Below are 53,929 nucleotides of genomic sequence, written 5' to 3'. Positions count from 1 at the left end.
CCGCAGCAGATGGACAGGATGTCGCGGGTGTCTGCGGCGGCGCCTACAGAGATCGCATTCGATCTTTCTCGGATGATTTTTTCCGACTCATGAACAGGCTCAGTAGCACCGAAGTCAGAATGATCCCGCCGACAATGGCCAGCGACCATTCAACCGGCATGTGCAGCCACGGCACCAGCGTCATCTTGGCGCCGATGAACACCAGCACGATCGCCACACCGTACTTGAGCAGGTGGAAGCGGTCAGCCATGTCGGCCAGCAGGAAGTACAGCGCCCGCAGGCCCATGATCGCGAAGATGTTCGATGTGAACACAATGAACGGGTCGGTGGTGACGGCGAAGATCGCCGGGATGCTGTCGACCGCAAACATCAGGTCGCTGGCCTCGATCAGTACCAGCACCAGAAACATCGGCGTCGCCCAGTGCCGACCGTTTTGCACCACAAAAAAACGCTCGCCATGGAACCCGTCGGTGACGCGCAGATGGCCGTGTATCCAACGCAATAAGAAGTTGTTATGGAGGTCCTGCCGCTGATGGGCGAATACCAGCATTTTGAACCCGGTGATGATCAGGAACACACCGAATACATACAGTACCCACCCGAACTGCGACACCAGCCACACGCCGGCGAAAATCATCGCCCCGCGCATCACGATGGCCCCGAGCACACCGTACAGCAGCATCCGGCGCTGCAACTCCGGCGGCACGGCGAAGTAGGCGAAAATCATCACGAAGACGAACATGTTGTCGATCGACAGCGACTGCTCGATCAAATAGCCCGTGAGGAATTCGAGGGTTTTGCGATGGGCGATCTCGGGCCCGAACTCGGCATTCAAGTACCACCAGAGCAATCCCGCAAAGGTCAGCGCCAGCGCGCACCAGGCAATCACCCAGCACGACGCCTCGCGCACCGATACCCGATGAGCCTTGCGCCCACCGAAGACAAACAGATCCATCGCCAGCATGGCGATGACAAAGACGATGAAGGCGACCCACATCCAGAGTTCGCCGATGTTAATGGGCTGCATGTCGCTCTCCCTGCGTAGTCTTGTTCTGGAGCCGACGGGATCATGCTAGCGGGGAGATTGCGCTGAAGAAAAGCCGATTATTCTTCACCGACAATTCGTTATTCACGAAGTGTTGCCGACAAATCCTCAGCAAAGCGCTCAATGCATCTTGCTGTGATCCTGCATGCCGAGCGCCCGCGCCTCGGCGTCAACCTTGATCGTTTCTTTCTCGCCCTTGGCGTTTTCCACCGTCAGGGTCAGGGGCACTTTATCGCCTTCCTTAACCTGGGCCGTCAGGTCCATCAGCATGATGTGATAGCCATGGGGGTCAAAGCTCACCGGTTTGCCGGCCGGCAGCGCGACGAATTCGACCTGGCTCATGCTCATTACATCGTCTTTCATGCTGGATTGATGAACCTGCACGGTGTTCGCTACCGGCGACTGCACGCTGAGCAGTTTGCTGTCGCTGTCGGCCTGCAGGGTCATGAAGGCACCGGTCGAATGCTGGCCGGCCACTGTCGCGCGAACCCAGGCGTCATTCACCTGCGTTTGGGCGGACACCTGCCAGGCCATGCCGATCAGGGAAAGGCCCAGCATCAGTTGTTTAATGCCTGGCTGTTTAATACGTGGTGCGCAGAACGAAGTCATCAGCAGACCTCCATGACGGTGAGCAGGTCTTCTGCACACTCTTGAGCGGTAAGGGAAGCGGACAGCCCCAGGCGCAAATTGCCTCGGGAGTCGAAAACGAAGCTGGTCGCGGTGTGGGAGAGCGTGTAGGTCGAACCGCTCGGGACCTTTTCATAAAACACGCCGAACTCCTTGGCGGTGGCGGCGGTTTCTTCCAGCGTGCCGTACAGCGCCTCGAAACTCGGATCGAACGTCTTGACGTAGGCATCGAGCATTTGCGGTGTATCGCGCTCGGGGTCCAGGGTGATGAAGATCACTTGCAGGCGCTCGCCATCGCGGCCCATCAGTTTTTTCGCCTGTGCCGCACGGGCCAGCGTCGTCGGGCAGACCGCCGGGCACTGGGTAAAGCCGAAGAAAATCATCGGCATCAAGCCACGGTAGCTGCCCAGCATCCGGTACTCGCCCTGGGCGTCCTTGAGCTTGAAGGTACGCCCCATGATCTTGTCGCTCAGATCCTTGCCGTACTTGAACGACAGCCTGCTGCTGTCATCGCAGCCGGCGAGCAGGCCGAGGCTCAACAGGCTCATGCCTTGCAGGACCGTGCGACGGGTATACAACGTACTCATGAAAAAAAGCATCCTGTGTAGCGACGGGAATCTACAGTGGCTGATCAATCAGACGAAAAAGAGCGCAGGGATGTTAACAAACTGTTGCGCTGTGGCGCTCAATCGATGGCTAGCCGGCATGCGCCAAAAGGTCGCGGTCTCGGGATACATGAAAATACAAATGACCCATGCACGGACACATTGCAGATACATCAGTGCGGTTCCATGGGAGTGTCCAATCCCCCATAGAGAGCATTGCCATGTTCCGTAAACTGCAGCATGTCGCCAGCTTTTTCCGCCAGAGCGCACGGTTAATGGTGGGCGTTCCCGACTACGACAACTACGTCGCGCAAAGGGCGCTCAATCATCCGGGCGAGCCGGTCATGAGTTATGAAGCGTTTTTTCGTGAGCGTCAGGAAGCCCGTTTCGGCCGTGGCAAATGCAATACGCGGTGCTGCTGAAGGCGACGCTTGCCCGGATGCCGGTAAGTTAAGGTGCGCAAACTTGTGGGAGCGAGCCTGCTCGCGATGACGGCGGAACATTCAGCATCAAGATTGGCTGATCCACCGCTATCGCGAGCAGGCTCGCTCCCACAAGGGCCGCAACCGGCATTGACGCTTGCCCGAATGGTGCCGAGAAACCTGTGGCGAGGGGGCTTGCCCCCGGACCTGTAGGAGCCAGGCTTGCCGGCGAAGGCGTCCTTAAGTGCGCCTTCGCCGGCAAGCCTGGCTCCTACGAAAAGCGGTTCATTCGCTTAACCGACTGGCATTGTCGTGAGCGGTATTGACCGCTGCATGCACTTTTATAAAGCGCGATGCCATAAAAATGTGCACTTGCACCGAGTGTTCGCCATGTGTGAAGCGCCCGCATCTGATCCGCGCACCGGTTTCTAAAGCACCGTCTAACCCCTGCAAAACTCGCCTATTGCGCAGTCTCCAAGCCTATTCCCCGATTGCTCAGCATCAGTTTCGCAACGCGGATGAAAGATAGCCCCAGCGACTGGCACAAAGACTGCATTCATCCCTTCAGCCATCCTGAAAAAGATGGGCAGCCCACTCGATCAACGACGATCGACCGGCCGAGCAGGTCGTGGGCAACATCGGTGGATCCGGCGAAGGCGCCAGGTCGAACACCGCGAAGAACAGGCAAAGACGCCTGAAACCGAGAGGTTTCAGGCGTTTTTTTTTGCTTTTTTTAACCGTGATTGGCTTTGGCTGGGTGCTTACTATGAATTCCAACGTCGCCGCATTGAACAAACTGCAAACGCTGATCGTGATCGGCAATGGCATGGTCGGACATCATTGTGTGGAGCAGCTCATCGAGCGTGGCGCCCTCGACCACTACCGCCTGCATGTCTTCAGCGAAGAGCCGATGCGTGCCTACGACCGTGTGCATCTGTCCGAGTATTTCAGCGGTCGCGATGCCGAGTCGCTGGCCTTGGGCGAAGCCTCTCTTTACCAGACGCCGGGCATCACTTTGCATCTGGGTGTGCCGGTGCTGGAAATCGACCGCGACCGCCGTCAAGTGATCACCGCACAAGGTTGCGTCTCGTACGACAAACTGGTTCTGGCCACCGGTTCTTATCCGTTTGTGCCACCTATCGAAGGTGCAGAAGGCGACTCGCGCCTGGTCTATCGCACTCTGGAAGACCTCGACGCCATTCGTGCCGCGGCGGCCAATGCCCGGCGTGGCGTGGTGGTTGGCGGTGGCCTGCTCGGTCTGGAAGCGGCCAACGCCCTGAAAAGCCTGGGCCTGGAAGCGCATGTGGTGGAATTCGCCCCGCGTCTGATGCCGGTGCAGCTGGATGAGCAGGGTGGCTTGGCGCTGAAGGCGCAAATCGAGCGGCTCGGCGTCGGTGTGCACTTGTCCCGTGGCACGCAGTCGATCAGTGCCGGCGAGCAGTACCGCTACCGGATGAATTTTTCCAATGACGAATTCCTCGAAGCCGACCTGATCGTGTTCTCCGCCGGCATCCGCGCGCAAGACGCGCTGGCCCGCCAATGTGCGCTGGACATCGGTCCGCGTGGCGGCGTGGTGATTGACAATCAGTGCCTGACCAGCGATCCGAACATCTATGCCGTCGGTGAGTGTGCCGCCTGGAATGGCAGCCTCTTCGGTCTGGTCGCCCCTGGTTATCAAATGGCCCGTGGCGTCGCGTCTCTGCTGTGCAACCAAGTGGCGGAGCCGTTCCAGGGCGCCGACATGTCGACCAAGCTCAAACTGCTCGGCGTCGATGTCGGCTCCATCGGCGATGCTCACGCCCAGACGCCGGGTGCGCGCAGTTATCAGTTCATCGATGAAGCAACAGCCAGCTACCGCCGGTTGGTGGTGGATGCCGACAGCAAACGCGTGCTCGGCGCGGTGTTGGTCGGCGACAACAGCTATTACGACACCCTGCTGCAATACATGCAGAACGGCATTGCCTTGCCGTCGGAACCGGCCAGCCTGATTCTGCCTTCGTCCACCGGCGCGCCAACCCTGGGCCCGGGCGCGTTGCCTGAATCGGCTACCGTATGCTCGTGCCATAACGTCACCAAGGGCTCGATCTGCTCAGCCATCGACGGCGGCTGCACCGACCTCGGCCTGCTCAAATCGCAGACCAAGGCTTGCACCGGTTGCGGCGGTTGCGCCGGATTACTCAAGCAAGTGTTCGAGCATGAACTGATTGCCCGTGGCGTCAGTGTCGACAAGAGCCTGTGTGAACACTTCGCCTACACCCGTCAGGAACTCTATGCGCTGGTGCGGGTGGAAGGGGTGATCACCTTCGAAGAACTGCTGGCCAAGCGCGGTCGCGGCCACACCGGTTGCGACGTGTGCAAACCGGCGGTGGGCTCGATCCTCGCCTCGTGCTGGAACCAGCCGATCATGGACGCCTCGCTGGTGCCGTTGCAGGACACCAACGACACCTTCATGGCCAACATGCAGAAAAACGGCACCTATTCGGTGGTGCCGCGCATCGCCGGGGGCGAGATCACGGCTGACAAGCTGATCGCGATTGGCGTGGTGGCGAAGAAATACGACCTCTACACCAAGATCACCGGCGGCCAGCGGATCGACCTGTTCGGCGCGCAGTTGCATCAGTTGCCGGACATCTGGTCCGAGCTGATTGAGGCCGGTTTTGAAACCGGGCATGCCTACGGCAAATCGACCCGCACCGTGAAGTCTTGCGTCGGCAGCACCTGGTGCCGTTACGGCGTGCAGGACAGCGTGAAAATGGCCCTGACCCTCGAGGATCGCTACAAAGGCCTGCGCTCGCCGCACAAGCTCAAATTCGCGGTCTCCGGCTGCACCCGTGAATGTGCCGAGGCGCAAAGCAAGGACGTGGGCGTGATCGCCACCGAGAACGGCTGGAACCTCTACGTGGCGGGTAACGGCGGCATGCGCCCACGTCACGCCGAGCTGTTCGCCACCGACCTGGACGATGAAACCCTGATCCGTTACATCGACCGGTTCCTGATGTTCTACATCCGCACCGCCGACAAATTGCAGCGCACCTCGGTCTGGCGCGAAAGCCTGGAGGGCGGCCTGGATTACCTCAAGGACGTGGTCATCAACGACAGTCTTGGCCTCGGCGCGGAACTCGAATCGCAGATGCAGCTGGTGGTCAACCGCTACGAATGCGAATGGGCCAACGCCCTCAAAGACCCGGAAAAACTCAAGCGCTTCCGCACCTTCGTCAACGATCAACGCCCAGACCCGGACATCCATTTTGTTCAGGAACGTGGTCAGCGCCGGCCGATCATGGCCACCGAACTCAACCTTATCCCTGTCACCGAGGAGAATGCCTGATGAGCCAGCCCACTACCCAGCGTGTCGAAGCCCCTGCAACCGCGGCCAATGCTCAGGCTTGGCAAGCGGTGTGCAGCGAGCAGGATCTGGTCAGCAACTCCGGCGTCGTCGTCTGGCTCGACGGCGCGCAGGTGGCGCTGTTCTACCTGCCGCAGGCCGAAGGTCGCACCCTCTACGCCATCGACAATCATGATCCGCAATCCGGCGCGAACGTCATCGGCCGCGGATTGATCGGCAGCCTCAAGGGCGATCTGGTGGTGGCGTCGCCGATCTACAAGCAGCATTTCCGTCTCGAAGACGGCAGTTGCCTGGAGTACCCGGAGCAGCGCCTGCGCGTATGGCCGGTGCGCCTGAACGCCGGCGTCGTGGAAGTCGCGGCGGCTTGATTGCCGCCCTGAACCGTATCGGAGATCGTTGATGAAGACAGCCGCACAGTTGCTCAAACTGAAAGTCGTGCAGAACCAGCAGGTGCACAGTATTGCGCCGGATCAGATGGTCCTCGACGCCCTGAAAATGATGGCCGAGAAGAATGTAGGCGCGTTGCCGGTCATCGAAGACGGGCAGGTAGTAGGCGTCATCAGCGAGCGCGACTATGCGCGCAAAGTTGTTCTGCAGGGCCGTTCTTCGGTCGGCACGCCAGTGCGCGAGATCATGAGCGCACCGGTGGTGACCGCCGACAGTCAGCAGAGCATCGAGCGTTGCATGGCGGTCATGACCGACAGTCATTTGCGCCATCTGCCCGTGCTGGAGAGTGGCGAACTGATCGGGCTGCTGTCGATCGGCGATCTGGTCAAGGAAGCCATCGTCGAGCAGGCCGATTTGATTCGACAACTGGAGCATTACATTCGCGGGCACTGAGGACGTCGGGCCGACGTCACTCCTCCGCACTTATTGCTTATGAAACGTACGCCCCAACGCCTCCAGGCGGATGGCTATCGGCGGCAGGCGCTGGCTGCTCAGCGCCAGGGTGGCGACGTCGTCTGCGGTATTTTGCGCGATGGCTTGCACTGACTGTAAGTGAACGACGATATCCAGGCTTGCGGTGGATTGTTCGCGGGTGGTGATGACGATGCGCCCGTTGAGCTCATCGATGTGCACGATATCGGCACCCACCGCCTGGAACATCGCCGATGCTTGCCGACTGTCCTCGACGCAACGTTCCACGCCTTCGCGACTGTCATGCATGGCTTGCGCCGCTTTCCGGCTGCCTTGCTGCAAGGCCTCGATGATGCTTTTGATTTCTTTGGTGGAGAGGGCGGTGCGCTGGGCCAGGTTGCGCACTTCATCGGCGACCACGGCAAAGCCTCGACCCTGCTCACCGGCGCGTGCGGCCTCGATGGCAGCGTTGAGGGCCAGCAAGTTGGTCTGGTCAGCAATACTGCCAATCACTTCCAGCACATTGCCGATCTGTTCCGCCTGGCCCGCCAGAATCTCCACGGTGTCGCTGGTGCCTTTTATGCGCGAAGCCAACTGCGTGACTTCTTGCTGGGCGCGGTTGACGCTTTCCTGACCACGGCTGATTTGCGCGCTGGCCTGGCTGGCACGTTGAACCGCCTGTTCGACGTGAACGGCAATGTCTTCCATGGCATGCCCCATGCGCTGCATCGAACCGGTCATCTCGGTAATTTCCGTCAACTGATGCTGGGCGCCTTTCTCCAGCGTATGACTGGCCCTGGAGAGCTCCTGGCCGAGTTCGCCGAGCCCGTTGGTGTCGCGCACAACCCCGTCGATCAGAGAAGTGATTTGCAGCTGGAACTGATCGAAGCGATCCGACAACGAAACATGCACGTCGGCGGTATCGCTGTTGCCGGCGTCGGTGAGCCGGGACGTGGCCGCGAGCATCTTGTCGAGCATGTCCTGGCTTTCCACGGCTTCGGCCTGACTGTGCACGGCAAGGTAGAGCAGGATTACCGTCTCCACCACGACATAGAAAGCATGGACAAAGATCATCGTCCAGCCACCGTGATGCTCCATGACAAACACCGGGAAACCTGCATGTTGCAAGGCATGGAAAATCACGTGATGCGCAGCGATCGCCACCGCTGCGACCAGAATCGGCAACCAGTCACGATAAAAAGTCAGGACCGCCAAAAACACGAAAATACCGAAATGGACTTCGATAACGCCCCAGGATTGATTGATGTGCAGGGCGGCGATGACCATCAGGCCGATGGCGATGCAGCAACGCATCAACCGCGTGCCGCCGATGGCGTGATAAAGCAACGTCAGCAGTAGCGCCGTGCCGCCACCCACCAACACGGCCTGGGTGAACGTGTCGTGCCAGAACGCCAGACCTAATGCGTAGAGAAACATCAGCCAGACCAAACCAATCATGATGCGGTCAGCTTTGCGATAGTGCTCAAGAAAACGAGGGGGGAAGGCCATTCACTCTTACTCCATGTAATTGAGTCAGAACAAACCAGACAACGGGCGCAGCGAGAAAGGGTTGTTACTATGGAGCGAATCGGCTGTGCAGGCGTGTCAGCGAGCGAAGGCCTGAACCTGACTATCGGCAGGCCTGAAGTTTTCTTGAATACAGGCAAGGAAGGGGCCGGCAACTCCTGCGGATGTACGCGATCCATGTAGAGCTGCCGAAGGCTGCGATTTTTATAAGGCTCTGGCCTGTTCTCGGAACATATACCGGTGGCACGACCTGTAATTATTTTCCTCCAGTTCTTGACATGCCTTTCGAACCAGTCCAGAATTGCGTCCATTCCTGCTTAGGGAAGACGAAAACCCCTTAGATTTCAAAGGGTTGGAAGCTAGATTAGAATCTTGTTTCCAGATACGAGTTTACACGTTTGATGTCGTGCTACTGACATCAGATGTTTGAGGCCGAATAGCAAAATGGTTATGCAGTGGATTGCAAATCCACCTACGCCGGTTCGATTCCGACTTCGGCCTCCACTTTAAACGAGCTCCGTAGATCCATGATCTACGGAGCTTTTTTATTTTCGCAGCCCTGCAAGATTTAGTCTTGAAAAGGATCTTTGCGAACTTGCTTCACCGGGGCGGGATGTATATATTTCCCCCTCTGTTGCACAAGCGTCAGAACTGCCAAGATCGTTATTGGTCAGCCGTCAGACTGCTTTATCGCGCTACCGCCCGAATGGCGAAACTGGTAGACGCATGGGACTTAAAATCCCCCGCTCGTAAGGGCGTGCCGGTTCGATTCCGGCTTCGGGCACCAATAGTATGATTTCAGATGTTCCCGTAAACACCTGAAACCTAGAGAAACCGGCCTTATAGCCGGTTTTTTTGTGTCTGAATATCCCCGTATGTACCTGTACAGCCCCAAGATTTAGGTATACGTTTAGGTATATATCGGTTCGATATCGAGGCGTATACCTATGGCGCGCACCGTAACCCCCCTTACCGACCCCAAATGCGAGGCCGCCAAGCCCCGCGCAAAGGACTACACCCTGTTCGACGGGCAAGGGCTTTTTTTGCTTGTAAAGGCTACCGGCACCAAGGTCTGGCGCTTCAAGTATAAAAAGCCAAGCGGTAAGCCTGGTCTGGCAACGTTCGGCAACTACCCGGCTCTCGGTCTGAAAGCCGCCCGCGCGCGTCGAGCCGATGCACTCGAGTTGCTGGCGCATGGCCAAGACCCCATCGAGAGCGCTAAGCAAGCAAAGATCGAGGCGGCCAATGAGGCGGGGAACACCTTTGAGGCGCTGGCCCTGGAATGGCACGCCAGCATGGCCGGCAAATGGTCGAAGGATCACGCGGTCAGGGTGCTGAAAGAGATTGAGGTCGATCTTTTCCCCATGCTGGGCAAACGCCCCGTATCCGACCTGAAAACCCGCGACCTGCTGGCCTGTCTGAAGACGGTAGAGAAGCGCGGCGCGCTTGATGTGGTTGGGCGACTGCGTCAGCGCATCGCCGGAATCATGCGAATCGCCGTTCAGCGCAATTTCATCGAATACAACCCGGCGCTTGATCTGGTGGGGGGGACTGCCACCCGCAAGACCAAACACCGCCCGGCCTTGCCCCTTGAGCGGTTGCCGGAGTTGTTGCAACGCTGCGAGGCTGACACCGGACGACCGCTTACCTGTCTTGCTGTAAGCCTCGCTTTACTGGTGTTCATTCGTTCTAGTGAGCTGCGCTTTGCTCGCTGGTCGGAGTTCGACTTTACCCGGAGCATGTGGACGATTCCCGGCGAACGGGCACCAATCGAGGGCGTCAAGAGGTCGCACCGAGGAGCCAAGATGGGGACTCCGCACCTTGTCCCGTTATCACGCCAGACGCTTGAAGTGCTAGAGCAGATACGCCGGCTTAGCGGGCGTTTTGATCTGGTGTTGCCGGGCGATCACTACCACTGGCGGCCAATGTCGGAGAACACCGTAAACAAGTCACTGCGCCGCATGGGGTACGACACCAAGATAGAGGTTTGCGGGCACGGTTTCCGCACTATGGCCTGTTCCGCGTTGGTCGAGTCCGGCCTGTGGTCGCGTGACGCGGTTGAACGGCAAATGAGCCACCAAGAGCGCAACGGCGTGCGCGCGGCCTACATCCACAAGGCTGAGCACTTGGAAGAGCGCCGACGGATGATGACGTGGTGGGCTGACTACTTGGACGCCAACCGGGAAAAGCACATTACGCCCTACGAGTTTGCGCAGCATAAGGTCAGTGTTGGTGAGCCCAGAGCTCTAGGGGCGGTGGGAGCATGATAAAACCTGACATGCTGCCGATCATTGAAGCGCACCTTACGCAATGGGATTGCGGGGAAAGTGAGTACACGCGGGACTTTCTGGCCGGGGTCATCCTTCGTGCTGAGATTGAACGAGCGCCAATTGATATTGACCTCGCATTTGAGATGCCTTGTCAGGAGCTGGCCGGGCGAGCCCTTGACTGCTTGGTAAAGACCACCGGGTACAGTCCTGACTGGTTCGAATCATTGAGCGATTGCCAACACATGAAGTTTTCCAGCTTCGGCTTTCATTTGCCCAAATATGTCTGCTCGCTGCTGGATGTCCGATCATCTTGTTTATTGGTGCTAGGCCATATCGAAGAAGCGCGGCAGTTTGATCCAGACAGCCATGCCGAGTGCGCTGTTGAGGAGGTTCGAGAGCTGATCAAACGGTTGGAGTCACTTGAAATGGCAGTAGCGGAGCGCCATTTTTTGCAAAAGGACCTGCACTCCACCGTTGAAGCTGAGCAGGCAGTCAGGTCTGAGATTGCCCAAAAGTACAGGCAGAAGATGGAGACGGCCCGCGCCGGACGAACCGCCCTTCACGATTGGGCGGCAGTCGCCAAGCTGGAAGCGGAGTTGTTGGCTACCGGCAAGTCGCGGCGCGAGTTCGCAAATATCATCGAGCGGCGTTTAAAAATCCCGAAATCAACCTATCGAGAGTGGCGGCGTAAACAAACGACGGGGTAATTATTTGGCCGTTGTTTCGATAACTATCTTGTGAGCGTCACCCATACGGAGGCGCTCAAATGCACCCTGCAACGACTCCCGCAAAAGCTCTAATCCGCCAGCCAGCGCTGTGTCGCTGGTTGGACCTATCCCGCTCGGGCTTGGACAAGCTCCGCAAGAAAGACCCGACCTTCCCGAAGCCGATCAAAGACGGCGACACCCGCCAGGCTGCTGCGTATTACGTCGTGGCTGAGGTGGAGGCATGGCTGCGCGCCAAGATCGAAGCGAGGGACGCAGCATGAAAATGGCCGCCTTTGCGAAGAAAAATGGCCTCGAACTGATGCAGGCTCAGTCAAACCGAAATGCGCGCTCGAGTGCCCGGTTGGTAAACCGTCGCGCAGATGTCTTCAAATCTCCATTCAGAGCACCGCCCTTGAAGCGCGATGCTACGTGCAGCTCGTCCGCACTCCACAATCGCGCCACTGACTTGCACCGCAACGAGTATGCCGTCGACCTGCAGCCCCACTTGGTCCTGATCTCTCTGTGCTGGTTTTGCGAGGTACAACTATGATGCCCGCCGACAAGCTGTTGCCGCGTCTAAATAAGGTGCGCCCCCTCAAACCAAGCCAATGGGTCGCCTGCTGCCCAGCTCATGATGACCGCAATCCAAGCCTGAAGATCACGGAAGCAGGGGACGGCACGCTACTGCTGAAATGCTGGGCTGGCTGCTCGGCGGCGCAAATCGTCGCGGCTATCGGCCTGGATATGCGCGACCTGTTTCCTGATGGCGGCCAGCGCTCCTCCCCAAGAGGGCCCAGTCGTGCGGCAGTTGAGCACGAGCGTCACATCGTCGCGATTGGCCTGTCCCTGCAAGCTCGAGGCGAGAAGCTGCCGAAGTCAGATTTAGACCGCTTGGTGTTGGCACGTCGCCGTCTGGCTCAATGGGAGGAGCGTGTATGAATGCAAAGGCACAAGACCGTTATGGCGACCAGTGGGCCGAGGTTGACCAGCGTCTGTCCAGCTCAAGGCCCTTCCGGTTCATCGCCGCCTGCGACATGCCGGTGAAGCCAGTCGCGTGGCTAGTTCGCGAATACATCGAGGAAGATGCGCTTGCTGTAGTGTATGGCCCACCCGGCAAGGGCAAATCCTTCCTGGCCCTGGATGTGTCGTGCTGCATCGCTATGGGTATCCCGTTCCACGGGCATGATGTGAAGCAGGGAACAGTGTTCTACATTGCGGGCGAAGGCCACAATGGGCTGGCGCGACGCCTGCGAGCATGGGCACAGCACAATGGCACCGACATGCCGGCACTGTTATTCGTGTCCGACGCCCCTACCGATCTATCCAGCGCCACCAACGTGGCGAAGGTAGCCGAGTCGGTTCAACAACTCGCAGACGCAACCGGCGAAGCCCCGGCTCTGATCGTTATCGACACGATGGCCCGCAACTTCGGCGGTGACGAAAACAGCGCAACGGAAGTTGGGCAGTTTGTGCGCAATGCCGACGTGCTACGCCGACACTGGAAGGCTACTGTGCTGATCGTCCACCACAGCGGTAAGGATGGGGAAAAGGGCGCGCGTGGGTCGTCCGCCCTGAAGGGGGCTGCTGATGCCGAGTACGAAGTCAGTCGGAGCGACGTAGACAAACTGATCCGACTGACCCCGCGCAAGATGAAGGACGCAGAGGAGCCGCCGCCGCTCGCCTTCGAGCTAGTGGGGGTGTCGGTGCGCGACGATAGCGGAAGTTTGGTTGGCGGCGCGGCGTTGAAGTTGACTGAGTACACCGCACCTGTTCCTGCGGCGAAGCCGCAGGGGAAGAACCAGCAGAAGGCCTTGGACGTCCTGAACCAGATGTGGGGGGAGGTCGCTACGCGGCTTGCCAAGCAGGGCCGAGAAGATCATCCGATCAACATCCTGTTCGATGACTGGAAGGCGCGCTGCGAGGTTGTCGGGCTGGATCGCAACCGCGCCAAAGAGGCGTGTGAAGGCTTGCAGAAGCGTGGAGTAGTTGAACGGGACGGACCGCATGTCCTGGTAACTGAGTCTGTCCGAAGAAAACGAAACCCTTAGGGACTTCGGACTATTCGGACGCCTACAAGCCTGTACCTTTCGGGCATATCAGACAGGAGTCGGACGTGTATCTAACGGGAGTCGGACAGGCCTATGAATTACCCGATCTCGAGGAATTTTAACTATGGCCGCCTTGGACTGTTTGCGTTGGGCCCGCCTGTCGGTCGAAGCCAACGGCGAAAACGTGTGTTGGCGCCCCGTCGAGCACATCTGCCCGGCCAGAAGCGGCCAATGGAAAGCTGTCTGGCATGTCGCCAGCATTGTTTGATTTGCCGTCTACACTGATCTAGCAGTTTGGCCTTGCCATCCGCGTCGTGTTTCTCCTCGGATAGTGTCGCGCTCACCGTGATCACCTCAGGAAAACAAGGGCTTACAGGACGAAAAACAACGTTTTACGACATAACGGTCGACTAATAATAGTTAGAGAACAAAGGAGAGTTTCATGATGACCGAATTTGAAGACATCAAGATCGTGTCGTTGGACGATAAAACATCCTACAAGAGCGACCCAAGTTCGGCGCTGATGCACGTTGTCCTTAGTCTTTCTGCCTCGGCTCCATATGAATGGTCAAATTACTTCAATCAACGTTGGCTGCAACAGTTCTACATGATGAAGCGCAACGCTTCTGTGTCAGGCAAGCGCCTTGAAATTTATTGTGTGCCTGATGATCTGAAAAATGATCACATTCCTGAGTTAAATAAGGTAATTGCCGAGACAAACCAGGTCTATCGGCAACATCTAGCGCATACGCAACAAAAAGTGGCCACACAGGCGGCAGCGGAAGCTGCGGAACGAGAAAAACTCGCGTTAATCAAGGCCGGCCTGAAGTTCGATTAGTCTGCTCTCTAACAAGCGGCTCAAGGCCGTTCGCTTCGATCACTCGGGACGGGCTAAAGCCCGCCCTGAACATTAGGTGCCTCAGGCATGAACAGTGACCACACGCCACAAGGTGAACACGTCGAAGCACTGTTACAGGCGCTCGAGCGAGACAGCGACGCATTGCTGAAATTTGGTATGCAGGTTGTCGGCCCCTCTGGCAGCCCGATGTTCCCACTTGACTGGATGGTGTTTGCTGCCATCAAGAGGGGTTTAAGCACTGCGAGTGCCGTTACTGCAATGGTCCGGGCATGGAACATGGTCTGTGCACGCTCATTACTTCGAATGCACATCGATACGGCGCTACGATTCTCGGCCGCGTGGTTAGTCTCGGAACCGCACGCCTTTGCCACAAGGGTATTCGAGGGCGCACGCATCGACAAGTTGACAGACAGAAATGGCAAGAGACTCACGGATGCATATCTTGTTGAAATGCACAAAAACGAGCATCCATGGCTGCCTGATGTCTATGCAAACCTCTCGGGATACGTTCACTTCTCGGGCTCACATATCAACGATGCGATCTCTCACTTCGTGGAAGAAGACCGAACCATTGAGTTCCTGATCTCTGATTCTGATTTGAAATTCCCTGAGTTCAGTTGGGTAGAAATCCTGGAGTGTTTCAGAGAAGCGACGTCAATTCTAGCTAGGCATATTCAGGGATACGCTCATACGAAGAAATTCGCGCCAGATGCGTTGGAGGCGTTGCGTGGCAGAACCTAACAACTGGTAAAAGTCCCTCGCGTCGCTCATCAATTAGGGGGCAGACTATGTTTTCTCTGCTTCACAAGGCATAGCAATCGTGGCCTACCCCATATTGCCTATTAACCGAAGATAAAATGAAATATATTATACTCCTAAGTTTGTTGTTATCGTTCTATGCGATGGTAAATGAGTCTTCATGTGATGATGCGGTAATTGAATAATTTCATAAGGCTCGAGAATTGTATTTTTTCCATACAAAGCATCCATGACCGATCATGGTAGAGGGGGGCTATGCACATTTTTATAGATGAATCAGGGAGTTTTACCTTTACACCAAAGCCTCATGCTTGGAGCACAATTTGCGCCGTTGTCATTTTGGACGAGGCGATGGAGGCCGCCGAAAACGCGCTTAAGGATTTTAAAGCAGAGAATGGGGTCGCTCCAACTGATGAATTGAAGCTAGGAAAGGGAGTAGATGAAATGAGTTATTTTCGTCTACTTGTACGCTTCGAAAGACTGAATTGTACGCTGTATGGTTTAGCAACAAACGCTCATCTCAACACCCCTGAGGCTGTAAGTGATCATAAGAGTTCAAGCGCTGATGCATTGGTGAAATATATAGATAAAATGGTTCATCAATGCGCGCGTGAAGGAATTAAGAGTGTTTCTGATCAAGTTAGAAGGCTTTCTAATCAGCTCTATATTCAGTTTACCTGCCAGATAATGTTGATGCACTCGGTGGTTTCGCAAGCCGTCAATTACTACGCACAGTACAGCCCAGAGTCTTTAGCCGCGTTTGTATGGCGCGTGGATCAAAAGGAGCCAAGTAGAAAGACCAAATACGAAGAAGTCTTCGAAAATCTCAGTCCAGGTTACTTGCAAACAATGTCTCTGGACGACCCTATGCCAAGGGTCCAAGGCTTCGATTACAGCCATATGGTGCGGTATGATGTTCCGGAAGGAGAGCAGCCAACCTATCTCAAAGATGACTATAATATTGAAGTTAACCTGGATGATGTATTGGATATCCAGAAGCTAATAAGGGAGGATATTCAGTTTGTGAATTCGAAGGACGACTTCGGGGTTCAGTTGGCTGACTTGCTGGCTGGAGGGCTAAAGCGTTGCCTAAGACGGGAATTCAAAGATAATCTTAGAGCAGCAGCATTTCTTGGGCGATTAATGATTAATCGCGGTCGTGGCAAGCATCCAGTACTATTGTTAACGCTCGGTCAAGAAGATGTGCTTGATCAGTCAACAGTAAAATTAATAAATATGATGAAGCGTCAGCAGCGACGGATGATAAAAAAATAAGGAAATAGTTATGCCTATTGAGCACCGGCGGCCTTCTCAAACGACAGTTAAAGAACTATATGCCAACGCATTCCGATGCGCATACCCATCTTGTCGGCGACCTCTATATAAGGTTGACTCAGAAACAGGTGAGCGCTCTTTGAACTCTAATGTTGCCCATATATGTGCTCGTAGTGAAGGCGGCGAGCGTTGGGATGCGGAAATGACGGAAAAAGAAAATCGCTCAATAAGCAATCTCTTAATACTATGTCTTGAGCATGCGTGGGAAATTGATCGACCTAATAGAGCTGATGCCTTTCCTCCTCAACTGCTTAAGGCTTGGAAGCAGGAGCAACTTAAGGAGTTTGACGCTATTGGAGGTCAAGGTTGGATGCTTACTTCCGATATGGCAGATGAGGCTTTGCGCGCCTCTGACGAGGGCACCACGATAATTAACTCTGTATTGAACCTTGGTGGTTTAGGCGGCAATGCACCGGGTGCTGGAGGGGGAGGTGGTGGAGCTGTAGGAAAGAATGCGGTAGCAGGTCCGGGAGGTCCTGGTGGGGACATTCGTTATGAAAGCATCTGGCATCACGAAGAAGCTTTCGAATACAAATTGCCCTCTGGTGAATACCCTGGAGCGGGTGGCGGTGGAGCAGGCGCGGAAGGTGAAAATGCTACAGGTGGCAGTGGGGGCGGTGGAGGAGAGATAGTTATCACGACGCTCTCCGTAGACGAGCTCGATTCTCCGGAAGGATTGTTGGCCATGGAAGTGCACGTTGGCGAGGGTGGACGTCCTGGACAACATCCCGGAGAGCATTCTAGTAACGGGGGGAACTCAGAGCTGCGATTTGTCACATCTGACGGAAAGATAGTTAGATCTATCGTAGCTAAAGGAGGGGTGAGAGGTGATTCAGGTTTTTCAATTCCTCCTGGAGCTCGGGAGGTGACGTCAGCAGAAATCGACTCAGGGCTTAATGTATCAATGCTCATGGTTGCAGATGCATTCCATACAAAAAACGGTCTGCTTTATGTCTTGGGAGGTGCCGCAGAGTGCTGGGTTTGTCCGCAGTTGCCAGCAGATATTTTTTGGCCAACGGCCGTGGTTGGCTCTATGGGGCAGGTTCCAGATTCTCTTTTACTCACCTTTTACATGGTTGTTGATGATCCGGACGGGCAGGAGGTTTTTAGACTTCCCTTTACGGTGGTCCGAGGAGCGGACCGGCCGGTTGCTAATTTCTCTCAATGCTTAGGCGTGCAGTTCAGAGCGAACGTCGCGGGCGTTTGGAGTTTGCGGATTGTATCGGGTGATTTCGAATTTGCCCGGTTACCCCTCGAAATACGAAACCAAGGGGCCTGAGGGGCTAAGTTTTTTTGTTTACATGAGAGACAGTTGATACTGCTCCATAAAGCCATTAGGGAGGGGGAGGTCAAAAGTCTGGAGCCATCGCCTCAAGGACCGGTCCCTGTCCGTTTCAACCATTAATTCGTAGTTTTTTAGGAAAATGGCCGTCTTGGGCAAGTATAAGGGAATGTCGGGAGGCGCTGCGTCAAAAGTCTAAGTGTTCGCAGTATCAGCCTCCGCACCCAAACTATTTTTCCATCTCTTCAAAATTCGCATTCCTAACCGCCATCCCGAAATGGCGAGGGCGCTGATGGATCACTAGTGCCGCCCGGCGACGGTGAAACGGGGGAGGACGCCGGCACGATAGGTGCGAAATTACACTCCACTTGACCACCCGTTTGCATTCGTTCTGACCAGTCACTTGCATCGGACTTGACCAGCACGCTTCGTGGCCATGATCGGCAGGGAAGGGGTGCCTACAGAATTCGGAAAAAATCGTACGCTAAGAAAAAATCGTACGCCTTGAGGCTGCTCCAGCAGCCCCTATACTGGTTTTGTCTAGGGGGAGGGAGTGGAATGGGAAGCCCGGTACGCATTCTAGTGATCATGTCCATTGCGATATCGCTTTCGGCGTGCTTTGACCGCTCAATTTCAGGTAGTTACGTGGCCAAAGACTCATCAAGCGCTGAGTTCTTGCAACTTACTCAGGCCCAGGACGGAAAGATCATCGGAACATGGCAGCAACTAGCTGTCAAAAGCGGTGGAGGGATAGAAACGTCGATAGCAAACGTAAGTGGAGTCGTTGATGGTGAGAGTCTGACCCTCACTGTGTCCCTGGCCGGTCTCCCAATCAGTCGGAACCTCAGTGGAACGGTCACCGCATCAACGTTGGAGCTAAATCTAGTCGGCAGCGCCGGCGCTGTAGCCAGCGCTCATTTCGCGCGCGGCAGTGTCGCAGACTTCAATACTGAAGCAGAAAGGTTGGCACAGGCCGGCCAGTCGATTAGAACTGAGAAGTTACGGGCTGATCAGGTCGAAACCTTGGACCGGTCCGCGCTGGCTCTCGAAGAGGCGCTGAATGCGTATGTGAAGAGGGCCAGAAAGCAAATCGACGATACGCCCCGCTTCATTTCTTACTTCACTCGCGCAAGCAACGATATCAGTGACAAGCTGCGTTTTGCGCAGCGTCTTAATAGTGTGCAGAGCGCTCAGGCCGAGGCTGCATTGGCGCAAGTTTTCGCCTCCGAGCCCGCGATCCGGAATACCGGAGACTCGATCGATACGACAATTGAGAATATGACCCGGGAAGAGGCATCTCTCAACATCCGAATGATGGTCTTCAATGGTAACTGCCTTGGCATGTCCACCGTCAAACTTGGAGATGTCATACCCAACATGGGCCCCTGCAAAGCACTTACGTCGGCTGCTGCACGGTTTGGGGAGGTGAGAGTGCTTGTCCACACAGCGCATGAGCGCCTCCAACTCCAAAAGAACAAAGCGATGAAAGAGATGGAGGCCACTTGGCAGTTGGCTACTCGTCTTCCTTAACCTGCGAGATGACCGACTCTCATCAGTTCAGATCAGTGCCTCAACGGTATGGGGCTGGATTGCCTCAACTCCGAACTTCTTCAATACCGCATCAGGGAAGTCCGATATGACGCTTGAGGAAATGCTCACCCGCTCGGCTGATCTACAGGCCGAGATCCTGCGACTGCTCGAAGGCGTCCCCACACATCCCGGCGAGCGGTTTGAGGCTTCGATGATTGCCTGTGGAGTCGCCCTAGAACACGCTCAGGCACTACGCATTCTGTTCGAGCATGGCAGTCCAACCACCGCGATGTCGGCGCTACGCCTCCAGTTTGAAGCTCTCACCAGGGCGATGTGGATGTTGTACGCTGCGAGTGACCTGGCCATCCAAAAGCTCATGGCACCGCTGACAGAGGAAAGCGCGCGGGTAGCCAATAAACTCCCCCAAGTTGGGGAGATGACAGAGGCTATCGTGAAGAAGGCTCCGGTTGGGGCCTCATCCATGCTGATCCAGTTCAAAGACATTTCCTGGTCGGCGATGAATTCCTATGTGCACAGCGGCATTCACCCGCTGCGTCGGCACCTGGAGGGCTATCCTACCCAACTCGTACTGCAAGTCCTGCGGAACTCCAACGGCTTGATGACCATGACGGGCATGCTCGCGGCGATCCTCACTGGCAATGATTGCTGCATCAACCCGATGCGAGTCATCCAGACAAAGTTTAAGGACTGCCTGCCGCCGCTTAACCCCTTGGCCCCACAGGTGTAGTGGCCCCTCACACTGCGGAGTGGTTCAGCCGAGCCTCTTGGCGTATGTAAGTAGCTGCTTGTTGAGTTCATCCGCATATGGCGCATAGTGCGCTTCGCGGTGACAGCACGGGCACAGGGCCACACAGTTGTAAACACGATCTGACTTCTCGGCCCCTAAGATGTGATGAACATCCAGGAAGCCAGGGAAGTCCCGGCGCTTGCCACAATTCTCACGCTCGCACGCAAACCCGGCCCTTTCGAGTACAGCTCGACGTACATGCGGATCGCGACGGACCTCCGAGCGAAGCACGGGCATACGCTCGCCTTCATCCCGGCCCAGAGTCGAGTAGTCCGGCGTCGGGCAGTCGTCATAGGTATCATCGACCAGTAGCGACTTCACTGCATGGGGAGTGAGCTTGGCTAAATCGATCACACCCGGCCACTGCCATAGTGCATCGGCCACCTCGTGTCCGTCAGGTGTCCGGTCATCCTGCAACCACAGAGTCGGGCTGGTGCCGTTCTGAGCGTGATTCTTCTGTGCTCGTCCCTTCAATCCACGGCGTTGCAGGTCATCGCTAACCTCTCGCTGGCGGTTCCAGATATTGTGCAGACTTTCGATAGGAATGAGCGCGGCGAAGATAATGGCGCCTCCGTCACGCTGTAAAAGCAGATTGTGAGTGAGCCCGCGCTTCGTGTCTCGGGTGGTGATGTGCTCCAGTGTCGCATCCCATCCGCCCGACCGCAGATGCGCCGCCAGTTGAGCCGCGGAGTACTTCTTCTCGTTGGGGTTTCGTCCATCGCGCCTCCAGCACAGTCGGACGCGCATTCTCAGTACCTGGCCATCAGGAGTGCGGGTGACGATGAACTGTTGAGTGGCCACGCCCGTTTGAATTCGCTTGTCGTCAATGACAGCGTAGCCTCGATCTTTCAGGAATGGCGCCAGTGCATCCCTGGATAGTTTTTCCGCAGCATGACTTTCAGGCCCCCGGAAAAGGCGATCTCCTTTCGACATTTTGACACCCTCGCTGTTGATCTATGACGAAGCCGCTCAGCCATATCCAGCACGCGCATCGGCGATGTATTGCAGTGCATCGGCTTTGCGCTCAGCCGAGCAGTCGGCGTGCTTCACCAGCGCCTCACAGAGGCCATAGTCTGCATTGGCCAGGGCGTGCAGCAGGCCCGTGCACAAAAGAACTTCATCGTCATAATCGTCCTGCAACCGCTGATACTGCGCTTTCAACTCGGTAATATGCGCTTCAAGCTGTTCAGAGGGGTTTTCGATATCGGCCATATCGCGGGGATTCCTTTCAGTGCTACATGCTGGTTGCGGACACATTGACCGATTCAGTATAGGCCACAGCCCGTGGGCCTTCGAGAGCCAGGCGGATAGAGGTGGGTGAACTCTGAATCTAGCCCGCCACTAGAGTCCTACACCTTAGCGTACGATTTTTTCCGAATTCTGTAGGCTCCCCGAGAACGGCCCAGAGCCGCCGGTGGGTGGAGCGATGGCGATTGAATAGCTACGCTGAGTCTGTTGCCGGAACTGATTGAGCAGATTGGGCTATCCGTCCGAGGCGTCGTTGACCAAACCATGGCCGACTTTTTCAACAGAATCGGTCGTTCTCTGCCGGTCATGGCCACGAAGCGTGCTGGTCAAATCCGATACAAGTGACTGGTCAGGTCGAATGCAAATGGGTGGGCAAGTCTGTGCAATTACCCAATAGGCAACTGGCTGGAGGCGCGGAGGTGGGTACTTCCCGTTTTAGGTATACGTTTAGGTATATGTGCCTAGCCTAAGAGTAGAGAAAACCAGCAATTAGGCGGTCTTTAGACTCTATGTTCGACCCCGGCTTCGGCACCATCTAAAATCAAGGGTTTGCGGGCGAAAGCTAATGCAAACCCTTGTTTGTTTCTGGTCGGCTTCGACACACCAGCGGCCTCCCTGGCCAATCAAACCTCCTGCGCAACATCGTCACTGTCATTGGCGTGACATCCTCAGACACGATCAGCTACGTCGAGCGGACCTCGTCCTGACTGGCGGGACATGATTCGATCAATCAAAACCTTTAGCTCCCCTGTCACCTCAATTCGCCGTTTGGACCATTGGGCTGATTTGTCCGTCGTATACATTTTCTTTGGTCATGGGGATTCCTCGCCCGCCGACCGGCAGGCTTTATGATTTAATGGGAGTGATTCTTAAAAGGAGTGGTAGAAATTATGGAAAATGTATTTAGAAAGCCGCTGTTCGTAGTGGGGATGTCATTGTTTGTCTGCGGTTTGGGTGTTGAAAGTCCTGGACTCTGGATTCCGGGAGCCGCGTTTATGCTGATCGGATGGAGTCAGCGAAGTAATTGAGCTCCGCTCCAACCCGGCTCGGCAGGGTGCTGAATCTCCCATGCCCAACAATCACCGACCAGTTCGGACCTGCATACTCTCCGCGCTTTCGGGATCAGCTACAGTTGATAGATCATTCAACGGAGGTGCGTATGAGCATCACTGTCTGCGTCGTATGCGGAGATACCGCCGAGAAGGCTTATCCAGTAGGCAGTTTTGATGAGTTTAAATGTGCGAGCTGTGGTTACTACTCAGTCAATCGGCAGTTGATTGAGGAGATGGAGGCAGCCAATCAGGTCTTTGATACTGAGCGCACCCAGCAATATCTGATGATCCACTCTCAGCAGGGCCAAGTGCCTGCGATTACGCGTGTAGAGACTACAAAGCATCAACTGATTGTGGAGAACGCCTGAAAAAGGTGAGGGTTGGTCAGGCTGCAACCTGCTGCCAACCAGTATCTGGTGGGAAGGGATCATAATTGCTTTCCAGTCAGGCGCCGGGCCTCGCCGGCTGGCGTGAAGTGTATTTGTGGACTATTGGTTGATGGACCCGGCGTGAGACCGGATTGAGGAGAGTCGATATGGCTTATTGGGATTCGTACGGTTACCCAGAGAGCGACCCAAAAGTGTGGATCACGTTCGGCCCACAAAAGGATGGTCCCCCGCAGGTGGCGTTTCTCGGCCCTATTCAGCCAGAGGGTGATAGCCCCAAAGCGGTCGAGTATTACCAAGAGGTGGCAGGGCGCTGGACTGACGAGCTTGCAGCCCATGAAGAGTTGGACACAATAGCTCAAGCACTCATTGAACAGAAACGTCTGTAGCCATAAGAGAGATTAGCCAGCTGCGCGTTTGAGCTGATCGGTGAGCTGGCGGGGAAGTCCGCACAGCGTCAGCGTGCCGCCAGCTTCATTGAACTTGATCCTGGAACCCAGCAGGTGCTGCTCAAAGCTGATCGACAGACCATCGGCGCGGCCGGTGAAGTCAGTCCTTATCGACGCCGCGGATTCAGCCGGTGGCTGCTCAGTGCCATGCCCCAAACTGATCGCGGCGATAGCCGCCGCCTTCAAATACAGCACGCATACCTCCTTACCCAACTCTCGGATTTTTCCTACGATTTAGGCGGGAGTTATCCGCTATTCCGGAATGGATTAATAAGAAATATTGAGAGGGCAGGAAATGGTAGAAATCGCCGACAGTTTGGCGAGAACCTTTAGAACAGCAAAATCCGAAAGGATTAACTCATGTTACAAAACGACCGCGACAATCTCGAGCTCGATAAATTACAAGTCGAGATCCGAAAGTTCATGGCCGAAACCCGCAAATTCATGGCGGAGGAAGGCAAGCTCAAGCAAGAGACCTTCTGGTATCCGTTCGCGGTGGGGGCTGGTATGGTGACCGCCATCGTCGCCGCTGTTGGCCTTTGGACCAAGCTCTGAGCACCAGTATTCGCGGCCGCGGGGCCATCCATCGGCGGTTCTTGAGTTTTGCCGTTGCGCAGCCCACATTGCCTAACATGGGTTCACACAGCAGACGCGACCCGTGACCTGCAAAGGAAGACGCAGTATGTCCATACAACCTACGAATCAAGCCAGCATTGAGCAGCTGCACCGCGATGTGGCCGCGCTGGCCGAAGAAATGCGCAGCCCGGCCCCGACCGCCACCCGCGCTACTCTGCTGCCGTTCAGTATCGGTGCCGCGTTGGCCCTGGCGACTTTTGTCGTCGTCGCCTTGGTGGCTCGACTGATCTAATCTCGTGGTCCCCGCTGGGTCGGGCACGATGGCACCACGCATTTCTTGAATCCTCAGCCTGGCAATTTTTGACAGACTCCTTCCTCTGCAATTTCAGCTTTCGCCACCCCAACCCCCCGTAACTGCCGTGCGCCGAACATAATCGGTGAAGTCCCGCGCAGGCCGGCCCAGTGCACGCTGCACACCGTCGGCAATCGGTGTATTGCGGCCATCGAGTACCGTTGTGAACAGATACAGCACCAGGTCGATCAACTGAGCGGGCAGTTGCTCCTGTTCCAGCGCCTGCCGATAAGCCTGCGGCGGTACGGCGACAAAACGGATATCGCGTTGGGTCTCGCGGGCGATTTCATTGACGGCTTCGGCAAAGGTCAATGCTCGCGGCCCCGTCAGTTCATAGAGCTGGCTTGAATGGCCGGGTTTGGTCAGCGCCTCGACAGCGATTTCGGCGATGTCTTCTGCATCGACGAAGGGCTCTGCAATGTTCCCCACGGGCAGTGCCAGTTCTCCCTGAAGAACCGGCTCCAGAAAGTGCGCCTCGCTGAAGTTCTGGCTGAACCAGCTGGCACGCAGGATGGTCCAGTCGACGCCGCTGTTTTGTATCACTCGTTCAGCTTGTTCCGCTTCGACTTCACCACGCCCGGACAGCAGGACCAGTTTGCTGACGCCGCTTTTGACGGCCAGATCGGTAAACGCCTGGACGGTTTCGAGGGCACCGGGGACGGCGAGGTCTGGTTGATAGGCGATGTAAACGGCGTGGATTCCCTCCAGCGCGGCATTCCACGTGGTTTGATCCTCCCAGTCGAACGGTGGATTCGCCGCGCGCGACCCCTCGCGCACCGGCTGTCCGGCCGCTTTGAGTCGTTGGGTGATCCGTCGCCCGGTTTTGCCTGTGGCGCCGAGGATCAGAATTGTCTCTTGGGTGGCTGTCATCGCGTTCATCTCCATCGGTTAATGTGAGTGATGCTCATGTTTAAAAGATGATAAACGCTCACGTTCTACCGTCAACCGACAAAATCGTAGAAGCCGACGTATGGCTGCTGCCCATTGGGCGCAATGACAGGTGGTGCTAAGGTGAGTGCTTGTCATGTTTATAAATCGGGAAATCCACCAGTGCGAAAGAAAGCAGCCGCTGGGTTCGAACAATCTGTTTCAGAGCCGACCCGACGCAATCCCACGCAGCAACGCAGCCGCGAGCGTCAGGAGCGAATCCTGGGCGTGGCGACTCAACTGATCGCGACCAAGGGCAGCGATCAGGTGAAGATGAGCGAAATTGCCGAGCGCTCTGAGATTTCTATCGGCTCTCTGTATCAATATTTTCCCGATAAGAGTTCGATCATCCGCACGCTGGCCGAGCGTTATAACGCCGAGAGTCGTCGCTGTATCGAAGGGGCACTGGCTGCGGTCGAGGATGCGCAAGGATTGCGCGAAGCCTATTCGGACCTGCTCGATCAGTATTACGAGATTGTTCTGGCTACGCCTGCGATGCGTGATATCTGGTCTGGCATGCAGGCGGACAAACAGCTTCTGGCGTTGGAGCTGGAGGAGAGTCGTGTCGCTGGCGGGTTGTTGGCCGATGCGATGTTGCGAGTGTTTCCCGACAGCGATGCGCAGCAAGTGACCGATGCAGCCTTTTTGATCTGGCACCTGGGTGAGGCGACCATGCGATTGGCCATCTCTTGCGCGCCCGAGGAGGGCCGGCGCCTGGTCGAGGCGTTCAAACGCATGTCGCTGGGTGAAATCATGGCACCGGCGACCATGAGTAACTTCAGCTCATAAAACAGCTACTTCTCCGTCCATTTCCCACCACCGGTTTCGCAATCGATCTTGGCCTGCGGCAGGTTCTCGATGCTGTAGTAATACGTAATGACTTGGGCATTGTCGGGGATGTTCAGCGGTTTGCTGTTCTTGTCCTTGCTGATGGACTGAGGGTTGGCCAGTGCCTCTGCGGTCAATTTACCCAGGCAGGTGGCTCGATAGCGATCGCCGCACTGTGCGACTTTTTTCTTGGTGCTGGTCAGCATTTCCTTGCTCTCATTGCTGCAGGACCAATCGATAGAGTCCACGGGCATGCCTTCGTACTCATAACAGGAATGCGTTTCGATCACGGGAACTGAAGGGCTTTGGGATCGGGTTTTGACGTCGCACCCTTGGGCCATCACCCACGTGGGGCACAGGCAGACGATCAGAAGCAGAAGAAGTCTGTTCATCGGTATTTCCTCTCCTATAGCGAGCGCCCCATGTCGGGGTTCGGGAGTCAGCTACACGAATGGCTGGCCCGTGAAACCACGCGGCAGTCTTTGCAACCCGGGCATTTCGATCAGTCGCTGGGTCCAGGCGGCGCGCCAGTCATTGGCGGTGTGGGCGGCTTTGGTTTTGCGTGCGGCCCGACGGGCAGCGTTGCGTTCGGCTTTGCGTGCTTCTTTGAACGCATCGGTGTTGCGGCAGCTTCGGCATTTCACGCGGGTCAGTATTCGGCTTGAAGTCAGGTTGCTGCCTTTGTGTCCGCAGGCCAGGTGCCCGCCGACTTTGAAGTGAGTGACCACGAGGCATCTCCTTCGTGACGTGTAATCGTTCGACAGACGGGCGAGGGCGTTCGTTCGCTATATAGGAGGCAAAAAAAAGGCCCGCATGCGGGCGGGCCAGGGGATTTCTTGAAAGGAGTGGATGCACTGTAGGGCATGAGTTGTGAAGGCCGTGTGAAATGGGAAAGACACGAACAAAAAAATCCCGGCAAATCTGGCCGGGTGGGTGTGTAACGCATGACAGGCAGGTATAAGCCTGGTGACGATTGTCACCGTTCAGGTGCCCTGAATGGGGCTTTGTGCCTGGCTCAAGTACTTGGGTCGATTCATCTGAACCGAGGCAGCGGCGGCTCGACAGGTTTGAGTGAAGACAACGCGCTGCGAATCTGCGGCGTGTCTTTCTCGATGTCATTCAGACGATCGCGAATCCTGAGGGCTGTCGGATGCCCTTGGTTATCAACCCAATCGGCGATTTCCTTGCATGCAGCGGCAAGGCGCGCCTGACGGGAGTCAAGCAGGGTAAGCAGGGTGGTGATGGACTCTTTCTCGGACATGACATACACCTCCGTTCAAAGAAATCGGGCAAAGGGCAACAAAAAGCCCGCGAGGAGCGAGCTTTCTGCCGATGGGGTCGCTGATCCTTCAGCTCCTTTGAGTATAGACCCGGAAATAGTGTGCCCGGATTTTTTGAGCAGCCGTAACGGTCGGAACATCGGCTCCCGGTTGAACACTGAACATCAATCCTGATGATGTTGTTGCCAGATGCATGTGCTATGGTTGTGTACTCAAGCATTAATCATCCAATAACCAGAAGCCATCATGAACAACGATCAGCGAACCGCGCACCTGATTTACGGCCCGATTGCTTCAGGAAAATCAACCTTTGCCCGCAAACTTGCCACGGAGGTCAACGGTGTTCGCTTCGCCATTGACGAGTGGATGCAGGCGATGTTCGGGGCTGACGTGCCTGAACGAATGGACATGGCGTGGGTCATGCCTCGCGTGGCCAGATGCCAGGCGCAGGTCTGGTCAGTCGCACAACAAATACTTGGCACCGGAACAGATGTCATTCTGGAGCTTGGCTTGCTTCGAAAAACGGATCGGGATTCGATCAAGGCGAAGGTTGAACAAGCGGGGCATGTGGTGCTTTTCCACTTTGTCGATGCCCCATTGCCAATTCGCAAGCAACGTGTGCTTCGCAGGAATTCGGAGAAGGGGGAAACCTATTCGTTCGATGTGACACCGCAGATGTTTGAGGCAATGGAGTCCCGCTTCGAACGTCCGACCGACAGTGAACTGTCGGACTCGCACCTTGTGCGAGCGCCGCAAGAATGAGCACAGTCGTGAATACAGCTGACAATGGCAGCGCGGACGCAGGTCTTGAGTTTTGCATCAGATTGTCGCGCGCCTATGCCACTCTGACGCGGCGCCTTGATAACGTGTTGTCCGGCTTGCACGGGCTCAGTTTTGCCGATTTCATGACCCTCTATTACCTTGAGCGCGCGCCGGGTGGCAGGCTGCGTCGAGTGGATTTGGCTGAGCGCCTGGGCTTGACCGCTTCAGGTGTCACTCGCAGCTTGCTTCCCCTGGAAAAATTGGGCCTGGTATCACGACAGCCTGACCCGAGGGATGCACGAGTGGGCTACGCAACACTCACGGATTCTGGACGCGAGCTCTTGGGCCATGCCGTTACGTCGGTGCGCTCTGTTGCACAAGATGCAACCGAATGGGTTGCATCCGAACAGATCGAGGCGGCATCTGCACTACTCGGACGACTGGCAGGGATGAACTCGTCTAATAGTTAGAAGCGCGATTGGGGCAGTCATTTCGAATGCTGCGCGGCTCCCAAAATGAAGGAGCCGGCTTCAGGCCTGCCGGGACTTCGGCGCACTGACCGCGTTTAGCCGCCGACATTCGCGCGCGGCGTCCTCTTCGAGATCGAAGCCGTCACCGATGAAGCCGCGAGTGCGGGTATCGGTGATGCGATACCAGACGGCAGCATCGGGTGGCGGGTGATCGGGTTCTCCGGCCCGGCGACCATGAATGATGATCTTGTTGCAGCGTTTCACAACGAAAATGTCTTCCATGGCGTCACCGAAGCTAATCGTATTCAGGTCAAGCATAGAAGCCCTTTGCAATCATGCAAAAAAATGGGCAGGTCAGCTCGTCGGTTAGTTCGCCTCACGGTGTTTCAGCCGTCTCGATCAGCTTATCCAGAAGCACCGCCAGCGCGACTTCTTCGGCCTTGAGCCTTTTACGCCCCCTCGATCGCGGCAGTTCGGACAATGCCCCCTGCATGAAACCATCGACGACGGCGGGGTGGATGTAGCACTTGCGACAAACCGCCGGGGTGTTGCCCAACTGCCGGGCGACGTTCTTGACCATGTCCACCACATGCCGCTTCGCGTCGGCCTCCGATTCCCACTGCAATTCGCGCAACACTGCCAATGCCAGTGCACTGCCGGCCCAGGTGCGGTAGTCCTTGGCGGTGAAATCGGCGCCGGTCAGCGTCTGCAAGTAGGCGTTGACGTCGGAGGAACTGATGGTGTGCCGCTCGCCGTTTTCGTCCAGATACTGAAAGAGGTTTTGCCCGGGGATTTCCAGGCAACGCTTGATGATCCGCGCCAGGCGCCGGTCTTTGACGGTGATCTGGTGCTCGATGCCGCTCTTGCCGCGAAACTGGAACAGGATCGCGCTGCCGTTGACCTCGACGTGACGGCTACGCAGAGTGGTCAGGCCATAGGAACGATTGTCCCGGGCGTATTGCCTGTTGCCGACCCGGATCAGTGTCGCATCGAGCAAGGTAATCACCGTGGCCATGACCTTGTCGCGGCTGAAGCCGGGCGCGGCCAACAGAGTTTCAAGCTGTTTGCGCAGTTTCGGCAGGGCCAGGCCGAAGTCCCGCAAACGCGAATATTTGTCGGCATCGCGCACTTCTCGCCAGCGCGGGTGATAACGGTATTGCTTGCGGCCACGAGCGTCGCGGCCGGTGGCTTGTAGATGGCCGCGCGGGTCGGGGCAAATCCACACGTCGGTGTAGGCGGGCGGCACCGCGAGTGCTTTGATGCGTTTGATTTCATCCTGATCAGTAATGCGCTGACCCGCCGGGTCGAAGTAGCAAAACTTGCCGCGCAGGAGCTTGCGGGTAATGCCGGGCTGGCGGTCATCGACATAATGCAGGTCGGGCGGCAGAACATCGGGCAACGCGGTATCTGGCATGACGGGCAATCCTGGGCGACGAATCATGGGGCGTTAAGCCATTGACCGCGCGCTGTTGCCGGGGTGCCTAGAGAATGCCTGGAGAATCCCTTGAGAGCGCCGACAGATTTTATGCCAGCACCGCCACCGCTTTGATTTGCGCCCAGAGTTGCTGTCCAGGGTGCACACCCAATTGATCCCGGGAGTAGCGGGTGATCCGCGCCAGCAGCGGTGTGCCGGCCGCATTCAGGCGGATCAGTACGTGAGCGGCGTTATCGGCACCGATTTCACTGATCACCGTGACCGGCAGGCGATTGAGAATGCTGCTGTGCTCGACGCCTTGCAGGCTCAGGCTGACATCCCGCGCCTGGACCTTGCAGCGTAGTGCCTGGCCTTCAGCCATAGGTGAATGGGCGACTCGAATGCTCAGCTCCGTGTTGGGCAGCTGCAAGGTCAACAACTGATAGTTGGCGTCATAGGCGCTGACGTGTCCTTCAATCACCACGCCGGCATCGTCACCCAGCGCCAGCGGCAGATCGAGCCGGGCCAGGGTTTCGCCGATGGCGCCGCTGGCCAAAGCCTTGCCGTTGCTGAGCAGGACGAGGTGGTCGGCGAGCCGCGCGACTTCATCCTGGGAATGGCTGACGTACAGCACGGGGATGTCCAGCTCATCGTGCAGCCGTTGCAGGTACGGCAGGATTTCGTTTTTACGCTGGGTATCGAGCGCCGCCAGCGGCTCGTCCATCAGCAATAGTTTCGGGCTGGTGAGCAGGGCGCGAGCGATGCCGATCCGCTGGCGCTCGCCACCAGAAAGGTTCTGCGGCTCACGGCCGAGCAAATGGCCAATCCCCAGCAACTCAGTGGCATGCGCCATGTCGACCCGGCGCTGTTGGCGAGGGATGCGCTTGAGGCCGAACTCCAGATTGGCCCGCACCGATAAATGCGGGAACAGGCTGGCTTCCTGGAAGACGTAACCCAAGGCGCGTTTATGTGGCGGGACGAAAATCCCCTTGTCGCTGTCCTGCCAGACTTCATCGTTGACCTGAATAAAACCCTGCTCGGCCTGCTCCAGACCGGCGATGCAGCGCAGGCAGGTGGTTTTACCCGAGCCGGAATGGCCGTAAAGCGCAGTCACTCCGCGGCCGGGCAGTTGCAGGTCCACATCCAGGGAGAATCCCGAATAATTCAGTTTCAAGCGCGTGTGAATCATCGATCAGCTCCAGACCGCTTTGGTTTTACGGCTGGAGTAGAGCGCCAGCAATACCACAAACGAGAACACCAGCATCGCCCCGGCCAGCCAATGTGCCTGGGCGTATTCCATGGCTTCGACGTGATCGTAGATCTGCACCGAGACCACGCGGGTCTTGTCGGGAATGTTGCCGCCGATCATCAGCACCACACCGAATTCGCCGACGGTGTGGGCGAAGCCGAGAATGGCCGCCGTGATGAAACCGGGGCGGGCCAGCGGCACAATCACGCTGAAGAACGTGTCCCAGGGATTGGCGCGCAAGGTGGCAGCCACTTCCAGTGGGCGAGTGCCAATGGCGGAAAAAGCATTCTGCAGCGGTTGAACCACGAACGGCATCGAGTACAACACCGAGCCGATCACCAGCCCCGCAAAACTGAAGGTGAGGGTGCCAAGGCCCAACGATTGGGTGAGCTGGCCGATCCAGCCGTTCGGGCCGAGCGCCAACAACAAATAAAAGCCGATCACCGTGGGCGGCAGCACCAGGGGCAGGGCGACGATCGCCCCGATCGGGCCGCGCAGCCAAGACTGGGTGCGCGACAGCCATAACGCAATTGGAGTGCCGATGACCAAGAGGATCACAGTCGTCAGAGACGCCAGTTTCAGGGTCAGCCAGATGGCGGAATAATCGGCACTCGATAGCGTCATTTAGAGTTGGTAACCGTAGGATTTGATAACAGCGGCGGCTTTCGGACCTTTCAGGTAGTCAACCAGTGCCTTGGCAGCCGGGTTGTCCTTGCCCTTATTAAGGATCACCGCGTCTTGTTTGATCGGATCATGCAGATCGGCCGGGACGGCCCAGGCCGAACCGCTGGTGACTTTGCCGTCTTTGTAGATCTGCGACAAGGCCACAAAACCGAGTTCGGCATTACCAGTGGAGACGAATTGGTAGGCTTGAGTGATGTTTTGGCCTTCGACGAGTTTGCCTTTGACCTTGTCAGTCAGGCCCTGCTTGGACAGCACTTGAGTGGCGGCCAGGCCATACGGGGCGGCTTTCGGGTTGGCGATGGACAGGTGTTGAAACTGATTGTCGCTCAGCACTTTGCCCTTGGCGTCGACGTAGCCGTCCTTGGCTGACCATAGCGCCAAGGTGCCGATGGCGTAGGTGAAGCGTGAGCCTTTGACTGTGTCGCCTTCGGCTTCAAGTTTTTGCGGAGTGGTGTCGTCTGCCGAGAGGAGCACTTCGAATGGTGCGCCGTTCTTGATCTGGGTATAGAACTGGCCGGTTGCGCCAAAGGAGGTGACCAGTTTGTGCCCGGTGTCTTTCTCGAAATCGGCGGCGATGGCCTGGATTGGCGCAGTGAAGTTGGCAGCAACGGCAATCTGGACTTCATCCGCCTGGGCGGAGCCGAAAGCGAATACAGCGAACAGGCACGCGGGGGCAAAACATGAGGCACGAACGGTCATGGAACGGCTCCGTGGTAGGCGAGATGAAACGCTATATAGTGGAATATATAGCGAATCGCCTGTAAACGGAACGAATTGGAGTGCGCTCGCTGAATTCATACGGGACCCTGTAGCAGCTGGCGTAGCCTGCGTTCGGCTGCGCAGCAGTCGTTAAATCAGGCACCTCGATCTTTCAGGTTAATCGTGGGCAGCTGAGTTTACGACTGCTGCGCAGCCGAACGCAGGCTACGCCAGCTGCTACAGGGGCCTGACATACTGCCTTCGCGAGCAGGCTCGCACACATGGATTGCGCTTGACTGGAGTCGGGGGCAAGCCTCCTCGCCACAAAGTTTAGCGATGAGTCAATTTGGCCAACGCTTCATCCGCCAAACGCCGGGTCAGCTCTGCCGAAGTCATTTCAACGCCCAACGTAAACGCCTGCCCCGCCCAAAGGTTGCTGAAATCCGCTTCCCCTTTGGCCCTCAGCGGCATCAACGCACCGCCCGCCAAGGGAAAGGCCGGTGCCTTGGCGCTCATCGGCCCCAGCTCACGCATCACCCGATTGAGAATCCCCCGCGCCGGGCGCCCGGTGAAAATGTTGGTGACCGCCGTCTCGCTTTCCTTGGCCGTGCGCAATGCCTTGTGATGAGAAGCGCTGACCTTGGCCTCCGGCGTGAACAAATAAGCCGTGCCCACCTGGACCGCCGAAGCGCCCAACACAAAAGCCGCCGCGACGCCCCGCGCATCTCCGATTCCCCCCGCCGCAATCACCGGTACTTTTACCGCATCGACGATCTGTGGCACCAAGGCAAAGGTTCCCACCTGGCTGCTCAGGTCATCACTGAGGAACATCCCCCGGTGGCCGCCAGCCTCGTAACCCATGGCAATGATCGCGTCGCAACCGTGCTGCTCCAGCCAGATGGCTTCTTCGACGGTAGTCGCCGAGGAAAGAATTTTCGCTCCGGTGGCTTTTACCCGATCCAGCAGCGACTTTTCCGGCAGACCAAAGTGGAAACTCACCACTTCAGGGCGAAACTCTTCGATTACTTCGCAGGCCGCATGATCGAACGGTGCGCGATTGGACACCGGCGTCGGTGCGTCGAAATCGACCCCCAATTCCCGGTAATACGGTTCCAGCAGATTCTTCCAGTCCCGGGCACGTTGCTCATCGGGCGGTGGAGGTTGATGGCAGAAGAAATTGACGTTGAACGGGCGCTGGGTGTGTTGGCGAATCGTTTTCAGCTCTTCGCGCAACTGCTCGATGCTCAGCATCGCGGCGGGCATCGAGCCCAGGCCGCCAGCGTTGCTCACCGCAATTACCATGGCCGACGTCGTCGCGCCAGCCAAAGGGGCCTGGATGATCGGCAGTTCGATCCCGAACAGGTCAAGAATGCGGGTGTCTGGCCATTGACTCATGTGCAGTGCTCTCCGACGTCGGTAGAAGCGAATTTGTATCAGTAATGACTGACACAAGGCCAGTCGAGTTTGAGGATTGGCTTAAAGTCGGCTACGGCGATGTGTTTTGATGTGTTATTTCAACAGCACGACAACTGAGCGATTCCATCGGGAGGCAGTGATGTTCAAAGGCATTTTGATCGACAAGGACGACAACAGTTACCGGGCCACGCTGCAAGAGATCAGTGATGATCAATTGCCTGAAGGCGATGTGACCGTGCGTGTGGCGTACAGCACGCTGAACTTCAAGGATGGCCTGGCGATCACCGGCAGCAGCCCGGTGGTGCGCAAATTCCCGATGGTGCCGGGGATCGATCTGGCAGGCACTGTCGAAGTCAGCGGTCATCCGGACTACAAGGCCGGTGATCAAGTCTTGCTCAATGGTTGGGGTGTGGGCGAAGGACACTGGGGCGGATTGGCGCAGAAAGCTCGCCTGAATGGCGACTGGCTGATCCCGTTGCCCAAAGCGTTCACCGCCGCGCAAGCGATGGCCATCGGTACGGCCGGTTATACGGCGATGCTGAGTATCCTGGCGCTGGAGCACAACGGCGTGAGCCCCGATCAAGGCGAAGTGCTGGTGACGGGCGCCAACGGTGGTGTCGGCAGTTTCGCCATCGCACTGCTGAGCAAACTCGGCTATCGCGTGGTGGCATCCACCGGCCGCACCTCCGAACACGAGTACCTCAAGCAATTGGGCGCCAGCGAAATCATCGATCGCGCCACGTTGTCGGAGCCGGGTAAACCGTTGGCCAAGGAACGTTGGGCGGCGGTGATCGATTCGGTCGGCAGCCACACGCTGGCCAACGCTTGCGCAAGCACCCGGGCCAATGGCACCGTCGCTGCCTGCGGTCTGGCCCAAGGCATGGACTTCCCGGCCTCCGTCGCGCCGTTCATTTTGCGCGGTGTGACCCTGGCCGGCATCAACAGCGTGACCCAGCCCAAAGCCAAGCGGATACTGGCGTGGAATCGTTTGGCCAAGGATCTGGACTTCGCCTTGCTGCCACTGATCAGCCACGAAATCGGCTTGAGCGAAGCCATCGACGCGGCGCATCGCCTGCTTGCCGGCCAGTTGCGTGGCCGGGTGGTGGTCGACGTCAATCGCTGATTAGCGCGTCTCGCGTTCCAGCAACTGACGCTTGCGCTCCACGCCCCAGCGATAGCCCGACAGGTTGCCGTCGCTGCGCACCACGCGATGGCAAGGGATTGCCACCGCCAAGCTGTTCGCGCCACAGGCCTGGGCCACGGCGCGCACGGCTTTCGGTGAACCGATGCGCTGAGCGATATCGGCATAACTGGCGGTGCTGCCGACGGGAATTTCCCGCAGGGCTTGCCACACCCGCTCCTGAAACGCCGTGCCGCGTACGTCCAGCGGCAAGTCCAGGCCGAGGGCCGGGGCTTCGATAAAGCCCACCACTTTAGCGATCAACTGCTCGAACTCATGATCGGCGCCAATCAGGTTGGCGCGGCGAAACTTGTCCTGCAGATCACAGACCAATTGATGCGGGTCGTCCCCCAACAGAATCGCGCAGACGCCGCGCTCACTTTGCGCCACCAGAATCGCCCCGAGAGAACATTGGCCGACGGCAAAGCGAATGTCGTTGTTCTGTCCGGCCGCACGGTAATCGCCAGGCTTCATGCCCAGCACTTGATCCGCGGCCTCATAGAAGCGGCTATTGGAGTTGAATCCGGCGTCATACAACGCGTCGGTGACCGTACCTCCGTCGGCCAAGCGTTCGCGAACCTTGCGTGAGCGATGGGCCATGGCGTAGCCCTTGGGCGTCAGGCCGGTGATGGCCTTAAACACTCGGTGGAAGTGGAAACTGCTCAGGCCGGCCGCGTCCGCCAGCGCATTCAATGCCGGCAAGGTCTCGGCGGATTCGATGTGACGGCAAGCGGCGGCCACGGTCGTGGCGTGCTGTGCGGCGACGTCGCTTTGATCTTTCGCGGCTCGTTTGCTGGGGCGATAACCCGCCGCCTGGGCTTGCTCGGCGGTGTCGAAGAATTCGACATTCTGCGGCTTCGGCAAGCGCGCCAGGCTGCTGGGGCGGCAGTAGATACCGGTGGTCTTCACGGCGTACACAAACTGCCCGTCGGCGCGGGGATCACGCGCGACCACGGCGGCCCAGCGAGGATCGTTTTCGGTGGCGATTTTTGTCGATTGAGTTGTCATGGCTTCATGTCCGTTGACCCGTTTCAGGCAGATTAACCAGCCGGCAGAGACGCCACACTCCGGGTCTTGCGGTCGAATTCGACGGTTTCATTCCGCGGTACGAAAGGTGAAGTTGATCCGTTGTTCGCCCAACTGAGGGTGATAACCAGGCTTGATCGGCAGTACACCGTGATAACGCAAACGGTCCACGCCGCCCCAGACCACGATATCGCCGTGTAACAGCGGCACGCGTTGGCTTTTGGCGCTGCGTTCGAATCCGCCAAACAGAAACGTCGCCGGCAACCCCAAGGACACCGACACAATGGGCGCCGCGTAGGAACCTTCGTCTTTGTCCTGATGCAACGACATCCTGGCACCGGGAATATAGCGGTTGATCAGGCAGGAATCCGGAACGAAATCCATAAACCCTGCCTCACGCGCCGCCGCTTGCGCCAGCTCGAAAAACACCTCAGGCATCTCGGGCCAGGGCAGGCCGGTCTGCGGATCGTTGCGGGTGTACTTGTAGCCGCTGCGGTCAGTCGTCCAGCCCCAGGTGCCGCAACTGCTCAGCGCCACCGACATGGTAAAGCCGCCGGGCGTGACCATCTGCCGAAAGGGCGCTACTGTCAGAACTGTCTCCAGTGCCGGCAGCAACCGGTCGAGCCAGGGCAGGGCGAAGCCTTTAAGAACGTAGGATTGTTCGCCGATCTGCTCGCGCTTGGGCTGCTGCTCGGGTTCGGAGTTGGCAAACAAATCAAGGGTGATCGGGCTCATGGGGTCATAGCGCATCGTGAAAGATGATTCCAAGGGTATGCCGTTTTCCGCTGTGCAGGCGACTCACCCCGTGACGCATGGTCACTCGGTAATAGCCGCGAACACCTTTTACCGGGCGCTGATTCACGGCAAAAATCAACGCGTCGCCTTTCTTCAGATCGATGACTTGCGGGCGTGACTGCATCCGTGGGCGTTGTTCGGTCAGCACAAACTCACCGCCGGTGAAGTCTTCTCCCGGCTCTGACAGAAGAATCGCCACTTGCAGCGGGAAGACGTGTTCCCCGTACAGGTCCTGATGCAAACAGTTGTAGTCCTGCGGGCCGTATTGCAGCAACAAAGGCGTGGGGCGTTCCTGACCGGCGGCATGACAGCGCTGCAGAAATGCTTCGTGCGATTCGGGGAAACGGGTCGGCAGGCCCATGCATTCGTACCAGCGATTGGCGATTGGAACCAGTCGAGGGTAGAGCGCGCTACGCAACCGGGCCACCGGATCCGGCAACGGGTATTTGAAGTACTTGTACTCACCCCGGCCAAAACCGTGGCGAGCCATCACCACTTTCGAGCGAAAGGGTTCTGGCCGGACGTACAGGGCGCTTATTTCATCGCAGGTCTGATGGCTTAAGAACGATCGGATTAGCGCGCAGCCATCCTGATCGAGTTGCTGCGCAAGCGCGGCCCAGTCGAGGGCATCGTTATGAATCGGGTCGGTAAACAAGGGTTCTGACTCCTTGACCAAAAGGTCGAGGCGGCCAGTTTAGTGAGCGTCGCGAGAGTGGGCACTCCGGCGCTTGCGGTCGAATTCGAAAGCGGAGCAGACGTCCATGTTGTCGCTCCAGATCGCATTACAGCGCTTTGCTCACGCTGATCTCGCTGATGACATCTTCAGTCTGGCCATGAATGACGTCGAGTGCAGCCTTGGCTTCTTCTTGCGTGCCGTTTTCCAGCTGGGCGAATTCAAAGCGGCGCTCGCCGTTGAGTTTGTATTTGATGACGTATTTGGTCGTCTGGGCCACGGTCATACCTGCCTGTTTTCGTGTGGGCTCAGCTCAGTTTCGAGCTGGAGCGGCGGATGATCTTGATCGAATGCGTCAGGCTCGGCTTGCGGGTGACGCTGATCGGCCGGCGGGTGACCATGTCGATGGTGATGTTCCAGAAACCGGTGCTTGGCGCAGTGATGCGGGCCGGGAAGGTGTCGAACGCGCCGCCGTGGTAAGTATGACGGCCGCCATTCTTGAAGCTGCGGAAGTTGGCGTCGTTCATCAAGCGGATGTTGCACATTTGGGAGCACTGGATGACGACGATGTCGTCTTCGTTGAGGTGCTCGCGCTGGTGGATAAATTTCATGAGGCGCCTCCAGAAGGGCTTTTTCTACAAAATCAAAACGATAGCATGGGCGATTGACGCAGTTTATCAGCCCGAACAGGTTATTATCCGGCTCTCGAGGTGCGCTTTGACAATTAAAAACAGTTATACGGAATTCTATGAGCGATAAAAGCAGTGAGCCTCGGAGAAAACCAGCATTTGAGCTGTCGGAAGGTCTTTATCGGAGGTTTTGTATGAAGTGGGGAGTTCTGGTCGGGCCGTTGGTATTGGCAGTGGGTGGATGTGCGAGTGTTTCGGACATCAATGAAACGCTGCCCACCATGAGCGTGATTTCAGGCAAGAATCCCCATGAGTACGCGAAATGCCTGGTCGAAAAGCTCGCTGATAGCCGTGGAGCCCTGCAAGTCGAGCCGCAGAAGGAAGGCGTGCGGGTTATCGTGCCGCAGAAGTTCTCGTCGGGGCCGGCAGCCGTGTTTGACATCGAAGACCGCTCCGGCGGCAGCAGCATCAAGCTGCATGAACGCATTTCCAATGTGCCCTTGCGCCCATGGGATGTACGCAATGCCGCCACCGCGTGCATATCCGGCTGATAAACTACCCCCCAGTCAGCATCGATGCCGTCAAAGTCGCGCTTTGACGGCATTGTCATTTCTGGAGTTGAGCATGAAGCGAGAGCAGGTGCGGGAGCGCCATGCAGAGGGTCATATCTCTGCCACCCACGTGATTCAGAACCCGGCAAACCCGGAGGAGTGGATTGTGTTTTTCAAGAAAAGCGCCGGGCGCAGTTTTTTCCTGGTGGATGACAACGATGAAGTCGAGTCCTTCAGTCGTCTCGACGATTTGATCGAGACCGTGCGCGGGCTCGGGATCAAATTCGCCGAAATTCACATGTAGCTACTTGCAGACCACCACCACGCTGCGATTTTTGTAGTTGCCGACGTCGACGCCCAGGGTCTTTTCGCTTTCCTGGGTCGAAGGTGTGCCGTCCGTACCGACAATCCGATAACCGGTGCCGGCGCAAGAGGCATCGGCTTTTTCGTAGCAGGTGGCCCAGGAATTGGCCTCGCCGGAGCAATCGATGGTCAGCCCCTGTTCACCATTGTCCAGGTAGGTTTTTTCAGCCGAGGCACAGCCCGTCAAGGCCAGAACTGCAAACAGCGCCAGTATCGTTTTCATGGAATCAGTCATCGGGAAGGGAAGGGCTGGCGCGAGGGTATAGCGAATGGCCATTTCGGTACAGATAAACCCGTCACCGAGCCCCCGTTCAATGCTCGAACGGCATTTACCGGGGCCGGTCCTGGTCATTTCTTGCGGCGGGGGCTCCGAGCTGGCGCTGCTTCACGGGGTGCGGCCGGGGCAGAGCGGTCGTCCTGGAACACCGCAGCCACTTCCACCGCCATCGCCTTGCTGGGCAATGGGCCGGCGACCTGTTCGCCGTGGTAATTGACTATCCACCACTGACCGTCCTTTTCCTGGCTGACCGAATAACCGTTTGCGTTTTGTGCTGCCGACATATAACTGCCTCGTTGGCGGGATCAAGGCGGCCATGATACGTCAAATGCACGCAAACGGCGCTCATGGGCGTAGAGTGGGACCGCTCGATCCGTCAAACCGGAAGGCGATTGAACTATCCGCCGGTTTATTTCTCTATGATGGCATCGGTTAGCCAGCGCGGGGCATTGTAAGGTGCCCGCCGCCTGATTAGACTGCGCCGAAACTCGAACACACAGCCCTTTCAAGGACTTATATGATCAAGAAATGCTTGTTCCCAGCAGCCGGTTACGGCACTCGCTTCCTGCCAGCGACTAAAGCCATGCCCAAAGAAATGCTGCCGGTGGTAAACAAGCCACTGATCCAGTACGGCGTCGAAGAAGCACTGGACGCCGGGTTGACCGAAATCTCTATCGTCACCGGTCGCGGCAAACGCGCCCTGGAAGACCACTTCGACATCAGCTACGAGCTGGAAAACCAGATCAAGGGCACCGACAAAGAGAAATACCTGGTCGGCATCCGCAAGCTGCTTGACGAGTGCTCGTTCTCTTACACTCGCCAGACCGAAATGAAAGGCCTGGGCCACGCGATTCTGACTGGCCGTCCGCTGATCGGCGACGAACCGTTCGCCGTGGTACTGGCGGATGACTTGTGCGTCAACTTGGAAGGCGACGGCGTACTGACCCAGATGGTCAAGCTGTACAAGCAGTTCCGCTGCTCGATCGTTGCCATCCAGGAAGTCGATCCGCAAGAAACTCACAAGTACGGCGTGATTGCCGGTGAGATGATCCGCGACGATATCTACCGCGTTCACAGCATGGTTGAAAAACCAAAGCCTGAAGATGCGCCGTCGAACCTGGCGATCATCGGCCGTTACATCCTGACCCCGGACATCTTCGACCTGATCGAACAAACCGAGCCAGGCAAGGGCGGCGAAATCCAGATCACCGACGCCCTGATGAAGCAGGCACAAAACGGTTGCGTCATGGCCTACAAGTTCAAAGGCAAGCGTTTCGACTGCGGTGGCGCCGAAGGCTACATCGACGCGACCAACTTCTGCTTCGAGAACTTCTACAAGACTGGCAAGGCTTACTGATAGCGCCTGAGCTGCTTGTACTGAAAAGCCACCTTCGGGTGGCTTTTTCATTTTCCGGCCCCAGATAGTTTTCAACGCTTGCCCAAAGGCCGCCCGCAGGTATGCTGGTGACCTGCCAAGGAGATAGAAATGGCCTACGATTTTGACTTATATGTGATTGGCGCCGGTTCCGGCGGTGTGCGGGCGGCGCGGTTTGCGGCCGGTTTTGGTGCGAAAGTCGCCGTGGCCGAGAGCCGCTATCTGGGCGGTACGTGTGTGAATGTCGGCTGCGTGCCGAAAAAATTGCTGGTCTATGGTGCGCACTTCGCCGAAGACTTCGAGCAGTCGCAAGGTTTTGGCTGGACCCCGGGTGAGGCGAAGTTCGACTGGGCGACGCTGATCGCCAACAAGGATCGCGAGATCAATCGTCTGAACGGCATTTATCGCAATCTGCTGGTCAACAGCGGCGTGACCTTGCATGAAGGCCACGCGAAAATCGTCGATCCGCATACCATCGAGTTCGATGGCGGTCGCTACACCGCCAAAAACATCCTGATCGCTACCGGTGGCTGGCCGCAGATCCCGGAGATTCCGGGGCACGAGCACGCGATCAGTTCCAACCAGGCGTTCTTCCTTAAAGAGCTGCCCAAGCGCGTTCTGGTGGTGGGTGGTGGTTACATTGCGGTGGAGTTTGCCGGGATCTTCCACGGGCTGGGCGCCGAGACCACGCTGCTGTATCGCGGCGATCTGTTCCTGCGTGGCTTCGACGGTGCGGTGCGCAAGCATTTGCAGGAAGAGTTGAGCAAGCGCGGCATGGACCTGCAATTCAATGCCGACATCGAGCGCATCGACAAGCAAGCCGATGGCAGCCTGACAGCCACGCTCAAGGACGGTCGCAAGCTTGAGGCGGACTGCGTGTTCTACGCCACCGGTCGGCGTCCGATGCTCGACAATCTGGGGTTGGAAAACACCGGCGTCAAACTCGACAAGAAAGGTTTTGTCGAGGTCGATGAGCAGTATCAAACCGCAGAGCCATCGATCCTGGCCCTGGGCGATGTGATCGGTCGAGTACAGCTCACACCGGTCGCACTGGCCGAAGGCATGGCCGTGGCGCGGCGTTTGTTCAAGCCCGAGCAATATCGCCCGGTGGATTACAAGATGATCCCGACCGCCGTGTTCAGCTTGCCGAACATTGGTACAGTCGGCCTGACCGAAGAAGAGGCGCGCGAGGCCGGGCATGATGTGGTGATCTTCGAAAGCCGTTTCCGGCCGATGAAGCTGACCCTGACTGAATGCCAGGAACGCACCTTGATGAAGTTGGTGGTGGACGCCAAGACTGACAAGGTCTTGGGCTGCCACATGGTCGGCCCAGAGGCTGGCGAGATTGTTCAGGGGTTGGCAATTGCGCTGAAAGCGGGCGCGACCAAGCGCGATTTCGACGAAACCATCGGCGTGCATCCGACGGCCGCCGAAGAGTTTGTCACCATGCGTACGCCGGTCGCGGGTTAATCGTCTTTACGCGAGGTTGATGCGTCTGGCGCTGTCGCAACGACAGTGGCCTGACGCATGCTTTCATCCAGGCTTGCCTGCAACTTGATCAGTTCAATTTCCAGCGCTTTGTTGATGTGCGACTGTTCATCGATGTTCTGCTTGAGTGACTGGTTTTCCAGCATGGCAATGCGCAAGCGTTCCTGGAGGAGGGTGCGTTCGCTGTCGATACGGCTGACCTGTTCCAGCAGCTGATCCTGTCGGCTGTTGGTGTGCTTGAGTTGCTCTTGCGACAGGCTCAGCTCTCGCAGCGTTCCGCGGCTTTCCGTCAGCAGGCGCTCGTTGTCGCGATGCAGTTGGGTGATTTCATCCTGGCGAACCAGTGCGCTTTGCTGGGCCTGACGCAACTCCATCTGAATCTGCTGCACCTGACCTTCATGGCGGCGCTGTTCCTGCTCGCGCTGGTCTTTGACGGCGTTGCGGTAGTGTTCCAGTGCCTCGCGGGCATGCAGGTGCTTTTCTTCCAGAGAGCGGATCTGCTCGTCCTTGTCCTGCAAGCGTAACTCGAAATCCGCCAGCGCCTGGTTCAGTCCGGCGTTGCGGGTTTGCTCCGTTTGCAGCATGGAGCGGGTGTCTTGCAGCTCGGCCGATTCCTGAGTCAGCGCCAGGCTTTGAATTTCGTACTGCTGCTGCAGTTCGGTATTGGTCTCGCGGGCCTCGTGCAGTTGGGTTTCCAGTTCTTTTCGTTGTTGCTCGAACTGTGCGCGTGCCTGGTCAATGGGTTCTTGCGCCTGTTCTTTCAGGCGTTGCGCCAGGCGCGACACCAGGCTTGCGAGCTCATCATCGATAGGTTCGGAAGGTGCTTGCTCGGGCTCGGCGCCGTCATCGAGTTCCTTCATGTAGCGATGGATCGTGGTTTTCGAACCGGTATTGCCCATCTCGATCCGCACCGCGTCGATGCTCGGGTGTTCGCCCCGGGCGAGGATTGCCGAGCGTGCCGCCTGCACCAGTGCCTTGTTTACGCCGCCACGTGCCATATGTTCTCCTACGATTTGATACTGTGGTACGTACCACTAATATGTGCAATGTACCATGATGCTAGTAAAGTTAAAATCCTGAGATTTATCATGCGGGATATACTGGTATTACCCCGTGTGATGCGCTGTAATCCGGGTTTCCCGCGCCAGAGCGGTACGTTTTCGAGAGCTGAACCCATGACCGAACTGGATCGCTACCTGCAAGCCGCCACGCGCGGCAACACCCGTCGTAGCTATCGTGCGGCCATCGAACATTTCGAAGTCAATTGGGGCGGGTTCCTGCCGGCGACCAGTGACAGCGTGGCGCGCTATCTCGTGGCTCATGCGGGCGTGCTGTCGATCAACACCTTGAAGTTACGTTTGTCTGCGCTGGCGCAGTGGCACAACAGTCAAGGGTTCGCCGATCCCACCAAGGCCCCCGTGGTGCGCAAAGTGTTCAAGGGCATTCGCGCGCTGCACCCGGCGCAGGAGAAACAGGCCGAGCCATTGCAGCTTCAGCATCTGGAGCAAGTGGCTGCCTGGCTGGAGCAGGAAGCGCAAACCGCGAAGGCGCAGGGCGATCAACCGGGTTTGCTGCGAGCCCGGCGTGACACGGCGTTGATCCTCTTGGGCTTCTGGCGCGGTTTCCGTAGCGATGAGTTGTGCCGGGTGCAGATTGAACATGTGCGGGCCAGCGCTGGCTCAGGCATCACCCTCTACCTGCCTCGCAGCAAGAGCGATCGCGACAACCTCGGCCAGACATACCAGACGCCGGCGTTGCAGCGCTTGTGTCCGGTGCAGGCCTATATCCAATGGATCACTGAAGCAGCGTTGGTCCGCGGGCCGGTGTTCCGGGCTATCGACCGTTGGGGCCATTTGAGCGAGGAGGGCTTGCACGCCAATAGCGTGATCCCGCTGTTGCGCCAGGCGCTGGAACGCGCTGGTATTGCAGCCGAGCACTACACCAGTCACTCCTTGCGGCGTGGCTTTGCCACCTGGGCTCATCAGAGCGGTTGGGATTTGAAGTCGTTGATGAATTACGTGGGCTGGAAGGATATGAAGTCCGCCATGCGCTATGTTGAAGCCAGCCCGTTTCTCGGGATGACCCGCATCGCTGAAAAGCCGTTGGCGCCGTAGATCACGTTTTCTTCTATTAATACTGTCGGCTAATAGCGAAAACCAATCAGCAGCATCAGGTTTGCCAATGAGCCAACCGGCGATCGACTGGGTAGGATTCACCCCATCAACTTCTTAACCCCTGACGGAGAGTCATCGATGCCTATCATCAACAGCCAAGTTAAACCGTTCAAAGCTGACGCCTTTAAAAATGGCGACTTCGTAAAAGTGTCGGACGCTGACCTGAAAGGCAAGTGGTCTGTCGTGTTCTTCTACCCTGCCGACTTCACCTTCGTTTGCCCGACTGAACTGGAAGACCTGGCTGACAACTACGCCGAGTTCCAGAAACTGGGCGTCGAAATCTACAGCGTTTCCACCGATACCCACTTTGCCCACGCTGCCTGGCACAACACTTCGCCAGCCATCGGCAAAATCCAGTACACCATGATTGGCGACCCGACTCACGCTATCTCCCGCAACTTCGACGTGCTGATCGAAGAAGCTGGTCTGGCTGACCGTGGCACCTTCGTGATCAACCCGGAAGGCCAGATCAAAATCGTTGAACTGAACGACGGCGGTGTAGGTCGTGACGCTTCCGAGCTGCTGCGCAAAATCAAGGCTGCTCAGTACGTCGCTGCTCACCCAGGCCAAGTTTGCCCTGCCAAGTGGAAAGAAGGCGAGGCCACTCTGGCTCCGTCTCTGGACCTGGTCGGCAAGATCTAAGTCTGTGACGCGCTTCATCAGGGCGGCACTCCGCACCTCCTAAGTAAGCTGCACCGCCCCCAAAACGCCCGGGCGAGATTCGCTCGGGCGTTTTTTTATGTCTGCTCTCTATGAAACAGCATCAAGGAAATCGCCCGTATGTTGGACGCCAATCTTAAAGCCCAGTTGAAATCGTACCTGGAACGGGTCACCCAGCCGATCGAGATCGTTGCCTCCCTCGACGACGGTGCGAAATCCCAGGAAATGCTCGCATTACTCAAAGACGTTGCCAGTCTTTCCACCCAGATTACGTTGCTCGATAACGGTAACGATGCGCGTAAACCATCGTTCTCGATCAACCGCCCAGGGGCCGATATCAGCCTGCGTTTCGCCGGTATCCCGATGGGCCACGAATTCACGTCCTTGGTGCTGGCCCTGCTGCAAGTTGGTGGTCACCCCTCGAAGGCCAGCGTTGAGGTGATCGAACAGATCCGCTCGCTCAAAGGCGAGTTCAACTTCGAGACTTACTTCTCGCTGTCCTGCCAGAACTGCCCGGACGTGGTCCAGGCATTGAACCTGATGGCTGTGCTGAACCCGAACATCCGCCACGTCGCCATCGACGGCGCGCTGTTTCAGGCTGAAGTCGACGAGCGCCAGATCATGGCCGTCCCAAGCATCTACCTGAATGGCGTCAACTTCGGCCAAGGCCGCATGGGCCTGGAAGAGATGCTCGCCAAGATCGACACCAGTGGCATCGAGCGCCAGGCCGAGAAAATCAGCGCCAAAGAAGCTTTTGATGTACTGGTCGTCGGCGGTGGCCCGGCCGGAGCTTCGGCGGCGATCTACGCTGCTCGTAAAGGCATTCGCACCGGTGTGGCGGCCGAACGTTTTGGTGGTCAAGTGCTCGACACCATGGCCATCGAGAACTTCATTTCGGTGCAGGAAACCGAAGGGCCGAAACTGGCTGTGGCGCTGGAAGAACACGTCAAGCAGTACGACGTGGACATCATGAACCTGCAACGCGCCGACAAGCTGGTGCCGGGCAAAAATGGCGAGCTGCACGAAATTCATTTCGCCAGCGGCGCGTCCTTGAAAGCCAAAACCGTGATTTTGGCGACCGGTGCCCGGTGGCGTGAAATGAACGTTCCCGGTGAGCAGCAATACCGCAACAAGGGCGTGGCGTACTGCCCGCACTGTGACGGTCCGCTGTTCAAAGGCAAGCGTGTGGCGGTGATCGGCGGCGGTAACTCCGGCGTCGAAGCGGCCATCGACCTGGCCGGTATCGTGTCTCACGTGACCCTGCTGGAGTTCGACGTACAACTGCGCGCCGATGCGGTGTTGCAACGCAAGTTGCACAGCCTGCCGAACGTTACCGTGATCACCAGTGCGCAAACCACTGAAGTGACTGGCGATGGCCAAAAGGTCAACGGCCTGCGCTACAAGGATCGCCAGTCGGACGAGTTGCGCACGGTCGAGCTGGAAGGGATCTTCGTGCAGATCGGTCTGTTGCCTAACACCGATTGGCTCAAAGGCACCATCGAGCTGTCGCAGCGCGGCGAGATCATCGTCGATGCTCGTGGTGAAACGTCGATGCCCGGCGTGTTCGCGGCCGGTGACGTGACCACCGTGCCGTACAAGCAGATCGTGATTGCGGTGGGCGAGGGCGCCAAGGCTTCCCTGAGCGCATTCGATCACCTGATCCGCACCTCGGCACCGGCATAAACGCCGACGCTGAAAACACAAAACCCCATGAGCGATCATGGGGTTTTTTGTGTCTGATCGTTCCCACGCTCTGCGTGGGAACGATCAGTTCTGCGGTGGGGCTTACATTGGCGCCGGCTGAATGATCTCGACCCAGTAACCATCCGGGTCCTTGATGAAGGCCAGGCTCTTCATGCGACCGTCGTTCAGGCGTTTCTGGAAATCGCAGCCCAGCGCTTCGAAGCGCTCGCACGCGGCACGAATGTCCGGCACCGAAATGCAGATATGGCCGAAGCCGCGTGGGTCAGTGTTGCCATTGTGATAGGCGAAATCCGCGTCGTTCTCGGTGCCGTGGTTGTGGGTCAGTTCGAGAATACCAGGGATCGATTTCATCCACTCGGTGCGCGCGGCGGCATCGGCCGGGATCTGGTTTTTATCCACCAGGGCCAGGAAATACAGGCTGAACTCGGCTTCAGGAAAATCGCGCTTTTCCACCAGCGAGAAACCCAGGACACGGGTGTAGAAATCCAGCGACTGGGTGATGTCCTTGACCCGCAGCATCGTGTGGTTGAAAACGAACTTCTGGGTGGCGGTGTCGGGTTGGGCGGTCACACCGGGAAAGGTATTGAGTTCGTGCAGGCTCATGGGCCCTCCGTAAAATAAGTGGGGCTAAGAATGCTCTCAATGATACGCAAGGGCCCCAGCATCGCCAAACCAAAACCGCACGCTTGCCTGGCAGCCGGCTGAGCCTCAGACTTTACGGCTCAATTCGTGAGTGTTCATTGCAATGACCCGATTCTGTCAATCGATGTTCGTCCTGATGTGTCTGCTTTCAGGTGTTACCCACGCTTATGCAGAGGCTCCGGTCGTGACCTGGCCAAATGGATGGACCGTCGAGGCCGTTCCGCAAGACGAGACCAAACCACAGGTATCCCGGCAACGCGCGGTAAAAAACGATCAGGACGGTACGCCGGTGATGGTGATGGAGTTGACCATGACGCCAGTGGAAACCGGTCATCAGGTGAATCTGGAAGGCGTGTTGCTGGAAATGCGCAAGTCGGTGCAAAAGGACTTTTTTCAGAGTGGGTATCAGAGCGTTTGCACTAAAATTCACCCGACTACCTTGGGCCGGCTATCGGCGTTGGAAACAACCTGCACGATTACGCAGAACGGTCGACATGTGCTGTCTCAAACATTGGTCGCTGCGGTAGACGCCGATAAGGCCTATGTTCTTTCCTATGCGGGGCAGGCAGACCTTTATAAGGCAAGTCAGGACGACATAGCGGCGGCTCGAAACAGCTTGAAACTTTAGTTTGAGGTTTACGTATCAGTACATTTCAGCGGGTTCGGCTTTTTTTAGATAGCCAAAGGGATTAAGCATAAAGTTCATCGGCATGTAACGAGTTGATCGGCGACTATCGTTGCATTTAGACGCTGTCCATGAAAAAGCCCTGCATTGGCAGGGCTTTTTTTATGACCGCGAGCGCTTAGCCACGCAGCCAGGAATCCACGGTGGCGGCACCGTATTGTTCCTTCCAGGCTTTCAGGCCGCGGTGGTTGCCGCCCTTGGTTTCAATCAGTTCACCGGTGTGTGGGTTCTGATACACCTTGACCACGCGAGCGCGGCGGGTTTTAGGCGCTGCTGCCTGCTGCAGGCCGGATTTCGCCGGGTTTGGATCGAGGATGGCGATGATGTCGCGCAAGCTCTTGCCGTAGGTTTTCATCAGTCCCTGGAGCTTTTCTTCGAACTCGATTTCTTTTTTGAGCCCGGCATCGTTCTTCAGCGATTCCAACTGCTTGAGCTGTTCTTGAAGGGCCTTTTCAGCTGCACGGAATTCAGCGAGTCTGGACAATATCTTTACTCCAATAGTGTGTTTGGCTGATACCAACCGCAAACAAAGCTATAAGCCAAGAGCCTTGAAGCGACTCGGTGATAATGGCTCACCTGACAGTTCTGCACAGGTATGAAAAATTGTAGTAGTTAATTGGCCAAGAGTAAATCCTGACTTTTTCTTCATGTAACAAGAGTAGTCTTTTGATGCAATTTGGTGCGTATCATCATGATCTCAACGCTTAAAATGGTTAGTTAATGACCACTTAATGCTCTAATGAAGTCTGCGCCGGGCATCGGCCGGCCAAACAGATAACCTTGCAGGAAGTTCACGCCGTGAGCGGTCAGATAGTCACTTTGTTCTACGGTTTCCACGCCTTCGGCGACGATACCCAGATCGAGTTTGGCCGAGAGTTCGATGATGCTGTCCAGAATGTGCCGGGAGAGGGCGTCGACACCGATCATGGCGACAAAGCTCTGATCGATTTTCAGGAAGTCCACATTGAACTGACGCAAATAACCCAGGCTTGAATGGCCGGTGCCGAAGTCATCAATCGCAATCATCACGCCCAACCCGTGAAGCTGCTCGAACAATTGCAAGGTGATGGCTGTCGGCTCGATGAGTTCGCGTTCGGTCAGCTCCAGCACCAGGTTGATGCTGCCCGGGGCGAAAGCGCTGAGGAATTCGCGGCAATCCTCGACCAGCTCCAGATCCCGGCAGTGACTGGCGGTGATGTTGATACCGATGTGAAACGGGCCGTCAAACGACGCCGACAAGGGGGCCAGCAGTGCGCAGGTCTGTCGCATCAAGGAGCGAGTCATCGGCACGATCAGCCCGGAATGTTCGGCAAACGGGATGAACAGATCCGGGCGCACGAGTCCTTCCTTGGGATGTTGCCAACGCATCAATACTTCGGCGCCAGACCACTGCTTATTGTCGCCATGCACCACGGGCTGAAAGTAAGGAATGAACTCTGCTGCCTCCAACGCCCGCTGCATTTCACGGCTGGGCGACATCGAGCGCTTCTGCAGGACATGCCCGATCGAGCCAGACACCACACCGAAGAACATCAACAGACTGAACAGCGGCGGATATTCACTGCGCATGTAACGCCAGGTTTCTCCTTCAGGGAAACCGGCGGCCACGGTAAAGGCATAACGCGAGGAGGTCAGGGTATTTTGCGCCACGGGCAAGGCGGGCAGGGCATCCTCGTGGACCTTGCCGTCGGCCGACAACCAGTGAGGGCCGACTTGCAGCAACAATAATGTTTTGCGACCGATCAGGCGCAGCACGTTGCTCAGGTGATAACCGTCCAGCGTGGTCAGGGCGCCCTGGTTTCCTTCGCTCAGCCGATACACCAACAACGCGGTATTGGGCGTGACCGGGTTGCCGTTCATGAGCCAAAGCTTGCCTTGGGTGTAATCGCCGGGATTGATCTTTTCCTGATATTCACCGAACAACGAACTGCAATAGAGGTTGGTATTCCATACAAGATTGGTCGAGCGCACGAAGGGTCGGCGGGTGACTTGTTCGCGCAGGGCCAGTTTGACGTCGTTGCAGTTCTGGCCGGCCAGCGGCAATAGCTCTTGTGCGGCTTGCGCGGTGTTGTCGAGCATCAGCTCGAATTGGCGAACGGCTTCTTCGCCAGTCAGTTCGGTACTTTGCTTGAGCGTACGTTCAGCCTGCAGATAGAGAATGGCGCCCCCCAGCAACACCGGGAGCAACCCGCTCAAAACAGTCACAGCGATCCGGGTGCCACGTTTACGGCGGCTTTTGACGTTTAGTGGCATTCGCAAATCCATCGCGACCAGAAGAGTTCAGCCATGATAGTTGGCCGACAGCACTTATGCCGTTCAATGATCATTCAGGCTCGAAGCCAGTTTGATAAAGGCCAGCGTCGCAGGTGATGACTGACGCTGATCGAGCACCGCCAACCCGACCTGGCGGCTGATCGGTGGTAACAGCGGTTTTTTCACGTAGCGGTTGTCGTTGTCGTCAGGCAAAGAACCTTCGGCGACAACGGTCAGGGCATCGCCACGGCCGACGGTGTCCAGCGTGCTGATCAATTGCGAGCAGCGATAGCGGATGTTCGGCGTCAACCGCGCCGCATTGAATAAGCGCGACACCAGTTCCGAAGAGCCGGCTTCGGTCAGCACAAAAGGGTCGTGACACAAATCGTTCAAGCTCAAACTGTCGCGACCGGCCAGCGCATGGTCGGCAGGTAGTAGCGCGACCATCTGGTCCTCGATCAGCCTGAAAGTGTCGAAACGTTCCTGGGGTAACACCACGAAGCCGATATCGATACGTCGCTCTTCCAGCCATTGAATCACTTGGCGATCCGGCCCTTCGTCGATGTGAACCTCGATACCCGGGTGTGCGGCGCGGTAATGCTGCAGGATCCTCGGCAGCAATTTGATCGATGAGGTAGGGCCGAACGAGCCGATGCGCAGGGTGCCGCGTTTCATTCCGCGAGCATCCGCCGCTTCCTGGCGCAACGTGTTGGCGAGCCCAAGCATCGCCCGAGCGCGCAGTAATAGCTGCTGGCCGATGTCACTCAACTCGACCTGCGACTGATGCCGGCGCAGCAGTTCGACGCCCAATTCCTGTTCTAGCGACTTGAGCGCATGGGACACCGCGGATTGGGAAATTTCCAGACGATTAGCCGCTGCCGTGAAGCCACGCAGTTCGGCCACCAGCGAGAAAATCTCGAGTTGAGTCAGGGTCATGAGTGTTTACTCATTTTACGATGATCGGGCATTAGTCGAATGATACGCCATGTGCCCTATGCCAGTCGCAATCTGTAGCACCTGGCGAAGCCTGCGTTCGATTGCGCAGCAATCGTAAAACCGAAGGTTGCGGTATATCAGGCAGACCGCGTCAGCCGGATTCACGACTGCTGCGCAGCCGAACGCAGCCTCGCGGGCTCGGCAGCTGCTACACGAAGTGCGCTATGGGCTGAAATGGCTTACTGACCGGCATTACGCAATGTGCCCGATTTCTGATGGTGGAGACTTATGACGACGTGTGGGCAGACCTTGGCGAATTCTTCGGATGTACCGGTTTATCTGAAACTGGCAGCGGTCACCATGATCTGGGGCGGGACGTTCGTTGCCGGGCGATTTCTGGCCGACAGCCTCAGTCCGTTATTGGCCGCGAGTATGCGGTTCTTACTGGCGAGCGTGGCGTTGCTGCTGTTTCTGTTGCTGGCGCGGGTGCCTTTGGCGCGGCCCAGCCCTCGGCAATGGCTGCAACTGACGCTGCTGGGTTTTTTCGGGATCTTCTTCTACAACCTGTGCTTCTTTTATGGGCTGCATTACATCAACGCGTCACGGGCGTCCTTGATCGTGGCGTTGAATCCGGCGGTGATCGGTCTGGCATCGTGGCTATTGTTCAAGGAGCGACTGAGCGGGGCGAAAGTGGCCGGTATCGCGATCTGCATTGCCGGCGCCAGTCTGGTGATCGTCAGTGGTAATCCGCAGTTGCTGGCCGGTGGTACGGATGCCTGGATCGGCGATCTGTTGATCTTCGGCTGTGTGCTCGGCTGGGGCATTTATTCGTTGTTCTCTAAAGGCCTGAATCAAACGCTGGGGCCGGTGCAGACGGTGACGTACTCAATTTTGCTGGGCACGCTGATGCTCTGGGTGACCAGTGCTGTGCGGGGTGAGCTGAGTGTCGCGGCGCTGGCCGAACTGGGCACGCAACAATGGTTGAGCCTGATGTACCTGGGCGTGCTGGGTTCGGCATTGGCCTATATTGGTTATTACGACGGTATCCGCAAAATCGGTGCGACGCGTTCGGGTGTGTTCATTGCCTTGAACCCGCTGACCGCCGTCCTGTTTGGCGCGTTGTTGCTGGGCGAGCAATTGACCCTGGTGATGTGTCTGGGCGGGGGGCTGATCCTGGCGGGGATTTTTCTGTGCAACAAACCGCTTGCACAGGCTGCGAAAAGGGGGATTTTATAAGAAGGATGGACAACTGATTTACGCTGTGTAGAATCGGGTTACGCATATAAGAATAATCGTCTTCTGGCAGCAGAAGCCTCGCCCGTAATAGCCTTGGGTCGACAATGAAGATATTTGGGTTTCAATTGATCTACGGTGATTTCCTCGCCCGCAGCGTGCGGGGCATCTCCTGCGCGCCACCCGCCGGTCTCAGCATTGCTAGCAACTAACGATCCGTTAATTGATAAGAAATGATGAGGCGCCAAAATGGCAGATTTATACGAAAACCCAATGGGCCTGATGGGCTTTGAGTTCATCGAATTCGCATCGCCGACCCCTAACACCCTGGAGCCGATCTTCGAGATCATGGGCTTCAGCAAGGTCGCGACCCACCGTTCCAAAGACGTGCACCTGTATCGCCAGGGCGCGATCAACCTGATCCTCAACAACGAACCCAACAGCGTGGCGTCGTACTTCGCGGCCGAGCACGGTCCGTCGGTGTGCGGCATGGCGTTCCGCGTCAAGGATTCGCAAAAGGCCTACAAGCGTGCCCTGGAACTCGGCGCCCAACCGATCCACATCGAAACCGGCCCGATGGAACTGCACTTGCCGGCGATCAAAGGCATCGGCGGCGCGCCGCTATACCTGATCGACCGTTTTGGCGAAGGCAGTTCGATCTACGACATCGACTTCGTGTTCATCGAAGGCGTGGACCGCAACCCGGTCGGGGCCGGCCTGAAGATCATCGATCACCTGACCCACAACGTGTACCGCGGTCGCATGGCTTACTGGGCCAACTTCTACGAGAAACTGTTCAACTTCCGTGAAATCCGTTACTTCGATATCAAGGGCGAATACACCGGCCTGACTTCCAAGGCCATGACTGCCCCGGATGGCATGATCCGTATCCCGCTGAACGAAGAGTCGTCCAAGGGCGCCGGGCAGATCGAAGAGTTCCTGATGCAGTTCAACGGTGAGGGCATCCAGCATGTGGCCTTCCTCAGCGATGACCTGATCAAGACCTGGGATCACTTGAAAAGCATCGGCATGCGCTTCATGACGCCACCGCCAGACACCTACTACGAAATGCTCGAAGGCCGTTTGCCGAACCACGGCGAGCCGGTCGATCAACTGCAAGCACGGGGCATTTTGCTGGACGGTTCGTCTGAGTCGGGCGACAAGCGTCTGCTGCTGCAGATCTTCTCGGAAACCCTGATGGGCCCGGTGTTCTTCGAATTCATCCAGCGTAAAGGCGACGATGGCTTCGGCGAAGGCAACTTCAAGGCGCTGTTCGAATCGATCGAACGTGACCAGGTTCGTCGGGGTGTGCTCTCCACTGACTAACCCATGACACGATGAAAAAAGCCCGCCCGGCATCACTGCCGGGCGGGCTTTTTATTGAATCATGTCTCGTCCTGAATAAGGTTTACACCTTCTGACTTCTTATCAGGAAGGTGCAATGGATACGGGCGCAAAACGCAGT

At 57.1% G+C, this 53,929-nt stretch carries 63 protein-coding genes and 2 tRNA genes; 36 read left to right on the top strand and 29 right to left on the bottom strand.

From position 1 onward, the window contains the following. Window positions 1-43 precede the first annotated feature (43 nt). The 3 genes from NHU87_RS18190 to NHU87_RS18180 all read right to left on the bottom strand — a co-directional run bounded on the left by NHU87_RS18190 (window position 44) and on the right by NHU87_RS18180 (window position 2,259). Entirely contained in the window at window positions 44-1,027 is a 984-nt protein-coding gene (locus NHU87_RS18190) for a TerC family protein (protein WP_301271497.1), read from the bottom strand. A gap of 138 nt (window positions 1,028-1,165) precedes the next feature. Next, window positions 1,166-1,654: a copper chaperone PCu(A)C gene (locus NHU87_RS18185; protein WP_253551383.1), complete on the bottom strand. Its 489-nt coding sequence runs from the start codon at window positions 1,652-1,654 to the stop codon at window positions 1,166-1,168. After that, window positions 1,654-2,259 (bottom strand): SCO family protein, encoded by a 606-nt coding sequence (locus NHU87_RS18180; protein WP_253551382.1) that lies wholly within the window; start codon window positions 2,257-2,259, stop codon window positions 1,654-1,656. Before NHU87_RS18180 ends, NHU87_RS18185 begins: the two co-directional genes overlap by 1 nt. Window positions 2,260-2,498: 239 nt before the next feature. Between NHU87_RS18180 and NHU87_RS18175 the strand changes: the two genes are divergently transcribed. From NHU87_RS18175 to NHU87_RS18160, 4 genes are all read left to right on the top strand, one after another. Continuing rightward, window positions 2,499-2,699, top strand: coding sequence for a YbdD/YjiX family protein (locus NHU87_RS18175; protein WP_253551381.1), 201 nt, complete (start codon window positions 2,499-2,501; stop codon window positions 2,697-2,699). Window positions 2,700-3,465: 766 nt separating this feature from the next. Continuing rightward, complete coding sequence (gene nirB / locus NHU87_RS18170; RefSeq protein WP_253551380.1) at window positions 3,466-6,027, top strand: nitrite reductase large subunit NirB; 2,562 nt, start codon at window positions 3,466-3,468, stop codon at window positions 6,025-6,027. Then, entirely contained in the window at window positions 6,027-6,413 is a 387-nt protein-coding gene (nirD, locus tag NHU87_RS18165; RefSeq protein WP_253551379.1) for a nitrite reductase small subunit NirD, read from the top strand. The genes nirB and nirD overlap by 1 nt, the downstream gene beginning before the upstream one ends. Before the next feature lie 31 nt (window positions 6,414-6,444). Further along, window positions 6,445-6,885, top strand: coding sequence for a CBS domain-containing protein (locus NHU87_RS18160; protein ID WP_008071340.1), 441 nt, complete (start codon window positions 6,445-6,447; stop codon window positions 6,883-6,885). Between the two features lie 30 nt (window positions 6,886-6,915). Here NHU87_RS18160 and NHU87_RS28690 read toward each other — a convergent pair whose 3' ends face one another. Next, window positions 6,916-7,611, bottom strand: a complete 696-nt coding sequence (locus tag NHU87_RS28690) for a methyl-accepting chemotaxis protein (RefSeq protein ID WP_437180840.1) — start codon at window positions 7,609-7,611, stop codon at window positions 6,916-6,918. A 1,249-nt stretch (window positions 7,612-8,860) separates the two neighbouring features. On the opposite strand from NHU87_RS28690, the gene NHU87_RS18150 reads away from it, so the two are divergent. The 14 genes from NHU87_RS18150 to NHU87_RS18085 all read left to right on the top strand — a co-directional run bounded on the left by NHU87_RS18150 (window position 8,861) and on the right by NHU87_RS18085 (window position 19,968). Further along, window positions 8,861-8,934: transfer RNA gene (locus tag NHU87_RS18150), tRNA-Cys, on the top strand. A gap of 196 nt (window positions 8,935-9,130) precedes the next feature. Beyond that, window positions 9,131-9,217: transfer RNA gene (locus tag NHU87_RS18145), tRNA-Leu, on the top strand. Between the two features lie 160 nt (window positions 9,218-9,377). Further along, the gene (locus tag NHU87_RS18140; protein WP_253551377.1) at window positions 9,378-10,697 is read left to right on the top strand and encodes a tyrosine-type recombinase/integrase; all 1,320 of its coding nucleotides are present in this window, start codon (window positions 9,378-9,380) and stop codon (window positions 10,695-10,697) included. Further along, entirely contained in the window at window positions 10,694-11,407 is a 714-nt protein-coding gene (locus NHU87_RS18135; protein ID WP_253551376.1) for a hypothetical protein, read from the top strand. The genes NHU87_RS18140 and NHU87_RS18135 overlap by 4 nt, the downstream gene beginning before the upstream one ends. A 59-nt stretch (window positions 11,408-11,466) precedes the next feature. Beyond that, window positions 11,467-11,688 (top strand): helix-turn-helix transcriptional regulator, encoded by a 222-nt coding sequence (locus NHU87_RS18130; protein ID WP_218538919.1) that lies wholly within the window; start codon window positions 11,467-11,469, stop codon window positions 11,686-11,688. 265 nt (window positions 11,689-11,953) lie between these two features. Next, window positions 11,954-12,346: a virulence-associated protein E gene (locus NHU87_RS18125; RefSeq protein ID WP_253551375.1), complete on the top strand. Its 393-nt coding sequence runs from the start codon at window positions 11,954-11,956 to the stop codon at window positions 12,344-12,346. Further along, window positions 12,343-13,455 carry an AAA family ATPase gene (locus NHU87_RS18120; protein WP_253551374.1) on the top strand — a complete coding sequence of 371 codons (1,113 nt, stop codon included), beginning with the start codon at window positions 12,343-12,345 and terminating at the stop codon, window positions 13,453-13,455. The genes NHU87_RS18125 and NHU87_RS18120 overlap by 4 nt, the downstream gene beginning before the upstream one ends. A gap of 124 nt (window positions 13,456-13,579) precedes the next feature. Continuing rightward, window positions 13,580-13,723, top strand: coding sequence for a hypothetical protein (locus NHU87_RS18115; protein ID WP_253551373.1), 144 nt, complete (start codon window positions 13,580-13,582; stop codon window positions 13,721-13,723). A 174-nt stretch (window positions 13,724-13,897) separates the two neighbouring features. After that, complete coding sequence (locus NHU87_RS18110) at window positions 13,898-14,293, top strand: hypothetical protein (RefSeq protein ID WP_253551372.1); 396 nt, start codon at window positions 13,898-13,900, stop codon at window positions 14,291-14,293. An 87-nt stretch (window positions 14,294-14,380) separates the two neighbouring features. Continuing rightward, the gene (locus tag NHU87_RS18105) at window positions 14,381-15,055 is read left to right on the top strand and encodes a hypothetical protein (protein ID WP_253551371.1); all 675 of its coding nucleotides are present in this window, start codon (window positions 14,381-14,383) and stop codon (window positions 15,053-15,055) included. Window positions 15,056-15,328: 273 nt separating this feature from the next. Next, a complete protein-coding gene (locus NHU87_RS18100; protein ID WP_253551370.1) occupies window positions 15,329-16,348 on the top strand; it encodes a DUF3800 domain-containing protein in 1,020 nt (339 codons plus the stop codon). 10 nt (window positions 16,349-16,358) lie between these two features. Then, a complete protein-coding gene (locus tag NHU87_RS18095) occupies window positions 16,359-17,687 on the top strand; it encodes a glycine-rich domain-containing protein (RefSeq protein WP_253551369.1) in 1,329 nt (442 codons plus the stop codon). Between the two features lie 561 nt (window positions 17,688-18,248). Further along, window positions 18,249-19,220, top strand: a complete 972-nt coding sequence (locus tag NHU87_RS18090; RefSeq protein WP_253551368.1) for a hypothetical protein — start codon at window positions 18,249-18,251, stop codon at window positions 19,218-19,220. Window positions 19,221-19,326: 106 nt separating this feature from the next. Continuing rightward, entirely contained in the window at window positions 19,327-19,968 is a 642-nt protein-coding gene (locus NHU87_RS18085; protein ID WP_253551367.1) for a DUF6988 family protein, read from the top strand. Between the two features lie 24 nt (window positions 19,969-19,992). Here NHU87_RS18085 and NHU87_RS18080 read toward each other — a convergent pair whose 3' ends face one another. Further along, window positions 19,993-20,961, bottom strand: coding sequence for an HNH endonuclease signature motif containing protein (locus NHU87_RS18080; protein ID WP_253551366.1), 969 nt, complete (start codon window positions 20,959-20,961; stop codon window positions 19,993-19,995). Between the two features lie 36 nt (window positions 20,962-20,997). Then, a complete protein-coding gene (locus NHU87_RS18075; RefSeq protein WP_046064449.1) occupies window positions 20,998-21,240 on the bottom strand; it encodes a hypothetical protein in 243 nt (80 codons plus the stop codon). A gap of 1,195 nt (window positions 21,241-22,435) precedes the next feature. Here NHU87_RS18075 and NHU87_RS18065 point away from each other — a divergent pair. Then, the gene (locus NHU87_RS18065) at window positions 22,436-22,696 is read left to right on the top strand and encodes a hypothetical protein (RefSeq protein ID WP_253551365.1); all 261 of its coding nucleotides are present in this window, start codon (window positions 22,436-22,438) and stop codon (window positions 22,694-22,696) included. A 167-nt stretch (window positions 22,697-22,863) separates the two neighbouring features. Further along, window positions 22,864-23,103, top strand: coding sequence for a hypothetical protein (locus NHU87_RS18060; protein WP_253551364.1), 240 nt, complete (start codon window positions 22,864-22,866; stop codon window positions 23,101-23,103). Window positions 23,104-23,115: 12 nt separating this feature from the next. Here NHU87_RS18060 and NHU87_RS28685 read toward each other — a convergent pair whose 3' ends face one another. Then, window positions 23,116-23,358 carry a nucleoid-associated protein gene (locus tag NHU87_RS28685; protein WP_437180839.1) on the bottom strand — a complete coding sequence of 81 codons (243 nt, stop codon included), beginning with the start codon at window positions 23,356-23,358 and terminating at the stop codon, window positions 23,116-23,118. Window positions 23,359-23,523: 165 nt separating this feature from the next. On the opposite strand from NHU87_RS28685, the gene NHU87_RS18050 reads away from it, so the two are divergent. Together NHU87_RS18050 and NHU87_RS18045 are read left to right on the top strand one after the other, a co-directional pair. Beyond that, window positions 23,524-23,718 carry a hypothetical protein gene (locus NHU87_RS18050; RefSeq protein ID WP_253551363.1) on the top strand — a complete coding sequence of 65 codons (195 nt, stop codon included), beginning with the start codon at window positions 23,524-23,526 and terminating at the stop codon, window positions 23,716-23,718. Window positions 23,719-23,845: 127 nt separating this feature from the next. After that, window positions 23,846-24,031 carry a hypothetical protein gene (locus NHU87_RS18045; RefSeq protein ID WP_253551362.1) on the top strand — a complete coding sequence of 62 codons (186 nt, stop codon included), beginning with the start codon at window positions 23,846-23,848 and terminating at the stop codon, window positions 24,029-24,031. A 93-nt stretch (window positions 24,032-24,124) separates the two neighbouring features. Here the strand turns inward: NHU87_RS18045 and NHU87_RS18040 are convergent, their stop codons facing one another. Then, window positions 24,125-24,961: an NAD(P)H-binding protein gene (locus NHU87_RS18040; protein WP_253551361.1), complete on the bottom strand. Its 837-nt coding sequence runs from the start codon at window positions 24,959-24,961 to the stop codon at window positions 24,125-24,127. Window positions 24,962-25,141: 180 nt separating this feature from the next. Between NHU87_RS18040 and NHU87_RS18035 the strand changes: the two genes are divergently transcribed. Continuing rightward, window positions 25,142-25,807, top strand: a complete 666-nt coding sequence (locus NHU87_RS18035) for a TetR/AcrR family transcriptional regulator (RefSeq protein ID WP_253551360.1) — start codon at window positions 25,142-25,144, stop codon at window positions 25,805-25,807. A gap of 5 nt (window positions 25,808-25,812) precedes the next feature. Here the strand turns inward: NHU87_RS18035 and NHU87_RS18030 are convergent, their stop codons facing one another. The 3 genes from NHU87_RS18030 to NHU87_RS18020 all read right to left on the bottom strand — a co-directional run bounded on the left by NHU87_RS18030 (window position 25,813) and on the right by NHU87_RS18020 (window position 27,107). Next, a complete protein-coding gene (locus tag NHU87_RS18030; RefSeq protein ID WP_253551359.1) occupies window positions 25,813-26,238 on the bottom strand; it encodes a hypothetical protein in 426 nt (141 codons plus the stop codon). Window positions 26,239-26,289: 51 nt separating this feature from the next. Continuing rightward, on the bottom strand, window positions 26,290-26,574 hold the full coding sequence (locus NHU87_RS18025) for a hypothetical protein (protein WP_253551358.1): 285 nt from the start codon (window positions 26,572-26,574) through the stop codon (window positions 26,290-26,292). A gap of 305 nt (window positions 26,575-26,879) precedes the next feature. Further along, the gene (locus NHU87_RS18020) at window positions 26,880-27,107 is read right to left on the bottom strand and encodes a hypothetical protein (RefSeq protein ID WP_253551357.1); all 228 of its coding nucleotides are present in this window, start codon (window positions 27,105-27,107) and stop codon (window positions 26,880-26,882) included. Window positions 27,108-27,372: 265 nt separating this feature from the next. Here NHU87_RS18020 and NHU87_RS18015 point away from each other — a divergent pair, with 265 nt between their 5' ends. After that, complete coding sequence (locus NHU87_RS18015; protein WP_253551356.1) at window positions 27,373-27,888, top strand: AAA family ATPase; 516 nt, start codon at window positions 27,373-27,375, stop codon at window positions 27,886-27,888. Between the two features lie 8 nt (window positions 27,889-27,896). Next, window positions 27,897-28,358 carry a MarR family winged helix-turn-helix transcriptional regulator gene (locus NHU87_RS18010; protein ID WP_253551355.1) on the top strand — a complete coding sequence of 154 codons (462 nt, stop codon included), beginning with the start codon at window positions 27,897-27,899 and terminating at the stop codon, window positions 28,356-28,358. Between the two features lie 60 nt (window positions 28,359-28,418). Here the strand turns inward: NHU87_RS18010 and NHU87_RS18005 are convergent, their stop codons facing one another. From NHU87_RS18005 to NHU87_RS17980, 6 genes are all read right to left on the bottom strand, one after another. Continuing rightward, window positions 28,419-28,676 carry a hypothetical protein gene (locus tag NHU87_RS18005; RefSeq protein WP_253551354.1) on the bottom strand — a complete coding sequence of 86 codons (258 nt, stop codon included), beginning with the start codon at window positions 28,674-28,676 and terminating at the stop codon, window positions 28,419-28,421. 58 nt (window positions 28,677-28,734) lie between these two features. Further along, the gene (locus NHU87_RS18000; RefSeq protein ID WP_253551353.1) at window positions 28,735-29,772 is read right to left on the bottom strand and encodes a DNA topoisomerase IB; all 1,038 of its coding nucleotides are present in this window, start codon (window positions 29,770-29,772) and stop codon (window positions 28,735-28,737) included. 109 nt (window positions 29,773-29,881) lie between these two features. Beyond that, window positions 29,882-30,961, bottom strand: coding sequence for a molybdenum ABC transporter ATP-binding protein (modC, locus tag NHU87_RS17995; RefSeq protein ID WP_253551352.1), 1,080 nt, complete (start codon window positions 30,959-30,961; stop codon window positions 29,882-29,884). A 3-nt stretch (window positions 30,962-30,964) separates the two neighbouring features. Continuing rightward, complete coding sequence (gene modB, locus NHU87_RS17990) at window positions 30,965-31,645, bottom strand: molybdate ABC transporter permease subunit (protein WP_253551351.1); 681 nt, start codon at window positions 31,643-31,645, stop codon at window positions 30,965-30,967. Next, entirely contained in the window at window positions 31,646-32,404 is a 759-nt protein-coding gene (gene modA / locus NHU87_RS17985; protein ID WP_253551336.1) for a molybdate ABC transporter substrate-binding protein, read from the bottom strand. A gap of 330 nt (window positions 32,405-32,734) precedes the next feature. Beyond that, complete coding sequence (locus NHU87_RS17980) at window positions 32,735-33,799, bottom strand: NAD(P)H-dependent flavin oxidoreductase (RefSeq protein ID WP_253551334.1); 1,065 nt, start codon at window positions 33,797-33,799, stop codon at window positions 32,735-32,737. 160 nt (window positions 33,800-33,959) lie between these two features. Between NHU87_RS17980 and acuI the strand changes: the two genes are divergently transcribed. Continuing rightward, the gene (gene acuI / locus NHU87_RS17975; RefSeq protein ID WP_253551332.1) at window positions 33,960-34,943 is read left to right on the top strand and encodes an acrylyl-CoA reductase (NADPH); all 984 of its coding nucleotides are present in this window, start codon (window positions 33,960-33,962) and stop codon (window positions 34,941-34,943) included. Here the strand turns inward: acuI and ada are convergent, their stop codons facing one another. The 5 genes from ada to NHU87_RS17950 form a co-directional block, all read right to left on the bottom strand. Further along, window positions 34,944-36,008, bottom strand: a complete 1,065-nt coding sequence (ada, locus tag NHU87_RS17970) for a bifunctional DNA-binding transcriptional regulator/O6-methylguanine-DNA methyltransferase Ada (protein ID WP_253551330.1) — start codon at window positions 36,006-36,008, stop codon at window positions 34,944-34,946. A gap of 87 nt (window positions 36,009-36,095) precedes the next feature. Continuing rightward, window positions 36,096-36,776 (bottom strand): DNA oxidative demethylase AlkB, encoded by a 681-nt coding sequence (gene alkB / locus NHU87_RS17965; protein ID WP_253551328.1) that lies wholly within the window; start codon window positions 36,774-36,776, stop codon window positions 36,096-36,098. Continuing rightward, the gene (locus tag NHU87_RS17960) at window positions 36,766-37,476 is read right to left on the bottom strand and encodes a 2OG-Fe(II) oxygenase (RefSeq protein WP_253551326.1); all 711 of its coding nucleotides are present in this window, start codon (window positions 37,474-37,476) and stop codon (window positions 36,766-36,768) included. The genes alkB and NHU87_RS17960 overlap by 11 nt, the downstream gene beginning before the upstream one ends. 127 nt (window positions 37,477-37,603) lie before the next feature. After that, complete coding sequence (locus NHU87_RS17955) at window positions 37,604-37,774, bottom strand: hypothetical protein (RefSeq protein WP_168185061.1); 171 nt, start codon at window positions 37,772-37,774, stop codon at window positions 37,604-37,606. A gap of 28 nt (window positions 37,775-37,802) precedes the next feature. Continuing rightward, window positions 37,803-38,105, bottom strand: coding sequence for a DUF1883 domain-containing protein (locus tag NHU87_RS17950; RefSeq protein ID WP_038983189.1), 303 nt, complete (start codon window positions 38,103-38,105; stop codon window positions 37,803-37,805). A gap of 212 nt (window positions 38,106-38,317) precedes the next feature. On the opposite strand from NHU87_RS17950, the gene NHU87_RS17945 reads away from it, so the two are divergent. Beyond that, window positions 38,318-38,674: a hypothetical protein gene (locus tag NHU87_RS17945; RefSeq protein ID WP_253551324.1), complete on the top strand. Its 357-nt coding sequence runs from the start codon at window positions 38,318-38,320 to the stop codon at window positions 38,672-38,674. A gap of 73 nt (window positions 38,675-38,747) precedes the next feature. Next, window positions 38,748-38,978 carry a hypothetical protein gene (locus NHU87_RS17940; protein WP_253551322.1) on the top strand — a complete coding sequence of 77 codons (231 nt, stop codon included), beginning with the start codon at window positions 38,748-38,750 and terminating at the stop codon, window positions 38,976-38,978. Here NHU87_RS17940 and NHU87_RS17935 read toward each other — a convergent pair whose 3' ends face one another. Together NHU87_RS17935 and NHU87_RS17930 are read right to left on the bottom strand one after the other, a co-directional pair. Continuing rightward, window positions 38,979-39,260 carry a hypothetical protein gene (locus NHU87_RS17935; RefSeq protein ID WP_253551320.1) on the bottom strand — a complete coding sequence of 94 codons (282 nt, stop codon included), beginning with the start codon at window positions 39,258-39,260 and terminating at the stop codon, window positions 38,979-38,981. A gap of 125 nt (window positions 39,261-39,385) precedes the next feature. After that, on the bottom strand, window positions 39,386-39,598 hold the full coding sequence (locus NHU87_RS17930) for a hypothetical protein (protein ID WP_253551318.1): 213 nt from the start codon (window positions 39,596-39,598) through the stop codon (window positions 39,386-39,388). Between the two features lie 233 nt (window positions 39,599-39,831). Here NHU87_RS17930 and galU point away from each other — a divergent pair, with 233 nt between their 5' ends. Next, the gene (gene galU, locus NHU87_RS17925; protein ID WP_007900040.1) at window positions 39,832-40,671 is read left to right on the top strand and encodes a UTP--glucose-1-phosphate uridylyltransferase GalU; all 840 of its coding nucleotides are present in this window, start codon (window positions 39,832-39,834) and stop codon (window positions 40,669-40,671) included. Between the two features lie 129 nt (window positions 40,672-40,800). Further along, window positions 40,801-42,159, top strand: coding sequence for a glutathione-disulfide reductase (gene gorA / locus NHU87_RS17920; protein ID WP_253551316.1), 1,359 nt, complete (start codon window positions 40,801-40,803; stop codon window positions 42,157-42,159). Here gorA and NHU87_RS17915 read toward each other — a convergent pair. Further along, window positions 42,156-43,175, bottom strand: coding sequence for a DNA-binding protein (locus NHU87_RS17915; RefSeq protein ID WP_253551314.1), 1,020 nt, complete (start codon window positions 43,173-43,175; stop codon window positions 42,156-42,158). The genes gorA and NHU87_RS17915 overlap by 4 nt on opposite strands. A 177-nt stretch (window positions 43,176-43,352) precedes the next feature. Between NHU87_RS17915 and NHU87_RS17910 the strand changes: the two genes are divergently transcribed. The 3 genes from NHU87_RS17910 (at window position 43,353) to ahpF (ending at window position 46,694) form a co-directional block, all read left to right on the top strand. Continuing rightward, the gene (locus NHU87_RS17910; RefSeq protein WP_253551312.1) at window positions 43,353-44,291 is read left to right on the top strand and encodes a site-specific integrase; all 939 of its coding nucleotides are present in this window, start codon (window positions 43,353-43,355) and stop codon (window positions 44,289-44,291) included. Window positions 44,292-44,429: 138 nt separating this feature from the next. After that, window positions 44,430-44,993 carry an alkyl hydroperoxide reductase subunit C gene (gene ahpC / locus NHU87_RS17905; protein ID WP_038983195.1) on the top strand — a complete coding sequence of 188 codons (564 nt, stop codon included), beginning with the start codon at window positions 44,430-44,432 and terminating at the stop codon, window positions 44,991-44,993. Between the two features lie 138 nt (window positions 44,994-45,131). Then, the gene (ahpF, locus tag NHU87_RS17900) at window positions 45,132-46,694 is read left to right on the top strand and encodes an alkyl hydroperoxide reductase subunit F (protein ID WP_253551310.1); all 1,563 of its coding nucleotides are present in this window, start codon (window positions 45,132-45,134) and stop codon (window positions 46,692-46,694) included. 102 nt (window positions 46,695-46,796) lie between these two features. Here the strand turns inward: ahpF and gloA are convergent, their stop codons facing one another. Next, a complete protein-coding gene (gene gloA, locus NHU87_RS17895; protein ID WP_030131431.1) occupies window positions 46,797-47,318 on the bottom strand; it encodes a lactoylglutathione lyase in 522 nt (173 codons plus the stop codon). Between the two features lie 163 nt (window positions 47,319-47,481). On the opposite strand from gloA, the gene NHU87_RS17890 reads away from it, so the two are divergent. Beyond that, window positions 47,482-47,985 (top strand): DUF4946 domain-containing protein, encoded by a 504-nt coding sequence (locus NHU87_RS17890; RefSeq protein WP_437180838.1) that lies wholly within the window; start codon window positions 47,482-47,484, stop codon window positions 47,983-47,985. 175 nt (window positions 47,986-48,160) lie between these two features. Here the strand turns inward: NHU87_RS17890 and NHU87_RS17885 are convergent, their stop codons facing one another. The 3 genes from NHU87_RS17885 to NHU87_RS17875 all read right to left on the bottom strand — a co-directional run bounded on the left by NHU87_RS17885 (window position 48,161) and on the right by NHU87_RS17875 (window position 51,231). After that, window positions 48,161-48,526, bottom strand: coding sequence for a histone-like nucleoid-structuring protein, MvaT/MvaU family (locus NHU87_RS17885; protein WP_008075430.1), 366 nt, complete (start codon window positions 48,524-48,526; stop codon window positions 48,161-48,163). Between the two features lie 233 nt (window positions 48,527-48,759). After that, a complete protein-coding gene (locus tag NHU87_RS17880; RefSeq protein ID WP_253551306.1) occupies window positions 48,760-50,295 on the bottom strand; it encodes an EAL domain-containing protein in 1,536 nt (511 codons plus the stop codon). 63 nt (window positions 50,296-50,358) lie between these two features. Beyond that, window positions 50,359-51,231, bottom strand: a complete 873-nt coding sequence (locus NHU87_RS17875; RefSeq protein ID WP_253551304.1) for a LysR family transcriptional regulator — start codon at window positions 51,229-51,231, stop codon at window positions 50,359-50,361. 288 nt (window positions 51,232-51,519) lie between these two features. Here NHU87_RS17875 and NHU87_RS17870 point away from each other — a divergent pair, with 288 nt between their 5' ends. After that, on the top strand, window positions 51,520-52,467 hold the full coding sequence (locus tag NHU87_RS17870; protein ID WP_253551302.1) for a DMT family transporter: 948 nt from the start codon (window positions 51,520-51,522) through the stop codon (window positions 52,465-52,467). Window positions 52,468-52,713: 246 nt separating this feature from the next. Further along, entirely contained in the window at window positions 52,714-53,790 is a 1,077-nt protein-coding gene (gene hppD / locus NHU87_RS17865; protein WP_030131426.1) for a 4-hydroxyphenylpyruvate dioxygenase, read from the top strand. The last annotated feature ends 139 nt before the right edge of the window (window positions 53,791-53,929 follow it).

It is taken from the genome of Pseudomonas mandelii (assembly GCF_024138395.1).
Lineage (GTDB): Bacteria > Pseudomonadota > Gammaproteobacteria > Pseudomonadales > Pseudomonadaceae > Aquipseudomonas > Aquipseudomonas mandelii_E.
The sequence above is the reverse complement of the archived record's forward strand: the minus strand, read 5'-3'. Positions and strand labels throughout refer to the sequence as shown.

Excerpts from the sequence above, each read along its gene's own strand:
- NHU87_RS18190 (WP_301271497.1), bottom strand. The coding sequence starts at position 1,027 with ATGCAGCCCATTAACATCGGCGAACTCTGGATGTGGGTCGCCTTCATC.
- NHU87_RS18185 (WP_253551383.1), bottom strand. The coding sequence starts at position 1,654 with ATGACTTCGTTCTGCGCACCACGTATTAAACAGCCAGGCATTAAACAA.
- NHU87_RS18180 (WP_253551382.1), bottom strand. The coding sequence starts at position 2,259 with ATGAGTACGTTGTATACCCGTCGCACGGTCCTGCAAGGCATGAGCCTG.
- NHU87_RS18175 (WP_253551381.1), top strand. The coding sequence starts at position 2,499 with ATGTTCCGTAAACTGCAGCATGTCGCCAGCTTTTTCCGCCAGAGCGCA.
- nirB (WP_253551380.1), top strand. The coding sequence starts at position 3,466 with ATGAATTCCAACGTCGCCGCATTGAACAAACTGCAAACGCTGATCGTG.
- nirD (WP_253551379.1), top strand. The coding sequence starts at position 6,027 with ATGAGCCAGCCCACTACCCAGCGTGTCGAAGCCCCTGCAACCGCGGCC.
- NHU87_RS18160 (WP_008071340.1), top strand. The coding sequence starts at position 6,445 with ATGAAGACAGCCGCACAGTTGCTCAAACTGAAAGTCGTGCAGAACCAG.
- NHU87_RS28690 (WP_437180840.1), bottom strand. The coding sequence starts at position 7,611 with ATGGAAGACATTGCCGTTCACGTCGAACAGGCGGTTCAACGTGCCAGC.
- NHU87_RS18140 (WP_253551377.1), top strand. The coding sequence starts at position 9,378 with ATGGCGCGCACCGTAACCCCCCTTACCGACCCCAAATGCGAGGCCGCC.
- NHU87_RS18135 (WP_253551376.1), top strand. The coding sequence starts at position 10,694 with ATGATAAAACCTGACATGCTGCCGATCATTGAAGCGCACCTTACGCAA.
- NHU87_RS18130 (WP_218538919.1), top strand. The coding sequence starts at position 11,467 with ATGCACCCTGCAACGACTCCCGCAAAAGCTCTAATCCGCCAGCCAGCG.
- NHU87_RS18125 (WP_253551375.1), top strand. The coding sequence starts at position 11,954 with ATGATGCCCGCCGACAAGCTGTTGCCGCGTCTAAATAAGGTGCGCCCC.
- NHU87_RS18120 (WP_253551374.1), top strand. The coding sequence starts at position 12,343 with ATGAATGCAAAGGCACAAGACCGTTATGGCGACCAGTGGGCCGAGGTT.
- NHU87_RS18115 (WP_253551373.1), top strand. The coding sequence starts at position 13,580 with ATGGCCGCCTTGGACTGTTTGCGTTGGGCCCGCCTGTCGGTCGAAGCC.
- NHU87_RS18110 (WP_253551372.1), top strand. The coding sequence starts at position 13,898 with ATGATGACCGAATTTGAAGACATCAAGATCGTGTCGTTGGACGATAAA.
- NHU87_RS18105 (WP_253551371.1), top strand. The coding sequence starts at position 14,381 with ATGAACAGTGACCACACGCCACAAGGTGAACACGTCGAAGCACTGTTA.
- NHU87_RS18100 (WP_253551370.1), top strand. The coding sequence starts at position 15,329 with ATGCACATTTTTATAGATGAATCAGGGAGTTTTACCTTTACACCAAAG.
- NHU87_RS18095 (WP_253551369.1), top strand. The coding sequence starts at position 16,359 with ATGCCTATTGAGCACCGGCGGCCTTCTCAAACGACAGTTAAAGAACTA.
- NHU87_RS18090 (WP_253551368.1), top strand. The coding sequence starts at position 18,249 with ATGGGAAGCCCGGTACGCATTCTAGTGATCATGTCCATTGCGATATCG.
- NHU87_RS18085 (WP_253551367.1), top strand. The coding sequence starts at position 19,327 with ATGACGCTTGAGGAAATGCTCACCCGCTCGGCTGATCTACAGGCCGAG.
- NHU87_RS18080 (WP_253551366.1), bottom strand. The coding sequence starts at position 20,961 with ATGTCGAAAGGAGATCGCCTTTTCCGGGGGCCTGAAAGTCATGCTGCG.
- NHU87_RS18075 (WP_046064449.1), bottom strand. The coding sequence starts at position 21,240 with ATGGCCGATATCGAAAACCCCTCTGAACAGCTTGAAGCGCATATTACC.
- NHU87_RS18065 (WP_253551365.1), top strand. The coding sequence starts at position 22,436 with ATGAGCATCACTGTCTGCGTCGTATGCGGAGATACCGCCGAGAAGGCT.
- NHU87_RS18060 (WP_253551364.1), top strand. The coding sequence starts at position 22,864 with ATGGCTTATTGGGATTCGTACGGTTACCCAGAGAGCGACCCAAAAGTG.
- NHU87_RS18050 (WP_253551363.1), top strand. The coding sequence starts at position 23,524 with ATGTTACAAAACGACCGCGACAATCTCGAGCTCGATAAATTACAAGTC.
- NHU87_RS18045 (WP_253551362.1), top strand. The coding sequence starts at position 23,846 with ATGTCCATACAACCTACGAATCAAGCCAGCATTGAGCAGCTGCACCGC.
- NHU87_RS18040 (WP_253551361.1), bottom strand. The coding sequence starts at position 24,961 with ATGACAGCCACCCAAGAGACAATTCTGATCCTCGGCGCCACAGGCAAA.
- NHU87_RS18030 (WP_253551359.1), bottom strand. The coding sequence starts at position 26,238 with ATGAACAGACTTCTTCTGCTTCTGATCGTCTGCCTGTGCCCCACGTGG.
- NHU87_RS18020 (WP_253551357.1), bottom strand. The coding sequence starts at position 27,107 with ATGTCCGAGAAAGAGTCCATCACCACCCTGCTTACCCTGCTTGACTCC.
- NHU87_RS18015 (WP_253551356.1), top strand. The coding sequence starts at position 27,373 with ATGAACAACGATCAGCGAACCGCGCACCTGATTTACGGCCCGATTGCT.
- NHU87_RS18005 (WP_253551354.1), bottom strand. The coding sequence starts at position 28,676 with ATGCTTGACCTGAATACGATTAGCTTCGGTGACGCCATGGAAGACATT.
- NHU87_RS18000 (WP_253551353.1), bottom strand. The coding sequence starts at position 29,772 with ATGCCAGATACCGCGTTGCCCGATGTTCTGCCGCCCGACCTGCATTAT.
- modC (WP_253551352.1), bottom strand. The coding sequence starts at position 30,961 with ATGATTCACACGCGCTTGAAACTGAATTATTCGGGATTCTCCCTGGAT.
- modB (WP_253551351.1), bottom strand. The coding sequence starts at position 31,645 with ATGACGCTATCGAGTGCCGATTATTCCGCCATCTGGCTGACCCTGAAA.
- modA (WP_253551336.1), bottom strand. The coding sequence starts at position 32,404 with ATGACCGTTCGTGCCTCATGTTTTGCCCCCGCGTGCCTGTTCGCTGTA.
- NHU87_RS17980 (WP_253551334.1), bottom strand. The coding sequence starts at position 33,799 with ATGAGTCAATGGCCAGACACCCGCATTCTTGACCTGTTCGGGATCGAA.
- acuI (WP_253551332.1), top strand. The coding sequence starts at position 33,960 with ATGTTCAAAGGCATTTTGATCGACAAGGACGACAACAGTTACCGGGCC.
- ada (WP_253551330.1), bottom strand. The coding sequence starts at position 36,008 with ATGACAACTCAATCGACAAAAATCGCCACCGAAAACGATCCTCGCTGG.
- alkB (WP_253551328.1), bottom strand. The coding sequence starts at position 36,776 with ATGCGCTATGACCCCATGAGCCCGATCACCCTTGATTTGTTTGCCAAC.
- NHU87_RS17950 (WP_038983189.1), bottom strand. The coding sequence starts at position 38,105 with ATGAAATTTATCCACCAGCGCGAGCACCTCAACGAAGACGACATCGTC.
- NHU87_RS17945 (WP_253551324.1), top strand. The coding sequence starts at position 38,318 with ATGAAGTGGGGAGTTCTGGTCGGGCCGTTGGTATTGGCAGTGGGTGGA.
- NHU87_RS17940 (WP_253551322.1), top strand. The coding sequence starts at position 38,748 with ATGAAGCGAGAGCAGGTGCGGGAGCGCCATGCAGAGGGTCATATCTCT.
- NHU87_RS17935 (WP_253551320.1), bottom strand. The coding sequence starts at position 39,260 with ATGAAAACGATACTGGCGCTGTTTGCAGTTCTGGCCTTGACGGGCTGT.
- NHU87_RS17930 (WP_253551318.1), bottom strand. The coding sequence starts at position 39,598 with ATGTCGGCAGCACAAAACGCAAACGGTTATTCGGTCAGCCAGGAAAAG.
- galU (WP_007900040.1), top strand. The coding sequence starts at position 39,832 with ATGATCAAGAAATGCTTGTTCCCAGCAGCCGGTTACGGCACTCGCTTC.
- gorA (WP_253551316.1), top strand. The coding sequence starts at position 40,801 with ATGGCCTACGATTTTGACTTATATGTGATTGGCGCCGGTTCCGGCGGT.
- NHU87_RS17915 (WP_253551314.1), bottom strand. The coding sequence starts at position 43,175 with ATGGCACGTGGCGGCGTAAACAAGGCACTGGTGCAGGCGGCACGCTCG.
- NHU87_RS17910 (WP_253551312.1), top strand. The coding sequence starts at position 43,353 with ATGACCGAACTGGATCGCTACCTGCAAGCCGCCACGCGCGGCAACACC.
- ahpC (WP_038983195.1), top strand. The coding sequence starts at position 44,430 with ATGCCTATCATCAACAGCCAAGTTAAACCGTTCAAAGCTGACGCCTTT.
- ahpF (WP_253551310.1), top strand. The coding sequence starts at position 45,132 with ATGTTGGACGCCAATCTTAAAGCCCAGTTGAAATCGTACCTGGAACGG.
- gloA (WP_030131431.1), bottom strand. The coding sequence starts at position 47,318 with ATGAGCCTGCACGAACTCAATACCTTTCCCGGTGTGACCGCCCAACCC.
- NHU87_RS17890 (WP_437180838.1), top strand. The coding sequence starts at position 47,482 with ATGTTCGTCCTGATGTGTCTGCTTTCAGGTGTTACCCACGCTTATGCA.
- NHU87_RS17880 (WP_253551306.1), bottom strand. The coding sequence starts at position 50,295 with ATGCCACTAAACGTCAAAAGCCGCCGTAAACGTGGCACCCGGATCGCT.
- NHU87_RS17875 (WP_253551304.1), bottom strand. The coding sequence starts at position 51,231 with ATGACCCTGACTCAACTCGAGATTTTCTCGCTGGTGGCCGAACTGCGT.
- NHU87_RS17870 (WP_253551302.1), top strand. The coding sequence starts at position 51,520 with ATGACGACGTGTGGGCAGACCTTGGCGAATTCTTCGGATGTACCGGTT.
- hppD (WP_030131426.1), top strand. The coding sequence starts at position 52,714 with ATGGCAGATTTATACGAAAACCCAATGGGCCTGATGGGCTTTGAGTTC.